General features: G+C 64.7%; 60 protein-coding genes, 1 tRNA gene and 1 riboswitch (1 of these 62 running past the window's edge). Of the genes, 34 read left to right on the top strand and 27 right to left on the bottom strand.

The features are described from left to right. The 10 genes from DKM43_RS15050 to DKM43_RS15000 all read left to right on the top strand — a co-directional run. On the top strand, window positions 1-2,155 hold the 3' portion of the coding sequence (locus DKM43_RS15050) for an SPOR domain-containing protein (protein WP_109799328.1). The gene continues 80 nt to the left of window position 1, outside the view; 2,155 of the gene's 2,235 nt are visible here — the last part of the coding sequence; its start codon lies off the left edge, out of view; it ends in the stop codon at window positions 2,153-2,155. A gap of 196 nt (window positions 2,156-2,351) precedes the next feature. Then, window positions 2,352-2,855: a type III secretion system chaperone family protein gene (locus DKM43_RS15045; protein WP_109799327.1), complete on the top strand. Its 504-nt coding sequence runs from the start codon at window positions 2,352-2,354 to the stop codon at window positions 2,853-2,855. 33 nt (window positions 2,856-2,888) lie between these two features. Further along, on the top strand, window positions 2,889-3,695 hold the full coding sequence (gene proC, locus DKM43_RS15040; protein WP_109799326.1) for a pyrroline-5-carboxylate reductase: 807 nt from the start codon (window positions 2,889-2,891) through the stop codon (window positions 3,693-3,695). Window positions 3,696-3,820: 125 nt separating this feature from the next. Beyond that, window positions 3,821-4,564 (top strand): Bax inhibitor-1/YccA family protein, encoded by a 744-nt coding sequence (locus tag DKM43_RS15035; RefSeq protein ID WP_109799325.1) that lies wholly within the window; start codon window positions 3,821-3,823, stop codon window positions 4,562-4,564. Between the two features lie 206 nt (window positions 4,565-4,770). Beyond that, window positions 4,771-5,499: a hypothetical protein gene (locus DKM43_RS15025; RefSeq protein WP_161554105.1), complete on the top strand. Its 729-nt coding sequence runs from the start codon at window positions 4,771-4,773 to the stop codon at window positions 5,497-5,499. Between the two features lie 135 nt (window positions 5,500-5,634). Then, window positions 5,635-5,710, top strand: a tRNA-Ala gene (locus DKM43_RS15020). A gap of 175 nt (window positions 5,711-5,885) precedes the next feature. Beyond that, a complete protein-coding gene (obgE, locus tag DKM43_RS15015; RefSeq protein ID WP_109799322.1) occupies window positions 5,886-6,944 on the top strand; it encodes a GTPase ObgE in 1,059 nt (352 codons plus the stop codon). A gap of 70 nt (window positions 6,945-7,014) precedes the next feature. Further along, complete coding sequence (gene proB, locus DKM43_RS15010) at window positions 7,015-8,148, top strand: glutamate 5-kinase (protein ID WP_109799321.1); 1,134 nt, start codon at window positions 7,015-7,017, stop codon at window positions 8,146-8,148. Then, window positions 8,148-9,068 (top strand): NAD-dependent epimerase/dehydratase family protein, encoded by a 921-nt coding sequence (locus DKM43_RS15005; RefSeq protein WP_109799320.1) that lies wholly within the window; start codon window positions 8,148-8,150, stop codon window positions 9,066-9,068. Before proB ends, DKM43_RS15005 begins: the two co-directional genes overlap by 1 nt. A 120-nt stretch (window positions 9,069-9,188) precedes the next feature. Next, the gene (locus tag DKM43_RS15000; protein WP_109799319.1) at window positions 9,189-9,605 is read left to right on the top strand and encodes a DUF805 domain-containing protein; all 417 of its coding nucleotides are present in this window, start codon (window positions 9,189-9,191) and stop codon (window positions 9,603-9,605) included. Window positions 9,606-9,621: 16 nt separating this feature from the next. Here DKM43_RS15000 and recF read toward each other — a convergent pair whose 3' ends face one another. Together recF and pspF are read right to left on the bottom strand one after the other, a co-directional pair. Then, window positions 9,622-10,713 carry a DNA replication/repair protein RecF gene (gene recF, locus DKM43_RS14995; RefSeq protein ID WP_109799318.1) on the bottom strand — a complete coding sequence of 364 codons (1,092 nt, stop codon included), beginning with the start codon at window positions 10,711-10,713 and terminating at the stop codon, window positions 9,622-9,624. Window positions 10,714-10,781: 68 nt separating this feature from the next. Then, on the bottom strand, window positions 10,782-11,813 hold the full coding sequence (pspF, locus tag DKM43_RS14990) for a phage shock protein operon transcriptional activator (protein ID WP_109799317.1): 1,032 nt from the start codon (window positions 11,811-11,813) through the stop codon (window positions 10,782-10,784). Window positions 11,814-11,978: 165 nt separating this feature from the next. Between pspF and DKM43_RS16535 the strand changes: the two genes are divergently transcribed. The 11 genes from DKM43_RS16535 to DKM43_RS16600 are packed head-to-tail and all read left to right on the top strand — an operon-like array spanning window position 11,979 to window position 15,599. Continuing rightward, complete coding sequence (locus tag DKM43_RS16535; RefSeq protein ID WP_161554104.1) at window positions 11,979-12,143, top strand: hypothetical protein; 165 nt, start codon at window positions 11,979-11,981, stop codon at window positions 12,141-12,143. Continuing rightward, window positions 12,143-12,979: a phage shock protein PspA gene (gene pspA / locus DKM43_RS14985; RefSeq protein ID WP_109799316.1), complete on the top strand. Its 837-nt coding sequence runs from the start codon at window positions 12,143-12,145 to the stop codon at window positions 12,977-12,979. Before DKM43_RS16535 ends, pspA begins: the two co-directional genes overlap by 1 nt. Before the next feature lie 3 nt (window positions 12,980-12,982). Next, a complete protein-coding gene (gene pspB, locus DKM43_RS14980; RefSeq protein ID WP_109799315.1) occupies window positions 12,983-13,288 on the top strand; it encodes an envelope stress response membrane protein PspB in 306 nt (101 codons plus the stop codon). Beyond that, window positions 13,285-13,659: an envelope stress response membrane protein PspC gene (pspC, locus tag DKM43_RS14975; RefSeq protein ID WP_109799314.1), complete on the top strand. Its 375-nt coding sequence runs from the start codon at window positions 13,285-13,287 to the stop codon at window positions 13,657-13,659. The genes pspB and pspC overlap by 4 nt, the downstream gene beginning before the upstream one ends. A gap of 43 nt (window positions 13,660-13,702) precedes the next feature. Next, window positions 13,703-13,984, top strand: coding sequence for a hypothetical protein (locus DKM43_RS14970; protein WP_109799313.1), 282 nt, complete (start codon window positions 13,703-13,705; stop codon window positions 13,982-13,984). Beyond that, a complete protein-coding gene (locus DKM43_RS14965) occupies window positions 13,984-14,334 on the top strand; it encodes a hypothetical protein (RefSeq protein WP_407938509.1) in 351 nt (116 codons plus the stop codon). Before DKM43_RS14970 ends, DKM43_RS14965 begins: the two co-directional genes overlap by 1 nt. Further along, the gene (locus DKM43_RS14960; RefSeq protein WP_109799312.1) at window positions 14,331-14,636 is read left to right on the top strand and encodes a hypothetical protein; all 306 of its coding nucleotides are present in this window, start codon (window positions 14,331-14,333) and stop codon (window positions 14,634-14,636) included. Before DKM43_RS14965 ends, DKM43_RS14960 begins: the two co-directional genes overlap by 4 nt. Next, window positions 14,633-14,905, top strand: coding sequence for a hypothetical protein (locus DKM43_RS14955; RefSeq protein ID WP_109799311.1), 273 nt, complete (start codon window positions 14,633-14,635; stop codon window positions 14,903-14,905). Before DKM43_RS14960 ends, DKM43_RS14955 begins: the two co-directional genes overlap by 4 nt. 11 nt (window positions 14,906-14,916) lie before the next feature. Next, entirely contained in the window at window positions 14,917-15,171 is a 255-nt protein-coding gene (locus DKM43_RS14950) for a hypothetical protein (protein WP_109799310.1), read from the top strand. 27 nt (window positions 15,172-15,198) lie between these two features. Next, window positions 15,199-15,426 (top strand): hypothetical protein, encoded by a 228-nt coding sequence (locus tag DKM43_RS14945; RefSeq protein WP_109799309.1) that lies wholly within the window; start codon window positions 15,199-15,201, stop codon window positions 15,424-15,426. After that, window positions 15,423-15,599, top strand: a complete 177-nt coding sequence (locus DKM43_RS16600; protein ID WP_201739887.1) for a hypothetical protein — start codon at window positions 15,423-15,425, stop codon at window positions 15,597-15,599. Before DKM43_RS14945 ends, DKM43_RS16600 begins: the two co-directional genes overlap by 4 nt. Window positions 15,600-15,605: 6 nt before the next feature. On the opposite strand, the gene DKM43_RS16395 is transcribed toward DKM43_RS16600, so the two are convergent. The 5 genes from DKM43_RS16395 to DKM43_RS14925 all read right to left on the bottom strand — a co-directional run bounded on the left by DKM43_RS16395 (window position 15,606) and on the right by DKM43_RS14925 (window position 19,490). After that, window positions 15,606-15,767, bottom strand: a complete 162-nt coding sequence (locus tag DKM43_RS16395) for an LPXTG cell wall anchor domain-containing protein (RefSeq protein ID WP_145960532.1) — start codon at window positions 15,765-15,767, stop codon at window positions 15,606-15,608. An 88-nt stretch (window positions 15,768-15,855) separates the two neighbouring features. Further along, window positions 15,856-16,926, bottom strand: a complete 1,071-nt coding sequence (locus tag DKM43_RS14940) for a zinc ribbon domain-containing protein (protein WP_109799308.1) — start codon at window positions 16,924-16,926, stop codon at window positions 15,856-15,858. Between the two features lie 77 nt (window positions 16,927-17,003). Continuing rightward, window positions 17,004-17,534 (bottom strand): hypothetical protein, encoded by a 531-nt coding sequence (locus DKM43_RS14935; RefSeq protein WP_109799307.1) that lies wholly within the window; start codon window positions 17,532-17,534, stop codon window positions 17,004-17,006. A gap of 7 nt (window positions 17,535-17,541) precedes the next feature. Next, a complete protein-coding gene (leuC, locus tag DKM43_RS14930; protein WP_109799306.1) occupies window positions 17,542-18,981 on the bottom strand; it encodes a 3-isopropylmalate dehydratase large subunit in 1,440 nt (479 codons plus the stop codon). 137 nt (window positions 18,982-19,118) lie between these two features. Continuing rightward, the gene (locus DKM43_RS14925; protein WP_145960531.1) at window positions 19,119-19,490 is read right to left on the bottom strand and encodes a hypothetical protein; all 372 of its coding nucleotides are present in this window, start codon (window positions 19,488-19,490) and stop codon (window positions 19,119-19,121) included. A gap of 158 nt (window positions 19,491-19,648) precedes the next feature. Here DKM43_RS14925 and DKM43_RS14920 point away from each other — a divergent pair, with 158 nt between their 5' ends. Then, complete coding sequence (locus tag DKM43_RS14920; RefSeq protein ID WP_109799538.1) at window positions 19,649-20,164, top strand: sterol desaturase family protein; 516 nt, start codon at window positions 19,649-19,651, stop codon at window positions 20,162-20,164. Window positions 20,165-20,169: 5 nt separating this feature from the next. Here the strand turns inward: DKM43_RS14920 and DKM43_RS14915 are convergent, their stop codons facing one another. From DKM43_RS14915 to DKM43_RS14905, 3 genes are read right to left on the bottom strand one after another with little or no spacing between them, the layout of a single operon-like run. Then, on the bottom strand, window positions 20,170-21,252 hold the full coding sequence (locus DKM43_RS14915) for an acyltransferase family protein (protein WP_161554103.1): 1,083 nt from the start codon (window positions 21,250-21,252) through the stop codon (window positions 20,170-20,172). Then, on the bottom strand, window positions 21,249-21,599 hold the full coding sequence (locus DKM43_RS14910; protein ID WP_109799303.1) for a YbaN family protein: 351 nt from the start codon (window positions 21,597-21,599) through the stop codon (window positions 21,249-21,251). The genes DKM43_RS14915 and DKM43_RS14910 overlap by 4 nt, the downstream gene beginning before the upstream one ends. Window positions 21,600-21,620: 21 nt before the next feature. After that, on the bottom strand, window positions 21,621-22,034 hold the full coding sequence (locus DKM43_RS14905; RefSeq protein WP_109799302.1) for a SufE family protein: 414 nt from the start codon (window positions 22,032-22,034) through the stop codon (window positions 21,621-21,623). 139 nt (window positions 22,035-22,173) lie between these two features. Between DKM43_RS14905 and leuD the strand changes: the two genes are divergently transcribed. Both leuD and DKM43_RS14895 read left to right on the top strand, forming a co-directional pair. Then, a complete protein-coding gene (leuD, locus tag DKM43_RS14900) occupies window positions 22,174-22,776 on the top strand; it encodes a 3-isopropylmalate dehydratase small subunit (protein WP_109799301.1) in 603 nt (200 codons plus the stop codon). Between the two features lie 129 nt (window positions 22,777-22,905). Beyond that, a complete protein-coding gene (locus DKM43_RS14895) occupies window positions 22,906-23,907 on the top strand; it encodes an NADPH:quinone oxidoreductase family protein (RefSeq protein ID WP_109799537.1) in 1,002 nt (333 codons plus the stop codon). 10 nt (window positions 23,908-23,917) lie between these two features. Here the strand turns inward: DKM43_RS14895 and DKM43_RS14890 are convergent, their stop codons facing one another. The 10 genes from DKM43_RS14890 to DKM43_RS14845 all read right to left on the bottom strand — a co-directional run bounded on the left by DKM43_RS14890 (window position 23,918) and on the right by DKM43_RS14845 (window position 34,738). Beyond that, window positions 23,918-24,565: a trimeric intracellular cation channel family protein gene (locus DKM43_RS14890; RefSeq protein ID WP_109799300.1), complete on the bottom strand. Its 648-nt coding sequence runs from the start codon at window positions 24,563-24,565 to the stop codon at window positions 23,918-23,920. A 75-nt stretch (window positions 24,566-24,640) separates the two neighbouring features. Continuing rightward, on the bottom strand, window positions 24,641-25,084 hold the full coding sequence (locus tag DKM43_RS14885; protein ID WP_109799299.1) for a hypothetical protein: 444 nt from the start codon (window positions 25,082-25,084) through the stop codon (window positions 24,641-24,643). 17 nt (window positions 25,085-25,101) lie between these two features. Further along, complete coding sequence (locus DKM43_RS14880; protein WP_145960530.1) at window positions 25,102-26,214, bottom strand: serine hydrolase domain-containing protein; 1,113 nt, start codon at window positions 26,212-26,214, stop codon at window positions 25,102-25,104. A 13-nt stretch (window positions 26,215-26,227) separates the two neighbouring features. Further along, window positions 26,228-26,425 (bottom strand): hypothetical protein, encoded by a 198-nt coding sequence (locus tag DKM43_RS14875; protein WP_109799297.1) that lies wholly within the window; start codon window positions 26,423-26,425, stop codon window positions 26,228-26,230. A gap of 111 nt (window positions 26,426-26,536) precedes the next feature. Continuing rightward, on the bottom strand, window positions 26,537-27,937 hold the full coding sequence (gene lpdA, locus DKM43_RS14870) for a dihydrolipoyl dehydrogenase (RefSeq protein ID WP_109799296.1): 1,401 nt from the start codon (window positions 27,935-27,937) through the stop codon (window positions 26,537-26,539). 13 nt (window positions 27,938-27,950) lie between these two features. Beyond that, window positions 27,951-29,198, bottom strand: a complete 1,248-nt coding sequence (gene odhB / locus DKM43_RS14865; protein WP_109799295.1) for a 2-oxoglutarate dehydrogenase complex dihydrolipoyllysine-residue succinyltransferase — start codon at window positions 29,196-29,198, stop codon at window positions 27,951-27,953. 27 nt (window positions 29,199-29,225) lie between these two features. Beyond that, window positions 29,226-32,078: a 2-oxoglutarate dehydrogenase E1 component gene (locus DKM43_RS14860; protein ID WP_109799294.1), complete on the bottom strand. Its 2,853-nt coding sequence runs from the start codon at window positions 32,076-32,078 to the stop codon at window positions 29,226-29,228. Window positions 32,079-32,300: 222 nt separating this feature from the next. After that, window positions 32,301-33,191 carry a succinate--CoA ligase subunit alpha gene (gene sucD / locus DKM43_RS14855; protein WP_109799293.1) on the bottom strand — a complete coding sequence of 297 codons (891 nt, stop codon included), beginning with the start codon at window positions 33,189-33,191 and terminating at the stop codon, window positions 32,301-32,303. Window positions 33,192-33,227: 36 nt separating this feature from the next. Then, window positions 33,228-34,190 carry a malate dehydrogenase gene (gene mdh / locus DKM43_RS14850; protein ID WP_109799292.1) on the bottom strand — a complete coding sequence of 321 codons (963 nt, stop codon included), beginning with the start codon at window positions 34,188-34,190 and terminating at the stop codon, window positions 33,228-33,230. A 284-nt stretch (window positions 34,191-34,474) separates the two neighbouring features. Further along, window positions 34,475-34,738 (bottom strand): hypothetical protein, encoded by a 264-nt coding sequence (locus DKM43_RS14845; RefSeq protein ID WP_109799291.1) that lies wholly within the window; start codon window positions 34,736-34,738, stop codon window positions 34,475-34,477. Between the two features lie 244 nt (window positions 34,739-34,982). Here DKM43_RS14845 and DKM43_RS14840 point away from each other — a divergent pair, with 244 nt between their 5' ends. Further along, entirely contained in the window at window positions 34,983-35,309 is a 327-nt protein-coding gene (locus DKM43_RS14840; protein WP_109799290.1) for a YnfA family protein, read from the top strand. Window positions 35,310-35,340: 31 nt separating this feature from the next. Here DKM43_RS14840 and DKM43_RS14835 read toward each other — a convergent pair whose 3' ends face one another. Then, complete coding sequence (locus DKM43_RS14835) at window positions 35,341-36,570, bottom strand: cell wall hydrolase (protein WP_109799289.1); 1,230 nt, start codon at window positions 36,568-36,570, stop codon at window positions 35,341-35,343. Between the two features lie 179 nt (window positions 36,571-36,749). Then, a riboswitch (cobalamin riboswitch) is annotated at window positions 36,750-36,944 on the top strand. A 108-nt stretch (window positions 36,945-37,052) separates the two neighbouring features. On the opposite strand from DKM43_RS14835, the gene DKM43_RS14830 reads away from it, so the two are divergent. The 4 genes from DKM43_RS14830 to DKM43_RS14815 all read left to right on the top strand — a co-directional run bounded on the left by DKM43_RS14830 (window position 37,053) and on the right by DKM43_RS14815 (window position 41,777). Beyond that, the gene (locus DKM43_RS14830) at window positions 37,053-38,951 is read left to right on the top strand and encodes a TonB-dependent receptor plug domain-containing protein (protein ID WP_109799536.1); all 1,899 of its coding nucleotides are present in this window, start codon (window positions 37,053-37,055) and stop codon (window positions 38,949-38,951) included. 161 nt (window positions 38,952-39,112) lie between these two features. Beyond that, window positions 39,113-40,087, top strand: coding sequence for an ABC transporter substrate-binding protein (locus tag DKM43_RS14825; protein WP_236632620.1), 975 nt, complete (start codon window positions 39,113-39,115; stop codon window positions 40,085-40,087). Beyond that, window positions 40,084-41,046, top strand: coding sequence for a FecCD family ABC transporter permease (locus DKM43_RS14820; RefSeq protein WP_109799287.1), 963 nt, complete (start codon window positions 40,084-40,086; stop codon window positions 41,044-41,046). The genes DKM43_RS14825 and DKM43_RS14820 overlap by 4 nt, the downstream gene beginning before the upstream one ends. Further along, window positions 41,046-41,777 carry an ABC transporter ATP-binding protein gene (locus DKM43_RS14815; RefSeq protein ID WP_109799286.1) on the top strand — a complete coding sequence of 244 codons (732 nt, stop codon included), beginning with the start codon at window positions 41,046-41,048 and terminating at the stop codon, window positions 41,775-41,777. The genes DKM43_RS14820 and DKM43_RS14815 overlap by 1 nt, the downstream gene beginning before the upstream one ends. Window positions 41,778-41,811: 34 nt before the next feature. On the opposite strand, the gene DKM43_RS14810 is transcribed toward DKM43_RS14815, so the two are convergent. Then, on the bottom strand, window positions 41,812-42,018 hold the full coding sequence (locus DKM43_RS14810) for a hypothetical protein (RefSeq protein WP_161554102.1): 207 nt from the start codon (window positions 42,016-42,018) through the stop codon (window positions 41,812-41,814). Window positions 42,019-42,268: 250 nt separating this feature from the next. Here DKM43_RS14810 and uvrA point away from each other — a divergent pair, with 250 nt between their 5' ends. Then, on the top strand, window positions 42,269-45,190 hold the full coding sequence (uvrA, locus tag DKM43_RS14805; protein ID WP_109799284.1) for an excinuclease ABC subunit UvrA: 2,922 nt from the start codon (window positions 42,269-42,271) through the stop codon (window positions 45,188-45,190). Window positions 45,191-45,202: 12 nt separating this feature from the next. On the opposite strand, the gene DKM43_RS14800 is transcribed toward uvrA, so the two are convergent. The 5 genes from DKM43_RS14800 to DKM43_RS14780 form a co-directional block, all read right to left on the bottom strand. Beyond that, the gene (locus DKM43_RS14800) at window positions 45,203-45,709 is read right to left on the bottom strand and encodes a hypothetical protein (RefSeq protein WP_109799283.1); all 507 of its coding nucleotides are present in this window, start codon (window positions 45,707-45,709) and stop codon (window positions 45,203-45,205) included. Next, window positions 45,706-45,885, bottom strand: a complete 180-nt coding sequence (locus DKM43_RS14795; protein ID WP_109799282.1) for a DUF4169 family protein — start codon at window positions 45,883-45,885, stop codon at window positions 45,706-45,708. Before DKM43_RS14795 ends, DKM43_RS14800 begins: the two co-directional genes overlap by 4 nt. After that, window positions 45,885-46,514, bottom strand: a complete 630-nt coding sequence (locus DKM43_RS14790; protein ID WP_109799281.1) for a phosphoglycerate mutase family protein — start codon at window positions 46,512-46,514, stop codon at window positions 45,885-45,887. The genes DKM43_RS14795 and DKM43_RS14790 overlap by 1 nt, the downstream gene beginning before the upstream one ends. 10 nt (window positions 46,515-46,524) lie before the next feature. Further along, a complete protein-coding gene (greB, locus tag DKM43_RS14785) occupies window positions 46,525-47,016 on the bottom strand; it encodes a transcription elongation factor GreB (protein WP_109799280.1) in 492 nt (163 codons plus the stop codon). 106 nt (window positions 47,017-47,122) lie between these two features. Then, on the bottom strand, window positions 47,123-49,141 hold the full coding sequence (locus DKM43_RS14780) for a lytic transglycosylase domain-containing protein (protein WP_109799279.1): 2,019 nt from the start codon (window positions 49,139-49,141) through the stop codon (window positions 47,123-47,125). A 102-nt stretch (window positions 49,142-49,243) separates the two neighbouring features. Between DKM43_RS14780 and dapA the strand changes: the two genes are divergently transcribed. The 4 genes from dapA to DKM43_RS14760 all read left to right on the top strand — a co-directional run bounded on the left by dapA (window position 49,244) and on the right by DKM43_RS14760 (window position 53,869). Then, window positions 49,244-50,125, top strand: coding sequence for a 4-hydroxy-tetrahydrodipicolinate synthase (gene dapA, locus DKM43_RS14775; RefSeq protein ID WP_109799278.1), 882 nt, complete (start codon window positions 49,244-49,246; stop codon window positions 50,123-50,125). A gap of 115 nt (window positions 50,126-50,240) precedes the next feature. Further along, the gene (smpB, locus tag DKM43_RS14770) at window positions 50,241-50,723 is read left to right on the top strand and encodes an SsrA-binding protein SmpB (RefSeq protein WP_109799277.1); all 483 of its coding nucleotides are present in this window, start codon (window positions 50,241-50,243) and stop codon (window positions 50,721-50,723) included. Window positions 50,724-50,855: 132 nt separating this feature from the next. Continuing rightward, window positions 50,856-51,416, top strand: a complete 561-nt coding sequence (locus tag DKM43_RS14765) for a DUF2062 domain-containing protein (protein WP_109799535.1) — start codon at window positions 50,856-50,858, stop codon at window positions 51,414-51,416. Beyond that, window positions 51,416-53,869, top strand: coding sequence for a response regulator (locus DKM43_RS14760; RefSeq protein WP_109799276.1), 2,454 nt, complete (start codon window positions 51,416-51,418; stop codon window positions 53,867-53,869). The genes DKM43_RS14765 and DKM43_RS14760 overlap by 1 nt, the downstream gene beginning before the upstream one ends. Window positions 53,870-54,311 lie beyond the last annotated feature (442 nt).

Raw genomic sequence — 54,311 nt, 5'->3', positions numbered from 1 at the left:
AGCGCTGGCCTCGGCGCAGGGCGTGCCCACGGTATCGCAGCCGGTGGTGCAGTCAGTTGCGCCCAGTCCGAGCCGGGATCTCAGCGCAGCGCTGGCGCGTCTCGCTTCCGATCCGCGTAATGCCGTTGCCTTGCGCGATGCAGCCGAAGCAGCGCTAAAACTGGGCGATACCGATGCGGCGGTGGGCTTTCTGCGCCGCGCCGACGAGGTGGAGCCCGGCAACGCGCGGACCAAGGCCCTGATGGGCAAGGCGTATCTGGCGTCGGAAAATCCCGTTGATGCCATCCGCGCGTTTGACGAGGCGGAGAAGGCGGGAGCCGATACCTTTGCAATGGCCGAGGATCGCGCACTCGCCTATGATCTTGTTGGCGACAACGGACGCGCGCAGCGCTGGTATCAGGTTGCGCTGAGCCGTGGCCCCAATGACGAGATCACGCGGCGATACGCGATGAGTCTGGCCATTGCGGGCGACCGGCGCGGTGCTGAGGCGCTGCTTGCGCCGCTCATCGAGAAGCAGGACCGCGCCGCGTGGCGCACGCGCACCTTTGCGATGTCGGTCACGGGTGGACCCGACGAGGCGATCGCCATTGCCTATGCCACGATGCCGCAGGAACTTGCGGCCAGCATTTCGCCCTATCTGCGCTACATGCCGCGTCTCACCCCGGCCCAGCAGGCGGCCGCCGCCAATTTCGGCCGCTTCCCGCGCGCTGCCGACATGGGGCGCGATGATCCGCGCGTGGTGCAGTATGCCGCCGCCAATCCCAGAGCGCCGCGTATGGCTGAGGCGGGCCTGATACCCGCAGGCCAGCCGCTTGGCGGGGCGGCCAAGGCTGGAACCGAAAAGCCCAGCCGTGAAGCACGCCGCCGCCCCGGCCGAGAGGAACGCCAGCGGGCCGAGCAGAAAACCGTGCTGGCGCAGGCGCAGCGTTCTCCGGCAACCGCACAAGGTGCGGCGGGGCAGGCTTCTGGCCAGCCACCGGCTCAGGTTCAGGCTCAGGTTCAGGCTCAGGTCCAGTCTTCGACACGGTCTGCGGCGCAGTCGGCACCAGCACCCGTCACGGCATCGGGCGGATCGACATCAGCCCTTGTCAATGCGGCGCCCCCATCGCCTGCGCCAGCGAATGCCGTGCCGCGCCCTCAGGTGCTGTCGGTGCTTGATCTGCCACCCGGAGCGCCCAAGCCGACGCCTGCGCCCACTCCTGCACCAACGCCCACCACGACGCCAGCCCCTGTCGCAGCATCAACTTCGGCACCGGTTGCACTGGCCGCCAATGCCGGTTCCGCGGCGCAGGTTCGCGCAGCCGCGCCCAGTCCTACCGCAGCGCCATCGTCCACGCCAGCGCCGGCACAATCATTGGGCATCGCGTCGTCCCCTCCGGCGTCGGCACCGGACAAGCGCCCGCCGCGCTTCGATCTCGCGCAGGTGCCGGGAACGCAGTCTGCTTCGCGAACCGCACCAACGCCCGCACCGGCGCCTGCACCGGCGCCTGCTCCTGCTCCTGCTCCAGGGTCATCAGCAACTGTGGCCGTGGTTCAGCCGACAGGTCAGCCGTCCGCCGAAGCAGATGCGCCGCGTCCGGTTGATTTTGCGGCCATGTTCCGCAGCTTCACCCCGCCGCCTGAAGAACGGCAACAGACCGTCGCGGCCGTTGACATAACGCGTCTTCCGCCCAAGCCCGCACCAAAGGCGGCTGCCGATCCGCGCGGCGAGCGTCCCGATGCGCCTGCCGATGTCGGCCGGACGCCGGTAAAGGAGCTGGAAAAGCCGACAGTCAAGGATGTCAGACAGACTGCCAAGGAAGCAAAAGACGCAAAGGACGCAAAGGCTCCCGCCAAGGACGCGAAGGCAAAGGCCGCCGAGAAGCCCAAGAAGCCGGCTCATCCAAGCCGCATCTGGGTCCAGGTCCTGACGGGTGCCAACCGCGACGTGATGGACCGTGAATGGCGGCGGATCGTCAAGGAGGCGCCTGCGGCAATGCGCGGCCAGAAGCCCTATATCACGGCATGGCGAAGCAATTTCCGCCTTCTGACCGGCCCGTTCGAAAGCGATGCCGAAGCACAGGACTTCGTGAACAGACTGCGCAAGGCAGGGGTCTCCAGCTATCAGTGGACCAGCCCTGCCGGACAGGCGGTTGATGTTCTGGCGCTCAAATAGCCGGTTGTGCCACTCCCGGCATTGTCCACAGCTTTCCCACAAGGTTGTCGAGTTTTGCCCAACCGCCTGTTAGGCGGTGATTGTCGGTGCGGGGTGTTAACCGCCATTGACGGTGGTGCGCAGCAACGCAGGGCAGTTCGCCTTGCCGGGGCCGCCACTTGAGGGAGGCCCGGAGAGAGTGTTCAGGGGACGGACGATGCGGTCGGGCCATGATGACAGCGAGCGCGATGAGGCCGCCCCGGTGGACATGATCGCCTCGCTGTTCGAAGCACGCGGCTGGCCTTGCGAGTTTGTTTCGGACGATGAGTTGACGGGCGAAATCCAGGGGTCTTGGGCCAACTACCAGCTGCGCGCGATATGGCGGGTGGAAGATCACGTTCTCCAGATCCTGTGTTTGCCCGATATCCGCATTCCCGATGACAAGAAGGCCGCCGTTTACGAACTGATGGCGCTCATCAACGAGCAGGTGTGGATCGGTCACTTCGACATCTGGTCGAACGGTGCGGTCCTGCTCTACCGGCACGGCCTGATGCTGGGCGATGACGGCCTGCTCAGCATCGGTCAGGCGCAGGCGACAATCGAGGCGGCCGTGGACGAGTGCGACCGCTTTTATCCGGCCTTCCAGTTCATCCTGTGGGGCGACAAGAGCCCTGCCGATGCCTTGGCCAGCGCCATGGTGGATGCCGCCGGCGAAGCCTGAAAACCCTGGTTCGTCTGTCGATGGTGTGATCCGATGAATACCACTTTTCTCCAGTTCGGCTGCGGCAATATGGGCGGCGCCATGCTTCAGGGGTGGCTTGCCGCCGGGATTGCGCCCGAATCCTTCACCGTGATCGACCCCTATCTTGATGCCGCGCCTCAGGGCGTGCGCCTGCTTCGGTCCGGTCCCGAAGGCGAAGGCCCGTTCGATGTCGTCCTCCTGGGATTCAAGCCGCAGCAACTGGCCGATGCCGCGGCTGCGGTGCGCCCCTTCGTGGGGGCACGCACGCTGCTGCTGTCGATCCTTGCCGGAGTTGATCTTGCCACACTGCGTGCGCTTTTCCCCGAAGCACGGGCAATCGTGCGGGTCATGCCCAATCTTGCCGCCGCGCTGGGCAAGTCGCCGATCGCACTGGTGGGCGAGGCCGATGCCGCCGCACGAGAGCAGACCAATGCGCTGATGGCCCCGCTGGGGCAGGCCGAATGGCTTTCGGGCGAGGACCAGATGGACCTTGTAACCGCGCTGGCCGGTTCCGGCCCGGCGTTTGTCTATCGCTTCATCGATGCCCTTGCCGAAGGCGCAGCGGCGCTTGGCCTGCCGCGCCAGCAGGCCGACCGGCTGGCGCTTGCCATGGTGGAAGGGGCTGCGCTGCTGGCAGCAGCGTCCGAACACAGCCCCGCCGAACTTGCGCGGCGCGTGGCCAGCCCCGGCGGGGTCACGCAAGTGGGGATTGATGTGCTTGACCATGACCGCCGCCTCGTGCGCCTGATGGAAGATACCCTGCGCGGTGCCCGCGATCGCAGCGCCGAGATGACTGCGCAGGCCCGCAGCGGGAAATGAGTGCCGCAACAATTCGTTACAATTGATTTCCCGGCGGTCGAACCGGTTTCGCTTGAAAGCCGTCGCACTTGCACCGATATTCCCGTGAGAGTGGTCACAGGGACCACGCTTATGGAGCTTTGAAAATGGCAAACTGGAACGACCCTCGGCCCACCGGAACGGGCTTCGGCGCGTCTCCGAGCCTTTCCGGCCTCCAGGGCCGCAGCGAAGTGTTCGATGCGGGTCTGCGTCGCCACATGCTGTCGATCTACAACTACATGGCCTCCGGCGTGCTGCTTTCGGGCATCGTTGCGCTGCTCTCGGCCTCGTCGGGGATGACGCAGGTTCTCTTCGGCACGCCGCTGATGTGGCTGGTGATTCTCTCGCCGCTCGCCTTCGTGATGTTCATGAGCTTTGGCGCCAACAAGTTCTCGACCACGGCCCTTCAGGGCATGTTCTGGGGCTTTGCGGTGGCCATGGGCCTGTCGATGTCGACGATCTTCCTCGTCTATACCGGAGCTTCGATCGCAACGACGTTCTTTGCCACGGCGGGCGCCTTTGCCGGTCTCAGCCTTTATGGCTACACCACGCAGAAGAACCTGTCGGGCATGGGCAGCTTCCTCATCATGGGACTGTTCGGCATCATCATTGCCTCGCTCATCAACATCTTCCTGAAGTCGAGCGGGTTGCAGTGGGCCATCAGCTTCCTTGGCGTGCTGATCTTCGCGGGGCTTACCGCCTACGACACGCAGCGCCTGAAGGAACAGTATGCCTACGTGGCGGGGACCGAGTTTGCGGGCAAGGCCGTGGTGCTTGGCGCGCTGAGCCTCTACCTCGACTTCATCAACATGTTCCAGTTCCTGCTGCAGTTCCTTGGCGACCGCCGCTGACACTTCACGCGCAGGAGCAGTTTCGATCGAACCCGGCGAAGCGTCTGGCTTCGCCGGGTTTTCTTTTCCGGCGGGGATTCTCATTGCCTTGCGCCCGCGCTAGTGTTGGCGCAGGCAATGGTTTACTGCCTGAGAATGGCAAGGTCCGGCGAACCCGGACGGTCCTTTGGTCAAGAAGAAGGGTTCTTCCTTTGGGGGAAATGCCGATGTTCAAGTTCCGGCGCATTCTGGCGCCATCCGTTCTGACTGCGGCGCTGGCCGTGGGCCTCGCCTCGTGCGCACCCAAGGCGCCGCCGCCACCGCCGCCACCCCCGCCACCGCCGCCGAAGGTCGTGGTCATCCCGCCCAAGCCGGTGGCCCCCAATGGTGCGTCCGACAATCTGCCGATCCCTCCGGCTGATGCGAACGGCCTGAGGATTTCGCTCAACCGCAACATCAGCCCCGCGCAGATGCTGTGGAACCTGCGTTCGGCCTACAACGTCGCTGCGCTCAACTGCTTTGCGCCGCAGCATGCCGATATCCTGCCGCGCTACAAGGCGTTCCTTGCCAATCACGCCAAGACGCTGGCAGCGGTCAATCGCAAGGTCGATACCGAATGGAAGGCGAAGCACGGCGCGAAGTTCATCGCCCCGCGCGAAGCCTACATGACGTCGGTCTATAACCACTTTGCGCTGCCGCCGACGCTGACCGATTTCTGCGATGCGGTCGGGGCGGTCTCGCGCGATGGCATGGCGGTGAAGTCGAACGAACTTGAAGCCTTCGCGATGCGCAGTCTGCCAAGCATCGAGGTCGTCTTTGATGACTTCTACCGCCGCTATGAAGCCTATCGCAATGCGCTGGCCGAATGGCAGGCACAGTATGGCCCGCTGGTGGCTGCGCAGCAGCAGGCCGCCGCTGGCCCCGCATCGCCCGTGGTGGTGAGCGCGAGCAACTGAGCCTGCCGGTTCCTGTCGCGCCCTGATGCGGGCGGGGATCGAAAAATGGGTCTTTGCAGGCCGGGAGCGCTGCGCTAAGGGGCATCGCTCCCGGCCTGCTGCGGTATCGCGGCGGAACCGGGCGATACCGGGAACGGGGCCGTAGCTCAGATGGGAGAGCGCGTCGTTCGCAATGACGAGGTCAGGGGTTCGATCCCCCTCGGCTCCACCAGGTATCACCGGCCGGTATCCTCAGCAGGAATTGCGGGCCGGCCAAACCGGACCGCCTGATTGGGCAGGCGCCTGCGGTCCGAAGCTTCCGGGAACTCCATGAACGGGACCAGCAGGCTCGCTTAGGGGGCGAGGGCGCTCTTGCATTCGGCCCTGCCAGTGGACACGTTAGCTTCATGCATTTTCTCGATCAGGCCAAGATTTTCGTGCGTTCCGGTCAGGGCGGCCCCGGCGCCGTCAGCTTCCGACGCGAGAAGTATATCGAGTATGGCGGACCGGACGGCGGTGACGGCGGCAAGGGCGGCGATATCATCTTCGAGGCGGTGGCCGGTCTCAACACGCTGATCGACTTTCGTTACACCCAGCATTTCAAGGCCCAACGCGGCCATGGCGGTGCGGGCAAGAACCGCACCGGCGCAGGTGGCGAGGATCTTGTCATCAAGGTGCCCGTGGGCACGCAGGTGCTCGACGATGACCGCGAGACCGTGCTGCTGGACCTGACCGAGGCAGGCCAGCGCGAGGTTCTGCTGCGCGGGGGCGACGGCGGCCGGGGCAACGCCTCGTTCAAGAGTTCGACCAACCGTGCCCCGCGCCAGCACGGCCCCGGCTGGCCGGGAGAGGAAATGTATGTCTGGCTGCGGCTGAAGCTGCTGGCCGATGCAGGGCTTGTCGGCCTGCCCAACGCGGGCAAATCGACCTTCATCAACCAGATCACCAATACCAAGGCCAAGGTGGGCGACTATGCCTTCACCACGCTGCGGCCGCAGCTTGGCGTGGTGCGTCATCGCAATCGCGAGTTTGTGCTGGCCGACATTCCGGGCCTGATCGAGGGTGCTGCCGAAGGTGCAGGCATCGGTGACAGATTCCTTGGGCATATCGAACGCTGCCGCGTGCTGATCCACCTGATCGACATTCACAGCGAGACGGACCCGGTCGAGGCCATGCATATCGTCGAGGGCGAACTTGCCGCCTATGGCGCGGGGCTGGACGAGAAGCCGCGGCTGATTGCGCTGAACAAGATCGATCTGGTCGATGCCGAACTGGTCAAGGCATTTGCGAAGGAACTGCGCGATGCGGGCGCGGGCAAGGTCTATCCCATATCGGGCGCGACCGGGAAGGGCATGAATGCCCTGCTCGATGCGGTGCTTGACCACCTTCCTGCGGCCACGGTCACCGAACGGCCGACCGGCGAGGTTGAGGAGGAGGCCGACCAGAAGCCATGGTCGCCGATCTGATCGGCGAGCCGCGCTTGCGGCAAGTTCGGTCACCCTTCACGCAGCACGACAAATCCCCTAAGCGGCCCTCATGAAGATCAGCCAGCTTGCCCATCTCACCGATGTTGCCACTTGTCCGCGCCTTGTGGTCAAGGTCGGCTCGGCGCTGCTAGTGGGCAAGGATGGCGCACCGCGCCGGGAATGGCTGGCAGCCCTTGTCGCCGAAATCGCGGCAGCGCGCGCGGCCGGACAGGAAGTGATCGTCGTGTCATCAGGCGCCATCGCGCTTGGTGCGCGCAAGCTGGGATTGGCAAAGGGCGGGCGCGGCAGTCTGGCGGATGCGCAGGCGGCCGCTTCGGTCGGGCAGATCGCGCTTGCGGGCCTGTGGGCGGAGCTCCTGTCGAACCATGGCCTTGCCGCGGCGCAGATCCTGCTGACGCTGGAAGACCTTGAGGATCGCCGTCGCTATCTCAATGCCACGGCCACCCTTGGCACGCTGCTGGCCGCTGGTGCGGTGCCGGTCATCAACGAGAACGATTCGGTCGCCACCGAGGAAATCCGCTTTGGCGACAATGACCGGCTTGCCGCGCGGGTGGGGCAGGCAGCGGGTGCAAGCGGCGTGCTGCTGCTTTCCGACATCGACGGCCTTTATGATCGCGACCCGCGCCTGCCCGGTGCGGTCCGTATCCCGGTGGTGCGCGGCGTCACGCCCGAAATCCACGCCATGGCCACCGGCGGATCGTCGTCGGGCCTGGGTTCGGGGGGCATGACATCCAAGCTTCAGGCGGCCGAAATCGCCGAGCTGGCAGGCATGGCACTTGCCATAATCGATGGGCAGCCGGACGCACCGATCGGCACCGCGATCAAGGCGGATCGGGGCACCCTGTTTCTGCCGCGCGGGCGCAAGCAGGCGCGCAAGGCATGGCTCGGCGGGCGGATGCGGATGCGCGGCAGTGTGACTGTGGATGCCGGGGCGGCGGCCGCTCTTGCGCGCGGCTCCAGCCTGCTTGCTGCCGGGATCACCGCCGTTGATGGCGATTTCCAGCGCGGTGATGCCATTGCCGTGATCGCGCCTGACGGGACGACGCTTGGCCGCGGACTTTCGGAATACGATGCGGCCGAGTGCATGCGCCTGAAAGGCCGCCACAGCCGCGATCACGAGGCAATCCTTGGCTATGCGCCGCGTTCGGCGCTGATCCACCGCGACCAGATGGTGCTGTTGTAATGGCCGCAGAACTGCTGGCGATTACCGGAGCCACCGGCTTCGTCGGACAAGCCGTGCTCGATCAGGCGGCGCGCGCGGGGATTGAGGTCCGCGCGCTTGCGCGCCGCCCGCAGGAGGCGCGGGCCGGGGTGGAATGGGTGCAGGGCGATCTTGACGACAGGCGCGCGCTTCAGCGGCTGGTCGGCAAGGCCAGCGTGGTTCTGCACATCGCGGGCGTGGTCAACGCGCCGGATGCGCAGGGGTTCGAGCAGGGCAATGTCTGGGGCACGCTCAACATGGTCAATGCCGCGCTCGATGCGGGGGTGCCGCGCTTCATCCATGTCTCGTCGCTCTCTGCCCGCGAGCCGGGTCTTTCGGTCTATGGCAAGTCCAAGCTGCGCGGCGAAAAGATCGTCAAGGCAAGCAGCCTTGACTGGACGGTTGTGCGTCCGCCTGCGGTCTATGGCCCGCGCGATACCGAAATGTTCGAACTGTTCCGGCTGGCGCGGCGTGGCATTGTGCCCCTGCCGCCGCAGGGTCACCTTTCGATCATTCATGTCAATGATCTTGCCCGGCTGCTGCTGGCGCTTGTTCCCGGCGGCGAGGCGGTGACGCACATGACCTTCGAACCCGATGATGGCACGCCGGGGGGATGGACCAACACCAATCTTGCCAAGGCCATTGGCATGGCGGTGGGCAGACGCGCCACGGCCATCAATCTTCCCGCCGGTGTCCTGCGCCTTGGCGCGAAGCTTGATACCCGGTTCCGGGGCAACGGGGCCAAGCTGACGATGGACCGGGTGGGCTACATGTGCCACCCCGACTGGCGGGTGGGCGCAGGCCTGCAACCGCCGCCAGAGATATGGACCCCGCAGGTGGAAACCCGCATGGGCCTTCACGCCACGGCGGCATGGTATCGCGAGGCAGGCTGGCTAAATTAGGCGCGCCGCGCGTTCAGCCCCCATTGCCGAAGAACTGCACCATTGTGACGGCGCATACTTGCCGCGCTCTGCATTCCGTGGTGTCGTTGCTTCCTCAAACCTGTCGAGGGGGGAAGTCTCATGGAATGGATGCTCATGCCGTATCGGCGCTATGCCGACTTTTCGGGCCGTTCGCGGCGCAAGGAATACTGGATGTTCGCGCTGTTGTCCTTCATCGTGGCCATGATCTGCGTTTCCTTGATGCTTGCGGGCGGAATGACGTTTGATGAAAGCGGGCCGGCGGAACCGGGCGGTCTGTTCTATGCGGGCCTTGCACTTCTGGCGATCTGGGGCATTGCCAGTTTCATCCCCTCGATCGCGGTCCAGGTGCGCCGCTTCCACGATCAGGACAAGTCGGGCTGGTTCATCCTGCTCGGCTTCATCCCCTATGTCGGCGGGCTGATCGTGTTCATCTTCATGTGCATCGAGGGCACGCGCGGGCCGAACCGGTTTGGCGCGGACCCCAAGAATCCCACCGATCTGGAAGTTTTCGGGTGATGACCAGCGGCGCGGTTCAGCCGAGCCGCGCCACCTGACCATCGGTCACGCGCCACACGGCGCTGTGCTCTGCAAGATTGGCAAAGGGCGCCATTTCGGTGCCGGTCATCCACACTTGTGCGCCGCTGGCGGCAAGCCGTTCGAACAAGGCGCCGCGCCGCACCGGATCAAGGTGGGCGGCGATCTCGTCCAGCAGCAGCAGGCGTGGGCGTTCTGCGGCCGCCAGCGCCGCATGGGCAAGCACGATGGCGATGAGCATGGCCTTCTGCTCGCCGGTCGAACAATCTGCCGCCGGGGCATTCTTGGCCGCCAGCCTTACGGCCAGATCATCGCGGTGCGGGCCGGTCAACGTTCGGCCTGCGGCGCGGTCGCGGCGTCGCCCTTCGCGAAGGGCGGCTCGCAGCGCTTCGGCATCGAGCGGGACATCGCTGGCGTAGGCGAGCAAGGGGCGTGCGAAGGGCTGTTCGGGCACGGTTTCCAGCGCGCTGGCCAGATCGGCAACCAGCGCGCTGCGGGCAGCGGCTATCGCGGCGCCGGCTTCGGCCATCTGCGCCTCGATCCCGTCGAGCCAGACGTGATCGGGTTCGGCCGGTTCGGTCAGCAGCCGGTTGCGCTCGCGCAGTGCGGCTTCAAAGCGGGTAGCATTGCGGGCATGGCCCGGTTCGCGCGCCAGCACCAGCCGGTCGAGAAAGCGTCGCCGCGTGCCCGCGCTTTCGGCAAAGATCCGGTCCATGGCAGGCGTGAGCCAAGTGATCGAGAGCCATTCGGCCAGCCGGGCGGCCGGACCTTCCGCACCGTTGATTCGCACCGAACGCCGACCTGGCGCATCGGCAGATGTCGCAGTGCCGATCTGCACCACGCCGTGCTCAAGCTCAGCCGCCACGGCAAAGCCTCCGGTGGCCAATCCGGTATCTCTGGCGCGCCCGGACATTTCCGCCGGATGTGCCCTGCGCAGGCCGCGCCCCGGCGCAAGCAGGCTGATCGCTTCGAGCACGTTGGTCTTGCCTGCGCCATTTTCGCCCACCAGCACGTTGAACGCACGCATCCCGTCAAGCCGGGTGGCGGCATGATTGCGGAAATCGCGCAAGGTCAGGCGGGTGAGAGACATGCGCGCTCGGCGTTAACGGGTTTGCGACCCTTGTGCAAAGGCGCGTGGCTCCGGCTGCCTGTGCGCGGTCAGGGCTTTTCCATGAGGCCGTGCTTCTTCATGCAATGGCGCAACTGGTCGTATGTCAGACCCAGCGCCTTGGCAGTCTGACGCTGGTTGAAACGGTTGCGCGCAAGGTGATGCTCGATGATCGCGCGTTCATGGGAATCCACCGCGGCGCGCAGATCGTCGATGCCATCGAGGTCGGCCACGGGCACTGCCGGAGAATGCGGCGCAGAGGTGCCTTCCGCAGCCGGGGCGTCCGCACGCGGTGACTGCGCTGGTTTCCACGGGCTTTCGAACGGATCGAACTGGACATGGCCAACCGGCGTTGTCCAGTCATCCCACCGATAGACCGCGCGTTCGACCACGTTGCGCAGTTCACGCACATTGCCGGGCCATAGATATTCGTCCATGGCCTTCTGCACGGGCGGGGCAAAGCCCGGCCAGGCATCCCAGTGCAGTTCAGCAGCCATGCGCCGCCCGAAATAGTCGGCCAGCACCGCAACATCGCCTTCGCGAACGCGCAGGGGCGGCAGGGTGATGACCTCGAAGCTGAGCCGGTCGAGAAGGTCGGCGCGGAATCGGCCCTGTTCGGCCAGCTTTGGCAGATTCTCGTTGGTGGCAGCCACGATGCGCACATCGACGCGGATCGGCTTGCTGGCCCCGATGCGTGTGACCTCGCCGTATTCCACTGCGCGCAGCAGCCGCTCCTGCGCACCCATGGAAAGCGTCCCCAGCTCGTCGAGGAAGAGCGTGCCCTTGTCGGCCTCCTCGAAGCGGCCGCTGCGTGCGCGGGTGGCGCCGGTGAAGGCTCCGGCCTCGTGCCCGAAAAGTTCGGCCTCGATCAGCGTTTCGGGAAGCGCGGCGCAGTTCATCGTCACCAGCGGCTCCTGCCAGCGGGTGGACAGGCGGTGGAGGCGTTCCGCGATGAGTTCCTTGCCGGTCCCACGCTCGCCGATGACCAGCACCGGACGCCGCATCGGCGCGGCGCGGCTGGCACGCTCGACCGCATCGAGAAACGCGCCGGACTGGCCGATAAACTGAACTTCCCGATCCATGCCGCAAAGTTAGCGCTGTTCACCAAGTCTTTGCAATATTTTCCACATGAGAAAGGAAAATACGCGCCGCAAGGCACGCGAAATGGGGGTTTTCTGAGTTTGGCACACCGTTTGCTAAGTGTGGGACAACCCAGCCAACAACTGGTATTCATCACCGAAAGGTCCATGCTGATGTACACCGCCCGCTTTTTCACCACCCAGCTTGGCCGCGCCAGTCTTGCCAGCATCGGTGCCATGGTCGTGCTGTGCTGCGTTGCCCTGACCCAGCAGGTCGGCAGCGTGCCCACGGTGATGGCCTCGTCTGCCGCCATCACCGGCGAGCTGGCATGATGGACGAGGAGCTTTCCCCGATCCGGTCCGGCACTGGCGAGGGCAAACGCACCACCCGCCTCGATGCCGAACTCGATCGTCTGCGCAGATCGGCCGATACGGCCTTCGGCCAGAGCAATGGCGCCATGCCGCGCCCCACTTTCAACCCCGGAGTAAACCTGATGGGCATATTCTCGCGGACCCGCGACATCATTGCCGCCAATTTCAATGACCTGCTCGACAAGGCCGATGACCCGGCCAAGATGATCCGCATGATCATCATGGAAATGGAAGAGACGCTGGTCGAAGTCCGTGCCTCGGCCGCGCGCACCATTGCCGATCAGAAGGAAATGGGCCGCCATGTGGCGAAGCTTGAGCGGCTTCAGGCCGATTGGGCGGAAAAGGCCCAGCTTGCGCTGTCGAAGGATCGCGAGGATCTGGCGCGCGCGGCTCTGGTGGAAAAGAAGAAGGCCGCCGACATGGCCGAGCAGCTCAAGGCCGAGATTGCCGTGCTCGACGATGCGATGCGCGCATACGAGCAGGACATCGAGAAGCTCCAGACCCGCCTTCGCGAAGCCCGCAGCCGCCAGACCGCCATCGCCGCGCGGCTGGAAAGCGCCGAGAACCGCGTGCGGCTGCGCAGCCTGCTGGCCAGCGAGCGCGTGGACGAGGCCATGGCCCGCTTCGACCAGCTTGAGCGCCGTGTCGATTACGCCGAAGGCCGCGCCGATGCCCTCAGCCTTGCCGATGGTTCGGGCAAGGCCACGCTTGCCGACGAGATCGCCGCACTGGCCGGGCAGGACAAGATCGACGAGGAACTCGAAGCCATGAAGCGCCAGCTTGGCAAGGAGGGATGAGCCATGCAAGATCTGATTCCGCTCACCGCCGTCGTCTCGATTTTCGTGGGCCTGCCCTGGCTGATCCTGCACTACATCACCAAGTGGAAGACCGCCGCCACCCTGACCAGCGGTGACGAGGCGCTGCTGGAAGAGCTTTATCAGCTTGCCCGCCGTCTGGATGAACGGATGGATACGGTGGAGCGCCTGGTGGCTGCCGACAATCCGGGGTTCCAGCCTGCGCGCATCGTCCATGACAGCGAAGCCGACAACCAGAAACTGCGCGAACTCGATCGCATGTTCGCCGAACAGGGGAGGACCGTGAAGTGAACAGCCCGCGCACCCGCTTCTACCGCGACAAGGTCAATGGCAAGATCATGGGCGTCTGTGCCGGGATCGCTGACTACACTGGCGTTGATGCCCTGTGGATTCGTCTGGCGTTCCTGATCCTCGGCTTCTCGATGGGCTGGCCGTTCTTTGCCTACTTCGTGCTGGGCATGATCACGCCGAAGAAGCCCGGCTTTCTCTATTCGGACCGTGACGAACAGCAGTTCTGGCAGCGCGTGCGCCAGTCGCCTGCCCGCACCGCCCGTGAAGTGCGGGCAAGGTTCCGCGATATCGACCGCCGTCTGGCCGATGTGGAAAGCTTCTACGTCAACTCCAACCCGCGCCTTGCCGCCGAAATCGAAAAGCTGCGCTGAAGGCAGCGCTCGCATTGACCATTCCTGAGGGGGACTGAACATCATGGGACCTGCCGAAATCGGCGCGCTTATCCCGGTGGTTGCGCTGTGCATTCCGATCGTGGCGATCTGGACAAAGCACCGCCAGAAGATTGCCGAAATGCAGATCAAGGCAACCGCCGAACTGAGTGCCGAAAAGGCCGCGCAATATGCGCAGCACACCCGCGAACTGGAAGAGCGCGTCCGCGTTCTGGAACGTATCGTCACCGACAAGGGGTTCGACACCGCCGCGCAGATCGAAGCGCTGCGTCGCGATGCTTCGTCGCTTGAAGATCGGAGGCTGTAATGGCCATCGAAGACCTTGCGCAGCTTGCCGGCATGACGCCGCTGATTGTCACTGTCACGGTGGCTGGCGTTGCCGGATGGGTTGTCACCACATGGTTGCGGGTCCGTCATGGCTATCCCCTCGATGGCGCATGGGGGCAGGCGGTGTATCCAAAGACCTCCACTGCCGAGATCGAGCGGATCAAGCTGCTCAGCCAGGAGAACGCGCAGCTTCGTGCCGAACTTGGCGCAGTGAAGGATCGGCTGGCCAATGTCGAACGGATCGTCACCGACAGCGGCTTTGGGCTGACCCAGCAAATCGAAGCGCTGCGCCTCGACAGGTCTGCCGTTGATGACAGGAGACCGCAATGAACTGGGCCGGACCTGAATTCGTGATCGCCATCGTAACCGTGTCGACCCTTGGCTGGACCATCAACAACTGGATCCGTGCGCGGCATGGTTATGCCCTGGAAGACGAATGGGGAGGCAAGACCCAGCGATCTGACGATCAAGCGGTAACGGCGCTGCGCGAGGAGAACATCAACCTTCGGGCGCAGCTTGAAGCGACGCAGATGCGGCTTGCGAACGTCGAGGCAATCGTCACGGACCGTGGCTTCGAGGTTGCCGGACAGATCGAAGCGCTGCGCCGACGTGATCAGGGGAGAACACTGTGAGCGAAAACCTTGTCTATGGTCTTGCCTTCATGCTGGTGGTGGTGCCGGTGGTGATGGGGGTGCTGGGTGATGCCTACAAGCGCCGCCTTGCCTTCCGTGAACGGGAACTTGAACTCCTTTCGCATCAGACCGCTGAGAAGGCTGCCCAGTATGCGGCTCAGGCCGAACGGCTGGAGCAGCGGGTGCGCGTGCTGGAACGCATCGCCACCGAGAACAACGCAGACCTTGCCTTGCAGATCGAGCATCTGCGCTCTGCCAAGGTCAACTGAGGAGAGATCCGATGTCTTTCTGGAGCGCCCTCGTGGCGATCTTCGCGATCATTGCCTGGGCCAGCATCCGCATGAACCGCGACCGTTATCAGAACAGGGGCGCGGACAGCCGCCAGCATTCGGAGGCTGATCCGGCCTATACTGCCGCGCTGGAACGCGAAGTGGCCGACTTGCGCAAGCGCCTGGAGGTGCTGGAACGCATTGCCACCGAAGATGGTGAAACCCGCCGTCTTACCCGCGAGATCGAAGCCCTGCGCGATCAGTAAAATCACTTGCAACAGGGAGTTGCGCCCATGACTTCCGATCTTCCCATCGCTGAAATCGTCTATGCGCTCTCTACCTTGCTGGGGCTGGGGATGATTGCCCTTGCGGCCCTTCGCGGCTGGGAGCGATGGCTTGCCTTCCGCCGCTATGAACTTGAGCGGGCCGGGCCGACCGATGTCGCCGGCCGGATCGACCTTGCGGACATGCGCGAAAGGCTGCGCAGGCTTGAGGCCATCGCGGCCGGGGTCGATCCGTGACGGGCCGCACCGAAGGCGCGGCCAAGGCGGGAATCGGCCTTGGTTCGGCCATTGCCGTGGCCATATCGTGGAGCGTCAACAAGTCTATCGTCTGGGCCGCGATCCACGGGGTGCTGTCGTGGCTCTACGTCCTCTACTTCGCGGTCACGCGCCCCGGCGGACTTTCTGGCTGATCGGCCTCAGTCTGTTTCGGGGGCGTCGGCGTGCGGCTCTTTGGGTTCAGGCTTTTCCGCGCGCTCCTTGCGGCGCGAGGCATAGAGCAGCGCGGCCGCCAGAGCCGCCGATCCGATTGCCGCGCCTGCCATGGCTGCCTTGCCGGTCCAGTCGGTCTTCTTGGTCACGCTTGGGAAACTCCTTGGCTGCTTTGCTGGCAAAATTGGCCGCCATGGTCCCGATTGCAAGCCGCTGCCGCAAGTTTTGCGCAGTTTCCTAAGGCGCCACAGCTACTTGCTCCTTGTCCTGCGCAGGTGTGCCGCAGGTCATGCAGTAGCGGAAAAACGCCATCTTGCGCGTGTTGCAGTGGTGGCAGTGATCAAACAGCGTCATGCCGCAGTGGACGCAGAAATTGGCTTCCGCATCACCCGTGGTTGAGATTGGACGGTCGCAACCGGGGCAGACCTTGGCGGCCATCTTCTTGAATGCCTCGTCATGGCTGACGCGGGCGCGGCGCTCCTGTTCGGCCTGTGCTTCCACTTCCTGCCGGTGCGCCAGATAGGCGCGCATGTTCTTGACGAGAAAATGGCCTGCCGCGAAAGTCAGGATGATACCGACCGCATAGCGCACATAGCCGCCATAGCTGGGCAGATAAGGCACCAGTTCCACGAAGAACACGAAGACTGCCGCAAGCACGAAACCGCGCATCAGCGGCCAGTGGTCGCTCTTGCGCTTCTTCGCCACCATCCACACTGCGGCGAGCAGCATCGGCAGGGTGATGGCAAGCCGCAGGCCGAAGATGCGCAGTTCCTGCCAGAATATCGCCCGTTCGCGCGCGGGCCAAGCTTCGGCGATCAGCCGCTGTTCCTGTTCGCGAAGGGCGCCTGCCTTCTGATCCAGCGGCGCGCGCTGGTTTTCAAGCCCCGCGATCCGTTCCTGCACTGCGCGTTCATTGGCCTTGAGCCGTTCCAGCTCGCGCGTGCGCGCAAGCACTTCGGGATCCTGTTCGGGATTCGTGGTGGCGGTGCGTGCCGCAATCCACGCACGGAAGGTCTCGGTGCCGGTCTGCGAGGCGCGCTGGGCCTGTTCAAGCTGGAGACGCTGGATTTCCAGTCGGTCGTTTATGGCCTGCTGCTCGCTTTCGACCCGACGCAGTTCGGCCCGGAGCTTGCGGACTTCGGGCCCATCCTCCACCGGGCTGGAATAGACCTGGTTCTCCACCATCGGCAGATCGCCGATCACCAGATTTCCCAGACCGATGATGAACCCGGCGAAAACTACTGAAACAAGCCAGAGCACACCGCGATAGAGCCGCTCCGGCACGCGCACGCCCTTGATTACGTCCATGTTTCATCCCCCCGACCGAGAGATGGAGGCTATGGCAATCGACAGGGCTTGTAAATCAACAGGTTTTGAAGTGCCGCTCAGGGTTGGACCAGCGGGCTGGTCCGGTCGCGCTCCTGTTCCCACTGCTGCCACTTTTCCCCCATGCCCGGATGATCGAGCGCACCTTCGCGCATGGCAGCGGCGGCCTGTGCTGCGGGCAGGGGAGGCAGGGGACCATTGTCTGACAGCATCAGCTCGTCGCCCAGCAGGCGGAAGCCTTGCGCGGCAGGGCGGAAAGCCTGCACCACCGTCATCACGCTGCCGCCGTATTGCACGACATCGATCACCAGCGCGTCGACTTCGCCGGCGGGAGTATCGACTTTGACCTGCCGCGCGACGGCGCAATCAGGCCACTGCGCGGCAGCGCCTGAAATGAATGCCCTTGCGGCCTCGTCCTGCTCTTTGGGGTTGGCGCCTTCGAATGATTGCAACTGGCGGTTGCCGTCGCTGCGCATGCACAGTGATTGCGGCTGGTAGCTGCTGTCGGCGGGCAGTTCCGATGCCGACCAGAAGGCGTGGGCCATAAGGAACCCGGCCAACTGGAGCGCAGCAGTGGGAAGGCCCGCCATGCGCGGATCAGCCGATGAGCTTGCGCACGTCGGTCAGTCGGCCAGTGACGGCCGCCGCCGCTGCCATGGCCGGGCTGACAAGATGCGTGCGTGCGCCGGGGCCTTGCCGTCCGACGAAGTTGCGGTTTGAGGTCGATGCGCAGCGTTCGCCCGCAGGCACCTTGTCCGGGTTCATGCCGAGGCAGGCCGAACAGCCCGGTTCGCGCCATTCGAAGCCCGCTTCGATGAAGATGCGGTCCAGCCCTTCTTCTTCGGCCTGCTTCTTGACGAGGCCGGAACCGGGGACAACGATCGCCCACTTCACGTTGTCTGCCTTCCGGCGCCCCTTGAGCACGGCAGCGGCGGCGCGCATGTCCTCGATGCGGCTGTTGGTGCACGAGCCGATGAAGATGTTCTGCACCTCCACGTCCTCCATGCGCTGGCCCGGCTCAAGGCCCATGTAGGCAAGGCTTGCCCGCGCTGCTTCCTGCTTTGAAGGGTCGGCAAAGCTTTCGGGGGCTGGAACCACGCCGCTGATGGGCAGAACGTCTTCAGGGCTGGTGCCCCAGGTAACGGACGGTGCAATGTCCTTGGCGTCGATCACCACGACCTTGTCATACGTCGCGCCCGGATCGGTGGCGAGGCTTTTCCACCAAGTCACGGCCTTGTCCCAATCCTCGCCCCTGGGGGCATAAGGGCGGCCCTTGAGATAGGCGAAGGTCTTTTCGTCAGGCGCGCAAAGCCCGGCGCGCGCGCCGTGTTCGATCGCCATGTTCGAGATGGTGAGGCGTCCCTCGATGGAAAGATCGCGGATCACCTGCCCCGTGTATTCGATAACCGAACCGGTGCCACCCGCCGCGCCCAGCACGCCGGTGATGTGCAGCACCACGTCCTTGGCCGTCACGCCCGGAAGCAGCGTGCCTTCGATGCGCACTTCCATGCTTTTCGACTGCTTGAGCAGGAGCGTCTGCGTGGCGAGCACGTGCTCCACTTCGCTGGTGCCGATACCGAAGGCCAGCGCGCCAAGGCCGCCGTGGCAGGCGGTGTGACTGTCGCCGCACACGATGGTTGCGCCCGGCAGCGAAAAGCCCTGTTCCGGCCCGACAACGTGGACTATGCCCTGTTCGACATCGGCATCGCCGATATAGCGGATGCCGAACTCCGGGGCGTTGCGCTCAAGCGCGGCGAGTTGCTGTGCGCTTTCCGGGTCCGCGATCGGCACGCGCGCGCCATCGGCAGTGCGGCGCGCCGTGGTGGGAAGGTTGTGATCGGGCACCGCCAGCGTCAGATCGGGGCGGCGCACCTTGCGGCCTGCGGCGCGCAGGGCTTCGAATGCCTGCGGACTGGTGACTTCATGGACCAGATGCCGGTCGATGTAGATGAGACAGGTGCCGTCATCGCGGCGTTCGACGACGTGGGCGTCCCAGATCTTCTGGTAGAGCGTGCGGGGTTTGGCAGGGTTCGACATGGCACCTGCGGTTAGGCCCGCCCTTTGTGCTTTTCAAGCAGGAAAGGGCGGGCCTTCGTGCGGATGGGCGCAATTTTGTTGCGCCGGTTCAGGAGTGCCGACCTGCCCAACCGCGTAGGGCAGGTTCGGCGGGCGCGTCAGCTACGGCTGTTCTTGCCTTCCGAGCGCTCATGCTTGGCGCGCTTTTCGGCGGTCTTCATCTTGTGGTGGCGGTGCTCCTTGCGCTCGGCATGGGCCTTGCGTTCCATGGCGCGCGTTTCCTTGGCGAGAGAGGTGCTGGCGGCCGTGCCTTCATGGCTGGCGCTCAGCTTCTTCGCCGTGCGTTCCTGCTTCATTTCCTTGCGGGCGGCGGAAGCATGGATCTTCTTGGCCTGACCCGTGCCCTGCTGCGTGGCAGCGGCGGGCTTGGCGCCCTGAGCGGCCGGCTGGGCGGTGCTTGCCATTGCCGGCATGGCGAGGCCGGAGGCAATCAGGGCTGAGAGGGCGGCAGTAAGGATGGTCTTGCGCATGGGATTTCTCCTCGGCTTGGTTGAGGCCCTCAAAATGCTGTCAGCCAGATGAACGCCGGAAAAACAACCTGTCGCGCCATTCAGCCAAAGTGTCCGGCCTTTGGGGCAAAGTGTAAGAATGTGTCGCGACGCGTTCGCGGGCGGTGTATGGGAGCGCCATGCAGACGCTTGCCGCCATTCTCATCGTGCTAGCCACCGTTCTGGTCATGGAGTTCGTGGCATGGTCCAGCCACAAGTATATCATGCACGGCTGGGGCTGGGGCTGGCACCGCGACCATCACGAACCGCATGATCGCTTCTTCGAGAAGAACGATCTCTATGCCGTTGTCGGGGCTGCCATCTCGATCAGCTTCTTCGCGCTCGGCAGCCCGCTTATCATGGGGCAGGGCGCTTGGTGGCCTGCCACGTTCATCGGGCTTGGTGTCATGGCCTATGGGGCGATCTACACGCTCGTTCACGATGGGCTTGTGCATCAGCGCTGGTTTCGCTGGGTGCCCAAGCGCGGCTACGCCAAGCGGCTGGTGCAGGCGCACAAGCTGCACCATGCCACCATCGGCAAGGAAGGCGGGGTAAGTTTCGGTTTCATCTTCGCGCGCGATCCCGCCGTGCTCAAGAAGGAACTTCGTGCCCAGCGCGAACAGGGCATCGCGGTGCTGCGCGAGGCTGTGGAGTAAAGCGCCTACTCGCGGCGCGAAAGCAGCGGCTTTTCCACCAGGAAATGCACCGCCGCCGCCACGATCAGGGACAGCACCGTCATGCCGATGGCAAACAGCAGGGCCTGTGCCGGGCCATAGGGCAGGCGGTAGTGTCGCCAGAGGAACTGGGCGACCATCAGCAGCGGCATGTGGACGAGATAGAGCGCGTAGGACAGATCCCCGCCCACGCGCCATGTGCCGGCCGCTCGCAGCCGCAATGGTCCAAGCACCGTGGCCGACAGCACCAGCCATCCTGCCACCCCCCACGTGAGCAGCCGGAACCAGCCGCCTTGTCCCGCGGCGTTCTGTCCCGCAGCGTGCTGTCCCCCAGCGCCCATAGTGGCCGCAGACGGCATGAGCACCAGAACGGCCGCCAGCAGCACCATTCCCAGCCGCAAGGTTGCGGGTAGCGCTGCGCCTTTCCGGTAGAGCAGGGCAATCCCTATGCCGCCTGCGAATTCCAGCACGACCGGATCGGTCCAGTAAGCCAGCGGCTGAGGCAGGGAAAGGACCGCGCCCAGAACAACACCCACAGCCAGCAAGGTGCCTAGCCGCAACGCCGTGGTGCGCGCGCTTATGCCAAGGCACAGCGCGAAGAGCACATAGAACAGCATCTCGTAATTGAGTGTCCAGCCGACTTCGAGCGGGGGAACGATCCGGCCATGGGCGATCGGCGAGGGGTGCGGGATAAAGGCGAAGGCACTTGCCACGCTGCGCAGATCGGCTGCCGGACCAAAGCGCCAGCCCCATATCACGGTGAAGCCCAGCGCCAGCCAGTAGAGCGGCACGATACGCCGCAGACGGCGCGCCATGAACGTGCGGCGCGCGCCAGGCATGCCAAACAGGCGCTGCGATGAAAAGATCATGATGAAGCCGGAAATGGCGAAGAACAGATCAACGCCAAATGCGGTGCTGGCGATCAGCGGCGGGCGCCACAGCTCCACGCCCCGGAACCGGCCAAGGTGATAGGCAAAGATCTCGACATGACCGATCAGCACGGCAAAGGCGGCAAGGAAGCGCAGACCCTGCACGCTGGTGATGCGTTCCTGCGCGGCTTCTTGCGTCATTCCGGGCGGGTCCAGATCCATGCGCCCATCAGGCCCATGGTTCCCGCCGGGATGAGCACCCAAGGCCAGCCTGCGGTCAATCCGGTGAGGACCACCCCAGCCGTCATCGCGGTGAGCGCGCCCACCTTGCCCTTGCGCGAAATGGCGCGGCGATTCCTCCAGTCCCGCAGAGGCGGGCCGAAGCGCGGATGATCGAGCAGGCGCTGCTCCCACGCGGGGTTGGATCGGGCAAAGCAGAAGGCTGCCAGCAGCATGAACGGCACAGTCGGCAGCAGTGGCAGGAAAATGCCGAGCGTGCCCAGCCCGACACTGATGACGCCGCCAGCCAGATAGAGGGAGCGGCGCAAGTTGTTCCGGCTCCGTGCGCTTCAGCCAGCCGCGGCGATGCGGGCGGCATGTTCGCGCACCAGCGCGATCATGTTGGGCACACCTTGCGTGCGGTTCGATGAAAGCTGCTTCTTCAACTCGAACGGGGCAAGCGCTTCGGCAATATCGGTGGCGGCCACTTCAGCCGCGGGCCTGTCCTGCACCGCGGCAAGCACCAGCGCCACGATGCCCTTGGTGATCGCGGCATTGCTGTCTGCAAGGAAGTGCAGCTTTGCGTCCTCTTGCTGCGTCGGATAGACCCACACGCTGGCCGAACAGCCGCGCACCAGCGTGGCATCGGTTTTCAGCGCGTCGGGCATGTCTTCCAGTTCGCGCCCCAGTTCGATGAGCAGGCGATAGCGCTCATCGCCGTCAAGGAACGCGTATTCTTCGAGGATGTCGTCGAGGGTGCGCATGGGCTGCATCTAGCCGCGAGCATTGCCGAGGTCCACTGCCTGCTTTGCCAGCAAGGCAGGCCCGGCTTGGCCGTTGCATGAAGGGTTTGATGCCATTGCCCCGTTGCATCCGGCGACCCGGTGGCTATAGCGGAGCGCCATGGAACCGGTGAAGCAGATTGAAGGACGGGCCATCCCGTTCGGCCGCAAGAACGTCGATACCGATGTGATCATCCCTGCGCGATGGCTCAAGACGATCACCCGTCAGGGCCTTGGCAAGGGGGCCTTCGAAGCCCTGCGCGCCGATCCCGACAACATCTTCGACAGCGCCGAGTTCAAAGGCTCGCCCATCCTCATCGCGGGCGACAACTTTGGCTGCGGTTCAAGCCGCGAACATGCCGCATGGGCGCTGGGCGACATGGGAATCAAGGCGGTGATCGCGCCCTCGTTCTCCGACATCTTTTCGGGCAATGCCTTCAAGAACGGCATCCTCACCGTCGTGCTGCCGCAGGAAGCGGTCGACCGTCTGATGGAGGTGGCGCAGACCGATCCGGTGATGATCGATCTGGAAGCGCAGACCGTGACGACGCCCTTTCAGGATCGGTTCTCGTTCGAGATCGACCCCTTCCGCAAGCACTGCCTGATGAACGGGCTTGATGAAGTGGGGCTGACGATGGCGCGCGGCGACGCCATTGCCGCGCACGAGACGCGGATGCGCGAAAGCCTGCCTTTCCTTGCGCGCGGAACCGACGTGGCTGCCTGAGCGGCCAATCAAGCCTCTTTCATGCTGCGGCTTAACCAGTCGCTTAAGAGGGCTTCCCAAGCCTGCCAAAACTTGCTTCCCTGCATGACAAGCGGAACGATTCCGCACAGGTGATAGGGAGAATGCATGATGAAGGCTCTGCGCACCCACGCGGCAGGCGGCCCGGAAACGCTTGTTCTTGAAGAGATTGCCGATCCGGTGCCGGGCAAGGGCGAAGTTCTGATCGAGGTCCACGCCTGCTCGATCAACTTCCCCGATACCCTGATGATCCGTGATCTTTACCAGTTCCGTCCAGAGCGCCCTTACGCGCCGGGCAGCGAACTGGCGGGCCGGATCCTTGCGCTGGGCGAGGGCGTGACCGGCTGGTCCGTGGGCGACCGGGTGATTGCCATGATCGGCCATGGCGGTCTTGCCCAGAAGGTCGTCGCCCCGGTGCAGCGCCTTTTCGCACTGCCCGATGGCGTCGATTACGCCACTGGCGCCTCGCTGCTGATGACATATGGCACGACCATCCACGGGTTGAAGGACCGGGGCCATATCAAGGAGGGCGATACCGTGCTTGTGCTGGGCGCGGCGGGCGGCGTGGGCCTTTCGGCGGTGGAACTGGCCAAGGCGTTCGGCGCGCGCGTCATCGCGGCGGTATCAAGCGAGGAGAAGGCGCAGGTTGCGCGTGCTGCCGGTGCCGATGATGTGGTGATCTATGGCCGCGCCCCGTTCGACAAGGCCCAGTCCAAGGCGCTGGCCGAGCAGTTCAAGGCCGCCTGTGGCCCCAATGGCGCAAACATCATCTACGATGTGGTTGGCGGCGATTATTCCGAACCGGCGCTGCGGGCTATCGCATGGGAAGGGCGCTTCCTTGTCGTGGGCTTTCCGGCCGGGATTGCAAGGCTGCCGCTCAACCTCACGCTGCTCAAGTCGTGCGATGTCTGCGGCGTGTTCTGGGGTGCCTGGACCGCGCGGGAGCCTGCCGCCTTCAAGGCCGAAGTTGAGGAACTTTTCGCGCTGCTCAAGGAAGGCCGGATCAATCCGCGCATCTCGCAACGCTTCGCTCTCGAACAGGGGCGCGAAGCCATCGCCCTGCTTGAGAACCGTCAGGCCGTGGGCAAGATAGTGGTCGAAATGATCGGCTGAGCGCGCTCGCTCAAAGCTCGCCCTGCGAACTGTAGGCGGGCAAGCCCAGTTTCCACCAGATCGCCGCGCCGCGCAGGCCGAACCCGGCCAGCGCGGCGACGGGCCAGACCACGCCGTTCGGCAGATCCAGCATGGCGCCCCCCGCGCAGATCACCGATGCAAGCGCCGCCGCCGTTACATAAAGTTCGGGACGCATCAGGATCGACGGGCGTCCGGCAAGCACGTCGCGGATGATGCCACCCACGCAGCCGGTTATCACGCCCATCAGCACCGCAGGCACCGGCGGCACGCCGAATGCCAGCGACTTTGCCGTGCCCAGCACCGCGTAGGCCCCAAGCCCGGCTGCGTCTGCCCATTCCAGCACCGGACGCTCCCACCAGCGGTGCGGGGTGAACCAGGCCACCAGCGCCACGCCAAGGCACACAGGCGCAACCCAGGGATCGCGCACCCAGAATACCGGCGCGCCGATCAGCAGATCGCGGATCGAACCGCCGCCCACCCCCGTCACCAGCGCAAAGAAGGCCATAGTCACGAATGTCTGGCGCAATTGCGCGGCCAGCAAGGCCCCGGTCAGCGCGAAAACGGCAATACCCGCCAGATCGAGCAGGCCGATCAGCGGGGCGATGTCGGTCGCTGGCACAGACAGGGCAGGGGGCATTTTGCAGCCATTACCCTTGCCGCCACGCTCTGGCCAGTGACAGAAATCGCAGGCGTGGCCGCTGGATCGCGCGGGTCAGTCGGTTCGCTCGATCAGAACCTGAACCCGTTCCTGATTGCTGCGGGAAAGCAGGACTTCGTGCCTGCCGGGATGCAGGGTGAAGCGCACGATCTTGCGAATGCCAGAGCAGGCCGGACCGTGGCCATGCCCGATTGAGGAAATCACCTGGCCATTCTCCGCAAGGTCAATCCACGCAGCACTTCCAAGCGAAACGGCGTAGGTGCCTGCACTGGGCACATCGACCGTGGCCTTGCCGGAATACTTGCCGTCCTTGCCTTGCTGCAAGGCTACTTGCGCTGCTTTGCCCGGCACCAGAACGCCGCCCTCGGCAGCTGACGCACCCGAAGGCCAGAGACTGTCACCAGAAGGCGGCGGACATGCGGGCGGATCGGCGGCCAGCGCTGGCGTGATAACAGAAAGCGTGAGTGCGCAGGCCGCGAATCTGGAAAGCCGGATCATGTCCCGATAATGCGCGATCAGGGCCGCTTGTCCATGCGCTGTTCGGGCATTGCTGCCGCTGCGCTGCGAAGCAGGGGAAGCAGAAGCCGCTGGCGTTGAAACAGCGCCATGTCGTTGCCGCAGTGGCCCATGACCGCGCCTGTCCCGCTATCGATGAGCACTTCGGCATACCAGCGCGTGTTCGATCCGTTGTGCCACAGGCTTCCATCGGGATCGACGAACCAGCCCAGCGCCATCTGGCTGCCAAAGCGGGGACGGTGCAACTGCGCCCAGCTTTCCGGCCTGAGCAGTGGCGCCCGGTCGCGGTGGGCGGCAAGGTAGCTGGCGAGGTCTGCCGCAGTCAGATGCAGGCCACCTGCCGGAGCCATGGCGGCAGGGTTGTCGGCAAACACGGCAACACCGCCATCATGCCCCCATGGCTGATTGTGGCTGTCCGCCGATCCCGGCGGGCCAAATCCCGCACTGCCAAGGCCAAGCGGGACAAGCACCTCGCGCCGCAGCAGCACCTCGAAGGGCAGGTTGCTGACCGTTTCGAGCATGTGTGCGGCCAGCACATAGCCCGCGTTGGAATAGAGGAGGCCGCGACGCGGCTTGCCCGCACGCGGCATGGCCAGCGCCATCTGGGCATAGCGCGCGCGGCTGGTGCGGGCATCTGCTTCCTGTTGCGGCATGGCAAACAGCGCGGGCAGCGGAATATCCTTTGCCAGCCCGGCATGATGGCTCAAGAGGTCAATGCCGGTGAGCTTGCGATGGTGGCGCGGCACATCCGCCAGAACCGCGCCCAGCGGCGTATCCCAGCCGATCGCACCTGCTTCGACCGCGCGGGCAAAAAGCGTTGCAGTGAAGGATTTGGTGATCGAGCCGATATGCCACTTGTCCTGGGGGGTGACAGCTTGCGGGTATCCGGCCGCGCGCACACCATCGGCAAGAACCGTTAGCCTGTCCTGCCCGCGCTGCCAGAACACTACCATGCCCGGCGTTCCCGCCGCGCGGCGAAGCATGGCCAGCGTTGCCGCGGTCATGGGCCCGGACGTCGGCGGGATGGCTTGCGTTTCCGTCTGCCGGGCCACCAGCCGCGATGGCAGCAGGCCCAGCGCGGCCAGACTGCCAAGCCATTGGCGGCGCGACACGAACACCGTCCGTTCAGGCCCCCAGCAGGGCTTCCAGCTTTGCCTTGAGCGCGCCGATGCGCTCGGCCGCTTCGGTATAGGTCTTCACTTCTTCGCGGCGCGTATTCCCGCGCGCTTCCTTGGCCGCTTCGAGATAACCTTCCATGTCCGCTTCCAGCGCATCGATCAGGATCTCGGTTTCGTCTTCGGTCAGGGTCAGCTTGATGGCCATCGCGGGCGCTCCTTGGTTTCAAGCCCTGCGGTTAACGCCGCAGGGCGCGGGGCACAAATGAAAAGGGCCGCCCGCAGGGACGGCCCCGTTCACGGTGCCGGGTCTGTCCGATCAGATGTGGATCGGCTTGCCGGTCACGGCCATGGCCGCTTCCTTCAGCGCTTCCGAATGGGTCGGATGCGCGTGGCAGGTATAGGCGATGTCCTCGCTCGTCGCGCCGAACTCCATGGCCTGCGCGGCCTGCGCGATCATCGTTCCGGCAACCGATGCGATGCACCACACGCCTAGCACGCGGTCGGTCTTGGCATCCGAGATGACCTTTACGAAGCCATCAGGTTCGTGGTTGGTCTTGGCGCGGCTGTTGGCGAGCATCGGGAACTTGCCCACCTTGATCTCGCCCCGCTCCCGCGCGGCTTCTTCGGTCAGGCCAACGCCCGCGAACTCCGGCATGGTATAGACCACGCCGGGGATAACATCGTGGTTCACGATGCCCGTAAGCCCCGCGATATTCTCGGCCACGGCAATGCCTTCGTCCTCGGCCTTGTGGGCCAGCATGGGACCGGGGATCACATCGCCCACTGCCCAGACGCCCGGCACCTTCGTGGCGAAATCGTGGTCGGTCTCGATCTGGCCGCGCGCGTTGACTTCCAGCCCAATCTTTTCGAGGCCCAGCCCTTCGGTGTTCGGCCGGCGCCCAATGGCCACCAGTACGCAATCGGCCTCGATCGTCGAAGCCTCGCCGCCCTTGGCCGGTTCGGTCGTGAGCGTCGCCTTCCCGCCGTTCACGGACACAGCCGTCACCTTGGTGCCAAGGCGGATGTCCATGCCCTGCTTCTTGAAGATCTTGGCGGCTTCCTTGCGCACGTCGCCGTCCATGCCGGGCAGCAACTGGTCAAGGAACTCCACCACCGTGACTTTCGCGCCAAGACGCCGCCAGACCGAGCCAAGCTCAAGCCCGATCACGCCTCCGCCGATGACCACGAGGTGCTCCGGCACGCGGTCAAGCGCGAGCGCACCGGTGCTGTCCACGATCACGCCAGCGTCATTGTCCACGCTCACGCCGGGCAGGGGCGTCACGCTGGATCCTGTGGCGATCAGCACGTTGCGTGCGGTGACTTTCTCACCTGCCACAGTCACCGTGTGAGGATCTTCGAAGGTGGCATAGCCCTTGAGCCATGTTACCTTGTTCTTCTTGAACAGGAACTCGATCCCGCCGGTCAGCTGCTTGACCGAATCCGCCTTCTGACCCTGCATCCTGGCAAGGTCCAGTTCGACCGCGCCCGTCTTGATGCCATACTTGTCGAAGGTGCCGTTGCGCGCTTCCTCGAACTTTTCCGAGCCGTGCAGCAGTGCCTTGGAAGGAATGCAGCCGACATTGAGGCAGGTGCCGCCCAACGTCTCGCGCCCTTCGGCGCAGGCCGTCTTCAGGCCAAGCTGCGCCGCGCGGATTGCGGCGACATAACCGCCGGGACCAGCACCGATGACAAGCAGGTCGTAATCGTATTCAGCCATGTTCACGGCTCCTTCAGAGATCGATCAGCAGGCGGGTGGGATCCTCGATCGCTTCCTTGATCGTCTTCAGCGCCGTGACGGCTTCGCGCCCGTCGATGATGCGATGGTCGTATGACAGGGCGATGTACATCATCGGACGGATGACTATCTCGCCGTTGCGCACGACGGGGCGGTCCTCGATGCGGTGCAGGCCAAGCACGGCCGACTGTGGCGGATTGATGATCGGGGTCGACATAAGGCCGCCGAACACACCGCCATTGGAGATGGTGAAGGTGCCGCCTGCCATGTCGGCCATGGTCAGCGTGCCTTCGCGCGCGGCCTTGCCGTAGTTGGCGATGGCCTTCTCGATGTCGGCAAAGCTCAGCTTGTCGACATCGCGCACCACCGGCACGACCAGCCCGTTCGGGGCCGAGACCGCGACCGAGATGTCCACATAGTCGAAATAGACGATCTCATCGCCCTGAATCTGGGCATTGACCGAAGGAATGTCCTTCAGAGCCAGAACCGATGCCTTGGCGAAGAACGACATGAGGCCGAGCTTCACGCCGTGCTTCTTCTCGAACACGTCCTTGTACTTGTTGCGCGCTTCCATCACGGCAGTCATGTCCACGTCGTTGAACGTGGTCAGAAGGGCTGCGGTTTCCTGCGCGCTCTTCAGGCGCTTGGCAATGGTCTGGCGCAGGCGGGTCATCTTGACGCGCTCTTCGTTGCGGCCAGCAGCGGGAGCCGCCGCAGCGGGCGCGGCTGCCGGTGCCGAGGCGGCGGGTGCCGGCGATGCCTGCTTGGCTGCGGCTGCCGCCATCACGTCTTCCTTGGTCAGCCGCCCGTCCTTGCCGGTGCCCTTCACGGTCGAGGGATCGATCCCGTATTCCAGAATGGCGCGGCGCACCGCAGGCGAGAGAGCGGCCACATCGCCGCCTGCCTCGGCAGGAGCGACCGGAGCGGCTGCCGAGGCAGGGGCAGGGGCTTGCGCCGCCGCAGCAGGAGCCGCCGAGGGAGTGGCCGCAGAAGCAGCCGGCGCGCCGCCTGCCTCGATCAGGGCCAGAAGCGCGCCGACCGAAACCGTGTCGCCTTCGTTCGCCACCAGTGCACCCAGCACACCGGCTGCGGGCGCGGGCACCTCGACGGCAACCTTGTCGGTTTCGAGGCTGACGATCGGCTCGTCCAGCGCCACGGCTTCGCCCGGCTTCTTCAGCCACTGACCGACGGTGGCTTCGCTGACGCTTTCACCCAGCGTGGGGACTTTCACTTCAATCGACATAGCTTTGTTCCTTGGGGAGAAGGAAAATCAGTTCTTCTTTTGCCGGCGGATCTCGTCACGCACCGAAAGGCCCAGCGCATCTGCTACGAGCGCGCCCTGTTCGCTGGCATGGCGGCTGGCAAGGCCGGTGGCGGGCGATGCCGCCGCCGCGCGGCCGGCATAGCGCGCCCGCGCAACCTTGCTGCCCGCCGCCTTCAGCGCTTCCTCGATCAGCGGTTCAACGAAGAACCATGCGCCGTTGTTGCGCGGTTCTTCCTGACACCAGACCACCTCTTCCAGATTGGTCATGCGCGACAGGCGCAGGGCCAGCGGTTCGCCGGGGAAGGGATAGAGCTGTTCGAGACGGATGATCTGCACGTCGTCGATGCCCGCGGCATTGCGCGCTTCGATCAGGTCATAGGCGACCTTGCCCGAACACAGGATCACCTTGCGGGTGTCCTTGTCAGCTGCCGGATTGATGTCCGACAGGATGCGCATGAAGTGGCCTTCGCCGATGAAGTCCGAAGCAGCCGACTTTGCCAGCGGATGGCGCAGCAGGCTCTTGGGTGTCATGATGATGAGCGGCTTGCGGAACGGACGGTGCATCTGCCGGCGCAGCACGTGGAAGTAGTTCGCCGGGGTGGTGATGTTGCACACCTGGATGTTGTCTTCCGCGCAAAGCTGAAGATAGCGTTCCAGACGTGCCGAGGAGTGTTCCGGCCCCTGGCCTTCATACCCGTGAGGCAGCAGCATGACGAGGCCATTGGCGCGCAGCCACTTGGCTTCGGATGCGGCGATATACTGATCGATGACGATCTGCGCGCCATTGGCGAAATCGCCGAACTGGCCTTCCCACAACACGAGGCTCTTGGGGTCCGCGCTGGCATAGCCATACTCGAAGCCAAGCACGCCATATTCGGAAAGCGGGCTGTCGAGCACCTCGAACGAGCCGTGCGGCAGCGTTGAAAGCGCCACGTATTTGCGTTCGTCCTTCTGGTCGACCCAGACGGCGTGGCGCTGGCTGAAGGTGCCGCGCCCGCAATCCTGACCGGAAAGGCGCACACCATAGCCCTCGGTAACGAGGCTGCCGAAGGCAAGCGCTTCGCCGGTGGCCCAGTCAAACCCCTGACCCGTGGCGAACATTTCGCGCTTGGCGTCGATCACACGCGCCAGTGTCTTGTGGATGGTGAGGTCTTCGGGAACGGTGGTCAGGGTTCGGCCAAGGCTGTCGAACAGCTTCTGGTCGATCCCGGTGCCCACGTTGCGGCGCGCCGTGACCGGATCGGCCGGCTTGTTGAAGCCTGACCAGCGCCCGCCGAACCAGTCGGCCTCGTTGGCCTTGTAGCCCTTGGCTGCTTCGAACTCGGTTTCCAGCGTCGCCACGAAGTGGCTTTCGATCTCACCCTTGTAATTGGCGTCGATCACGCCTTCGGCCACAAGCCGCTTGGCATAGATCTCGCTCACGCCGGGATGCTGGCGGATCTTGGCATACATCAGCGGCTGGGTGAATGAAGGCTCGTCGCCTTCATTGTGGCCGAAGCGGCGGTAGCACCACATGTCGACCACGATGTCGCGGCCGAACTTCTGGCGATAGTCGATAGCCAGCTTGCAGGCGAAAGTCACGGCTTCGGGATCATCGCCGTTCACGTGCAGGATCGGCGCCTGCACGCCCTTGGCCACATCCGACGGATAGGGCGACCCGCGCGAGAACTGCGGGCTGGTGGTGAACCCGATCTGGTTGTTGATGATGAAGTGGATGCAGCCGCCGGTGTTGTAGCCCTTCACGCCCGAAAGGCCGAAGCACTCCCACACGATGCCTTGCCCCGCAAAGGCGGCATCGCCGTGGATCAACACGGGCAGAACCTGCTTGTGGCGCGCGTCTGGCCCCACGTCATCGCCGATATCGTCGCGGAACACCTGCTGCGCACGCACCTTGCCCAGGACGATCGGGTCAACCGTTTCGAGGTGCGAGGGATTTGGCACAAGGCTCATGTGCACCTTGATCCCGTCAAACTCGCGGTCGGTCGAAGTGCCGAGGTGATACTTCACGTCGCCAGATCCGCCCACGTCTTCCGGGTTGGCCGAGCCACCCGAAAACTCGTGGAAGATCACGCGATAAGGCTTTGCCATGACATTGGCCAGCACGTTGAGGCGGCCGCGGTGGGCCATGCCGTAAACGATCTCGCGCACGCCAAGCTGGCCGCCATACTTGATGATCGCCTCAAGCGCCGGAATCATCGATTCCCCGCCGTCGAGACCGAAACGCTTGGTGCCGACATACTTCTTGCCGAGGAACTTCTCGTATTGTTCGCCGCGCACCACGGCGGCGAGGATTGCCTTCTTGCCGTTGGGCGTGAAGTCCACATGCTTGTCGCCGCCCTCGATGCGGTCCTGGATGAAGCGGCGCTCCTCCACGTCGGCAATGTGCATGTATTCGAAGCCGATGTGCCCGCAGTAGTTGGCACGCAGGATCGCAACGAGTTCATCGAGCGTGGCCCATTCAAGGCCAAGCACGCCGCCGACATAGATCTTGCGCTTGGCGTCGGCAGCGGTGAATCCGTGATATTCGGGCGAAAGGTCGGCCGGAAGCTTCTGGCGGGCAAGGCCCAGAGGATCGAGATCAGCGGCAAGGTGCCCACGCACGCGATAGGTGCGGATCAGTGTCATGGCGCGGATTGAATCCATCGCCGCCTGCTGCAGGGCCTGCTCGTCAAGCTGCGCGCCGACCTTGCTTGCCGATTTCTGGATGGCGAGCTTGAGCGCCATCGGGTCCATCGCCTGGGTCAGGTCATCGCCAGCCGCGGCATCGGTGATCGGCCAGCGCTTGCTTGCCCACGAAGGGCCGGGCTGCGGGCCTTCCTGAGCCGGATCGACGTCGAAATCGTGCAGTTCGGAACCCATTGTCAACTCCTTGTCCCCCCGGGGAGGATGGGGGCTTCGGACACTTGCGCCCACGCCAAGCGGCGAAGCGAACCTTTCCGGCAGGATCGCCCATGCGGACCCTGCAAAATCCCGCTGCCGCGCCCCGTGCAGATGGGCGCTTTCTAGCGGCAGCAAATGAAAGCATCCGCCCGGAGACCGTTACGCAGAACAGCCTATCCGGGCGGTAGCTCTTTTACGCGATCAGACGCGTTCCTTCAGCACTTCGGCCAGCGTTTCGCCCAGAAGCGAAGGCGAGGGGCTGACGCGGATGCCGGCTTCTTCCATGGCCGCGATCTTGTCTTCAGCGCCGCCCTGTCCGCCCGACACGATTGCTCCTGCGTGGCCCATGCGGCGGCCCGGAGGCGCCGTGCGGCCCGCGATGAAGCCGACCATCGGCTTCTTGCGGCCGCGGCGTGCTTCGTCCTTGAGGAACTGTGCGGCTTCTTCTTCGGCGCTGCCGCCGATTTCACCGATCATGATGATCGACTTGGTTTCATCGTCGGCAAGGAACAGTTCCAGCACGTCGATGAAGTTGGTGCCGTTCACCGGGTCACCGCCAATGCCGACCGCGGTGGTCTGGCCGAGGCCGATGTTCGAGGTCTGGAACACCGCCTCATAGGTGAGCGTGCCCGAACGCGAAACCACGCCGACGCTGCCCTTCTTGAAGATCGAGCCGGGCATGATGCCGATCTTGCATTCGTTCGGGGTGAGGACGCCGGGGCAGTTCGGGCCGATCAGACGGCTCTTCGATCCGACGAGCGCGCGCTTCACCTTGACCATGTCGAGCACCGGGATGCCTTCGGTGATGCAAACGATCAGTTCCATTTGCGCGTCGATCGCTTCAAGGATCGAATCGGCGGCGAACGGCGGCGGCACGTAGATGCACGAGGCAGTTGCGCCCGTGGCAGCTTTGGCTTCGTGCACCGTGTTGAAGTTGGGCAGGCCGATGTGGGTGGTGCCGCCCTTGCCGGGGGTCACGCCGCCGACCATCTGCGTGCCATAGGCAAGCGCCTGTTCGGTGTGGAACGTGCCGGTCGCGCCGGTCATCCCCTGCGTGATGACCTTGGTATTCTTGTCGACGAGAATGCTCATTGATGAAACTCCTGAGCTTGAAAACGGTATGTCCGCTTAGGCCAGCGAAGGATCGATGCCCTTGCAGGCCACCAGCAGTTCCTTGACCGCATCGACCGAGACCTGAAGGTTGGCCTTGGCTTCCGCATCGAGTTCGATTTCGATGACCTTTTCGACACCGTTCGCACCGATCAGCACGGGAACGCCGACATAAAGTCCGTCAACGCCGTAAGGGCCATCGACATAGGCGGCGCAGGGCAGGATGCGCTTCTGGTCGAACAGGTAGGCTTCGGCCATGGCGATGCCCGATGCTGCGGGGGCATAGAAGGCCGAGCCGGTCTTGAGCAGGCCCACGATTTCGCCGCCGCCGGAACGGGTGCGCTGGACGATCGCGTCGATCTTATCCTGCGTGGAAAGGCCCATCTTGACCAGATCGGGAACCGGGATGCCGTTGACGGTGGAATACTGGGTGACGGGCACCATGGTATCACCGTGGCCGCCTAGGACGAACGTGTTCACGTCGCGGATCGAGACGCCGAACTCCCAGGCCAGGAAAGTGCTGAAGCGCGCCGAATCGAGCACGCCCGCCATGCCGACGACCTTGTTGTGCGGAAGGCCGGAGAACTCGCGCAGCGCCCAGACCATCGCATCGAGCGGGTTGGTGATGCAGATGACGAACGCGTCGGGGGCGTGGGTCTTGATGCCTTCGCCTACGGCCTTCATCACCTTGAGGTTGATGCCCAGAAGGTCGTCGCGGCTCATGCCGGGCTTGCGGGCAACACCGGCGGTCACGATGATGACATCGGCTCCGGCAATGTCGGCATAGTCGTTCGAACCGATGATGTTGGCATCGAAGCCTTCGACTGGGCCGCACTGCGACAGATCGAGCGCCTTGCCCTGCGGAACGCCTTCGACCACGTCGAACAGGACGATATCACCCAGTTCCTTCTGGGCGGCGAGGTGGGCCAGCGTGCCCCCGATATTGCCCGCGCCGATCAGCGCGATCTTCTTGCGTGCCATGCTCTACGGTCCTTTCCCGTTCGCGGGGACAAGCATACAGATGCCAGCAGAGCTTGCGCCCAACGCCTTCCCGTGCCCCGCGAGACAGGAAAGTTCTGGCCGAATGACTCGGCCCCTAAGCCTGCCTGCAAGTGAATGCAACCGCGAAAAACAGCTAGTTTCCGGGTTTTTTCGATAACAGTTTGCAATAGCAATAGTGTGTTAATCCGCCAGTCAGACAAATGAAAAAGTCCCGGTGGCAAGGCCGGGACTTCTCATGCCTGAATCGGCAAGGTTACGCGCGATCAGCGCTGCCGCACCAGATCGCGCATCAGTCGCCGGTCCAGCGTATGGCATACAGCCCGCCAGAAGTCCGCGCGTTCCGCATCGGCATTGGCACCAGCGATGAGCGCCGCATCACGGGCGCGCTCCGCCGCAGCAAAACCGTGCGCCGCGAACAGCCGCAGCGCTGCTTCAAGCACGGCCTGCTGCTGGCTTGCCGAACCGCTCCATGCCTCGGCATTGTCGTTTGCCGCGCGCAGGTGCCGTCCCAGAATAGGGCGTGCCATGCACGGCGAGATGATGCCGTAGCGAGGGGCAAATCGCACCATGATTTGTGTTCTCTCCTTCGCGCCCGGTTGACCTTGCCCGGCCGCGTTCCACGAGCCGAATGATAGGACCGCGGGCCTAAGAGTGTGTTCCGCGACACGGTAAAGGATGCGGTAAGGACGAATGGCGTGTCGCCCTGCGCCGCATCCGGTTGCGCGTGATGGCGCATTGCCATGCCGATCCGCGCAATGATAAGCGCACGGCATGAGCTTTCCTGCCTTCCTGGCCGCCGCCCTTGCCGAAATTGCCGGATGCTTTGCGTTCTGGGCATGGCTGCGCCTTGGCAAGACCGCGCTGCTGGTGGTGCCGGGACTTGCTTTGCTGACCTTCTTCGCGTGGGTGCTGACATTGGTCGAAACCGACAATGCAGGCCGCGCCTATGCGGCCTATGGCGGCATCTACATCGTGGCGGCGCTGGTCTGGCTCTGGGCTTTCGAAGGCGTGCGGCCGGATCGCTGGGATCTGATCGGCGCGGGCCTCAGCCTATTGGGCACCATGGTGATCCTTTACGGGCCGCGATCCCCGGTCTGAACCGGGGAACCGCAAGTTTGCACCTGCCGGTTCAGGCGCCCGGTTGCGCAACCCATGTGCTGGCCGCTTCGTGCCCCGGCAGGATCGATCCGCTTCCTGTGGCAGGCGGCTCCTTGCCACGGACGGCGCTGGGCGCGGCGGAAGGCGAAGGAACAAGCCCACCGCGCAGGAGCGATGCCGGTGGCGCGGCTGCTGGCGAGATCGGTTGCTGGTCCATCACGCCTGCCGCAATCGGCCCGCCGGAGGAGGCAAGTTGCCCGCGCTCGAACGCCTTTTCGAGGAGCAGCGGGTCGGCAAGGTCGGTGGGCGAAGGTGTCCATGTGCGCGGATGCGGCGCTGCCACGGGTTCTGCGCCCAGATAGCGTGCGGCAAAGGCGGCTGGCTTTCCGGCAGCGCCTGCCCAGTTGTAGAAGCGGTGCGCGCCGATCGTGCCGATGAAGCGCAGGCTGGGCGCCCATTGCGGATATACAGCCGTCGTGTGGTAATGCGTTGCAAGGCCTACGGGCGCATAGACATGACCCGCCAGCGCATCGGCGGCCACGCGCCGCGCCCTGTCCCAGAATGCCTTCATTGGCCGTCTGGCCAGCGATCCGTCGCACGCGAACGAAAACTGGCAGCCGGGCCGCTCCGATCCCTGATAGACAACGCCGCAAACCGTATTGGGCCACGCCGGATGGGCCACGCGGTTCAGCACGACCTGCGCCACTGCGCGTTGTCCCGCATCAGGTTCGCTGGCGGCTTCGTAATAGATGGCGGTCGTCAGGCATTGCAGGGCGCGCCAGCGGTCCTCGCTCGTGCCTGTGGCCAGAATGGGGCGTGCTGCCACTTCGCCCCTTGGCCCTGACGCCGCATCGCTCTGGCTGCGGTCCCACGCGCTTTGCGCTTCGACCGGATCGATCAGCCCGTTCTCGCTTTCATCCAGCCAGTAGAACGCCGATCCGGGAAAGCTGTCGCCCGCACGCTCGAACGGTTGCAGTCCGGCCATGTGCACGCGCGCCGTCGCAGAACGCACGCCGCCCGGTTCGCCCCAGCCGGTTGCGCCAAGCGCGCTTGCCAGAAGGCCGAACGCTGCCACGCCCGCCACGCGCTGGCGCAGCATCGAGGGCGCGCGCAGCGCCCGGCGGATCGAGCGCATGTCGCGCCGACGGATGCGCGCTGCAAAATCGCGCGGCTTCACCTCTGCGCCGATCGGCCACGCGGCCACACTCGCTGCCGCAGGCGCGGGAAGGGCAATCGGCCGATAGGCGATTTCCAAGGGCATGGCGGCAGCGAAAATCCTGTTGCTCCTGTCTTGCGCTAGTCCTTTGCTGCTGCGCTCGCATCAGCGCATTTGCGCCTGTCCCGATGCGGCACATTGCCCTGCGATCCGGTTAACCGAGGCGGACGATCCTGCACCAAAGTGCATGAGCGGCCTTGTCGCGATGCGAACTTGCGGTTATTGCCACGCCAGACGCCAACGGTGCCCGGTAACACGGGCTAAGAGGGAAGCCGGTTCAAATCCGGCGCTGCCCCCGCAACTGTAACCGGATAGCGCGTTGTCCATTCATGCCACTGGCGCGGCTTGCCCGTGCTGGGAAGGCGGACAACCTGCGATGACCCGGAAGCCAGGAGACCTGCCGATGGTAGTCGTTCCGCGGCCGGGCGGGGTGTACCGGGCGCACGCGACGAGGCGCGCCATTACGAAGGCCCAGCGCACCTCTCGCCATGAACGGCGTCAACCGTTCGTGGCCGGAGTTGTGTTCCGTGAAGACGTATCTGCTTTCCGTTTCTGCCCTTGCCGCCCTGTCTGCCGCTGCCGGCCCCGCGCTTGCGCAAGGCGCCGATGGCACGGCCGCCCCCGACAATACCCGCGCCGATGCGATCACCGTCATCGCCACTGGCAGCCAGACGCTGCTGAGCGATCTCGGCCAGCCCGTGACTGTCATCACGGCGGACGAAATCCGGTCGATCCAGGGGCCTGACATTACCCGCGTGCTCGAACGCATCCCCGGCCTCACGCTGACACGCAATGGCGGCCCCGGCAGCTTCACCGGCGTGCGTCTGCGCGGCTCGGACGCGGAACAGGTGCTTGTCCTTGTCGATGGCGTCCGCGTGGAAGACGTCTCGGCTCCGTCGGGAGGATTCGATTTCGGCACGGTCACATCCGGCGGCATCGAGCGTATCGACGTGTTGCGCGGTTCCAACTCGGTCGTCTGGGGCAGCGCGGCGATTGGCGGGGTGATCGCCATCCAGTCGCGCGAGCTTCATGGGGTTGAAGCCAGCGCCGAATATGGCGCGAACGAAAGCTGGACGGCCGATGCCGCCGCAGGCATCGCCTCGGACCGCGCAGCGCTCGCGCTCAATGGCGGTTACAGTCGCACCGACGGCGTGTCTGCCGCCGCTGTCGGCACTGAACGCGACGGGTTCCGCCAGTGGCGCATCGGCGGGCGCGGCCGGGTGAACCTGACCGACAGTCTCGCCATCGTGGCGACGGCCCGCCACGCCGACAGCCGCATCGGCATCGACGGGTTCGCTCCGCCCACCTTCAGCTTTGGCGACACGCCCGATCAGCAGGAAACCAGGCAGACTTCGGGCCGCGCGGGTCTGCGTTATGTCTCGCAAGGGCTGACGATCAACACAGGCTTTGCCATTGCCGACACCGCGCGCGATTATTTCGCGAATGCCGCCGCAGTCAGCCCGTCCTATGGTTACACAGGCCGCTCGGAGCGGGCGGACCTCACGGGGCGCCTTGCCCTGCCATCCGGGTTTACCCTTGATTTCGGTGCGGACAGCGAATGGACCCGCTTTTCCAGCACGTTCGATGTAGAAGCAAAGGCCAATCTCACCAGCGGCCATGCCCTGCTCGGCTGGAGCAGGGACGGGGCCAGCCTTGCCGCGGGGCTTCGTGTTGATGACCACAGCCGTTTCGGCACGGCATGGACGTTCGGTGCGAATGGCTCGTTCGCCCTGATGCAGGATCTGCGCCTGCGCGCTTCCTATGGCGAGGGTTTCCGCGCCCCCACGCTGTTCAACCTGCTTTCAATCTATGGCAATGCCGCGCTCCAGCCCGAACGCGCCCGCAGCTATGATGCGGGGCTGGAATGGGGCGCGCCGTATGGCAACCTGCATGCCGCCGTCACCGTGTTCCGGCGCGACAGCCGCAATCTCATCGCATTCGTTTCCTGCGCCAGCCTGAACCGCTGCGCCGACCGCCCGTTCGGTCTTTATGACAACATCGGACTTGCAAGGGCGCAGGGTGTCGAGGCTGAACTCGGCGCGCGGCCGACCGAAAATCTGCACGTGCAGGCCGCCTATACCTATCTTGAGACCGAGAACCGCACGTCCGGCACTGCCAGTTTCGGCAAGGATCTGCCGCGCCGTCCGGCTCATGCGCTGACTCTTTCGGCCGACTGGACAACCCCGCTTGCCGGTCTGGCGCTGGGAGCGGATATGCGCCTTGTCTCCGACAGCTTCGACAATGCCGCCAACACCATCCGTCTTGATGGCTATGCACTGGCAACACTGCGTGCCAGCTTCCCGCTGACAGATCGGGTCGAAATCTACGGCCGCGTCGAGAACCTGACTGATGAGGTCTATCAGACCGTGGCAGGCTACGGCACGTGGGGGCGCAGCGCCTTCATCGGCATACGCGCGCGTTACTGATGACCACTGGCGCGCCCCTTCGCCCCGCATGGTCGGCCCGCGCTGGCGGGGATACCGGCGGCTTAGTGCGAGGCGCGCGCGAAAGCACCGGGGGCACTGCCTTCCCGCCATCGCGAAAGGCAGCCCGGCAACCCCGCTTCCGCAAGGGAGCGGGGCGGGGGGTGGTCGCTCTCGCAGCGTTCCTCACCGCCAGCTGCATCCCCCAGAGCAGCGCCACCTCCCCGTTCTTTGGCCAACTTTCCGGCCATGGCTCATCCGGCTCGGCTGGCAGCGGTCTGGCGCAGCCCACGATCGTCAGCCTCAACCCCTGCACCGATGCGATCCTAGCCGAAGTTGCCGATCCGGCGCAGGTTCTGGCCATTTCGCACTATAGCCATGACCTGCGCTCGTCCTCGATGAGCGCGGCAAAGGCCCGCCGATTTTCCGCAACGCGCGGCACGGTGGAAGAGGTGTTGGCGCTGAAGCCCACACTGGTGCTGGGCAGCACTTTTACCGACCCTGCCTCGGCCAGCGCCTACCGCCACCTTGGCGTGCGGCTCGAACGCATCGGCATGGCCTCGACGATCGAGCAGAACTATGCCCAGATCCGCCAGATCGCAGCGCTTGCCGGCCAATCGGCAAGGGGTGAGGCACTGATCGGCCGCATTCAGGCTGCGCTTGCCGCCGCCGCACCGCCAGCGGGCGCGCGACCGATCCCTGCGGTCGTCTGGCAATCGGGCGGGATGGTTCCCGGTGATGATACGCTGATCGCCGATCTTCTTCGCCGCACCGGCTTTTCCAATTTCGCCGCTGACCGCGGGCTGGGCCAGGCCGATCTCCTGCCGCTCGAAAGGATGCTGGCCGATCCTCCGGCCCTGATCCTCGTGGCGGGGCATAGCGCGGAGACCGGCCAAGCATCGGGCATCGGCGGGGATGACCGGGTTCTGTCGCATCCCGCGCTTGCGGCGCTTGGAGCGACGCGCCGTGTCTCCTTCCCTGCCAATCTCCTCTACTGCGGCGGTCCTACGCTGATTGCCGCGGCGGGCAGGCTGGCGGCCGTGCGCAACCAGACTTTGCCCGGAACGGCGGGAAGCACTTCTGTCAGCGGGAATGCAGCGGGAACGCGCCGCAACGGCTCCCCGGTGACGGCTCGATGACCCGCCCGGTCTGGATCCTGCTTGCGGCCCTTGCGCTTGCTTTTCCTCTCTCGCTTCTGGCCGGGCAGGTCTGGATCAGTCCTTTCAGCCCCCCGTTGCCCAATGCGCCGGCCATCCTCATGGAACTGCGCCTGCCGCGTGCCGTTCTGGCGCTGGTGCTGGGGGCGGGGTTGGGGGCTGCGGGCGCGGCCATGCAGGGATACCTGCGCAATCCGCTGGCCGATCCGGGCCTTTTCGGCATAGCTCCGGCTGCCGCACTCGGCGCGGTTCTCTCGTTCTACACAGGCTATCAGGCGCAGGCTTTCACCCTGCCGCTGTTCGCCCTTCTCGGTGCGAGCGGTGCCATGGGCCTGCTCGCCCTGATCGCGGGCAGGGCGGGGAGCATCGCCCTGTTCACGCTGGCGGGCATGATGGTGGCCAGCCTTGCCGGTGCGCTGACCAGTCTTGCCATCAGCCTGTCGCCCAATCCCTTTGCCCTGTCGGAAATCGTCACCTGGCTTATGGGCGCGCTGGCTGACCGTGGCTGGCACGAAGTGCGCATTGCCGCCCCGTTCACGCTTGTCGGCCTCGCACTGCTCTGGCGCGCGGCGCCAGCGCTCGATGCTCTGGCCCTTGGCGAGGCGGCGGCCCGCTCGCTCGGCGTCGATCCGGCGCGCCTGTTATGGCTGATGATCGCGGCCATCGGCCTGATCGTCGGCAGCGGCGTGGCGGTAGCTGGCATGATCGGCTTCGTCGGCCTGATGGTCCCCCACATGGTGCGCCCCTTCACCGATCAGCGTCCTTCCTCCACGCTGCTGCCCAGCGCGCTGGCCGGGGCGCTGCTGCTGCTGGTTGCCGATTGCCTGTGCCGGATCATGCCCCTCAAAGGGGGCGAACTGCGCCTTGGCATTGCCCTCAGCCTCGCCGGAGCGCCCTTCTTTCTGCGTCTCCTGCTCGGAATGCGGCGGAAGATCGGCTGATGCTCGAAGCGTTGGGTCTTGGTGTCAGGGGGCGTCTCAACAATGTCACCGCGCAATTGCGGTCGGGGCGGGTCACGGCCATCTGCGGGCCGAATGGCGCGGGCAAGTCCACGCTGGTGGGCGCGCTGGCGGGCCTCATCGCGCCCGCCAGCGGCACAGTCACGCTCGCCAGCCAGCCGCTGACCGATCTGACGCCACAGGAACGCGCCCGCCGCATCGGCTATCTGCCGCAATCGGCCGAAGTTGCATGGAATCTCTCGGTGCGCACGCTTGCCGCGCTGGGCCGTCTGCCGCACCGCACGCCTGCGGCGCAAGACGCGGACATCGTGGATGAGGTTCTTGGAACCCTTGGCCTTTCCGCTCTGGCCGACCGTCCGTTGTCCACGCTTTCGGGAGGAGAGCGCGCCCGCGCCTTGCTTGCCCGCGTCCTCGCCACGCAGCCGCAATGGATCCTTGCCGACGAACCGCTGGCCGCGCTCGATCTGGCGCACCAACGCGGCCTGATCCGCCATTTCCGCAAGTTGGCGCAGGACGGGCGCGGCGTTGTGCTTGTCGTGCATGACCTGGCGCTGGCGATGAACCATGCCGATCATGTAGTGGTGCTCGACCGGGGCGGCATTGCCGCGCAAGGGGCGCCGCAAGCCGCCTTGTCGGAAGAAGTGATCGCGCGTGTCTGGAACCTTGATGCGCGCTGGCTGGGCGATCCCGGCCACCGCGCTCTTGCATTTTGAGGCGAAAGAACCTGGGTTCAGGAAGCGCCCGCGATCAGACGGCCAGTGCCGGAGGTGTTTCCTCGTCTGTCTGATGCTCTGTCATGGCGGCTGCGAAATCGGCGGCAAAGAATGCGGCAAAGCGTTCACGCAGCGCATCGGATATGACAGGGCGCGCGACGGGACGGGCTTCGCTGCGGCAGAACAGGCTGCGTTCCGCCACAAACGGCTTATCGGCCTCGTGCCTTTCAGGCGTCTGCATGACCATTGAACCGGACAACCAGCATTTCCTTTTGCCTGCGCCCCTTATGGCAACATTCGGCAACAGACAATTGTATGCATCCGACAATCCCGGCGTCTTTTTATGTTCGCCCCTTTTGCGGCACGAGGGCGCAAGCGCCGCCTTCATCCCCCAAAGCCCGTATTGCGCGCCGCGCCCGTCCTCCCCACATGCGCGGGGGCGCGGGGCAGGGGTCTTGCGATAATCGAACAAATATGGAACACATCCGCGCATGTCTCTTTCCACCACTTCGGTTCCCAAGATCTCGGTCCGCGGCGCGCGTGAGCACAATCTCAAGGGAATCGACATCGATCTGCCCCGTGACAGCCTGATCGTCATCACCGGCCTTTCCGGTTCGGGCAAGTCCAGCCTCGCCTTCGACACGATCTACGCCGAAGGGCAGCGGCGCTATGTGGAATCGCTTTCCGCCTATGCGCGCCAGTTCCTTGAAATGATGCAGAAGCCCGATGTCGAGCATATCGACGGGCTCTCGCCCGCCATTTCGATCGAGCAGAAGACCACCAGCCGCAACCCGCGTTCCACCGTGGCCACGGTGACGGAGATCTACGATTACATGCGCCTGCTCTGGGCGCGCATCGGCGTGCCCTACAGCCCCGCCACCGGAGAGCCGATCTCGGCGCAGACCATCAGCCAGATGGTGGACCGCGTCATGGCCCTGCCCGAAGGCACCCGCGCCTATCTGCTTGCCCCCGTGGTGCGCGGCCGCAAGGGCGAATACCGCCGCGAACTCGCCGAATGGCAGAAGGCCGGTTACACCCGCGTGCGCATCAACGGCGAGATCATGCCGATCGAGGAGGCTCCGGCGCTCGACAAGAAGCTCAAGCACGACATCGAAGTGGTGGTTGACCGCATCGCCGTGCGTGACGGCATCCAGACACGCCTCGCCGACAGCTTCGAACAGGCGCTCAAACTTGCCGATGGGCTGGCCTATGTCGATCTGGCCGATGGCGTGGTGCCGGGACGCGAGGATGAGACCGAAGCCAGTGGCAAGAAGGGGGCGATGAAGCGAACCGGTCTTGCAGCCAACCGCATCGTCTTCTCGGAAAAGTTCGCATGCCCTGTCAGCGGCTTCACCATCGACGCGCTCGAACCTCGCCTGTTCTCGTTCAACGCGCCGCAGGGAGCATGCCCCGCCTGCGATGGTCTGGGTGAAAAGCTGCTGTTCGATCCCCAACTGGTGGTCCCGAACGAGCATCTCTCGCTCAAGCAGGGCGCGATTGTGCCTTGGGCGAAGAGCAATCCGCCTTCACCCTATTACATGCAGGTTCTGGCAAGTCTTGCCGCGCATTTCGGGTTCAGCCTTGATACGCCGTGGGACAAGCTGCCGTCCGAAGTGAAGGTCGTCATCCTCTATGGCACCGGCGGCAAGGCGGTTCCGCTTACCTTCATCGACGGCAAGAAGTCCTATACCGTCCAGAAGGCCTTCGAAGGCGTGATCGGCAATCTCAACCGCCGCATGTTGCAGACCGAAAGCGCCTGGATGCGCGAGGAACTGTCGAAGTTCCAGACGGCGCAGCCCTGCGAAACCTGCGAGGGCAGGCGGCTCAAGCCCGAAGCCCTTTCGGTGAAAGTCGCGGGAAGCGACATTTCCGCCATCACGCGCCTGTCGGTCGCCTCGGCAGTCGAATGGTTCGGTGCACTGGATGCAAAACTCACGCCGCAGCAGAGCCAGATTGCGCGCGCCATCCTCAAGGAAATCAACGAGCGCCTCGGCTTTCTCAACAACGTCGGGCTTGATTACCTCAATCTCGATCGCACGTCCGGCACGCTTTCGGGCGGGGAAAGCCAGCGCATCCGCCTTGCCAGCCAGATCGGTTCGGGCCTTTCGGGCGTGCTCTATGTGCTTGATGAACCGTCCATCGGCCTGCACCAGCGCGACAATGACCGTCTCCTTGAAACGCTGAAGCGGCTGCGTGATCTGGGCAATACCGTCATCGTGGTCGAGCATGACGAAGACGCCATCCGCGCCGCCGATCACGTGGTCGATCTGGGGCCAGGGGCGGGCGTCCATGGCGGCCAGATCGTGGCGCAGGGACGCTTGCAGGACATTCTCGACAACCCGGACAGCCTGACCGGCCAGTATCTCACCGGCGCGCGCAGGATCGAGGTTCCGAAACAGCGCCGCCCCGGCAACGGCCTTCACATCAGCGTGGAAGGCGCGCGGGCCAACAACCTGAAGAATGTCAGCGCCAAGGTGCCGCTTGGCACATTCACCTGCGTGACCGGTGTTTCCGGATCAGGAAAGTCGAGCTTCACGATCGACACCCTGCACGCGGTGGCGGCCCGCACGCTCAACGGGGCGCGGGTCATCGCGGGCGCGCATGATCGCGTCACTGGCCTTGAGCATTGCGACAAGGTGATCGAGATCGACCAGTCGCCCATCGGACGCACCCCGCGCTCGAACCCGGCCACCTATACCGGTGCCTTCACCCTGATCCGTGACTGGTTTGCCGGTCTGCCGGAGAGCGCGGCGCGAGGCTACAAGGCGGGCCGGTTCAGCTTCAACGTCAAGGGCGGGCGGTGCGAGAAGTGTCAGGGCGACGGGCTCATCAAGATCGAGATGCACTTCCTGCCTGATGTCTATGTCACCTGCGAAGAGTGTGACGGCAAGCGCTACAACCGCGAAACGCTGGAAGTGAAGTTCAAGGGCCACTCCATTGCCGACGTGCTCGACATGACGATCGAGGATGCGGAGGAGTTCTTCAAGGCCGTGCCCCCGATCCGCGAGCGGATGCACATGCTCAACGAAGTGGGGCTGGGCTATGTCAAGGTCGGCCAGCAGGCCACCACGCTTTCAGGCGGCGAGGCGCAGCGTGTGAAACTGGCCAAGGAACTGGCTCGCCGCTCGACCGGGCAGACGCTCTACATTCTTGATGAGCCCACCACGGGCCTGCACTTCGAAGATGTGCGCAAGCTGCTTGAGGTCCTTCACCGGCTTGTGGAGCAGGGCAACAGTGTGGTGGTGATCGAGCACAATCTCGATGTCATCAAGACGGCCGACTGGATCATCGATCTTGGTCCCGAAGGCGGCGTGCGCGGCGGCGAGATCGTGGCCGAAGGCACGCCGGAGCAGGTGGCGGCAAACCCCCGCAGCTTCACCGGTCGCTACCTTGCGCCGCTGTTGCAACGCTGACGGCGGCCGGTTTCAGCCGGTGTTGCCGGCGCATCCCAGTGCCGCGGCATCAAGCGCCGAGGCCGCTCCTGCCAGGGTAAAGCGGTCGCGGAAGGTGCTGCCATCCGCACCGCGCGCGATGACCACCATCGACTTTGCGCTGCGCATCTGGGCGAGTATTCCGGCATTCGCGGTCTGATCGGCAGGCCATGCGTCGGCCTGACCGGTTTTCAGGGCAAAGTTGGCTTCCGGGAACGAGACGATGACCTTCGATCCGGCCGCCAGCCGCCGTGCCAGTCGCACATGCACCGCGCCGCGTATGCCGCGCCTGGGCCAGTATCCCACGGTGAAATAGGGCTGGAACGCCTGTTCGCGCGCGACCGCCTTTTCGGCCATGGCAATGGCATAGCAGCGCGGCACCGCCGGATCGCGAAAGGCGCCCCAGTTGCCGAATATTCCCAGACTGTCGCGCGCCGTAGCCGTGCCTGAAAGCACCAGCGCCACCAGAGGCAGCAGCTTTCTCGTGGCCGGAGGCTTCACCGGTCCTCCCGCTTTGCACCATCGAGCAGCCGCGCAGCGCGGTCTGCCTCCTGCTGTTCGCGCAGCTTCTCGCCCTTTGTCCTTCCGAATTTTGCCCGGTTCGCCTGGGCTTCCACCTCGCGGCAGGCCCGCTTGTGCGCCTTGCGCACTGCGCGCAGGTTCACGACATTGCTCATCAGGCGTGCTCTATCCCGCGTTCCGATCCGAACAGCACGCGTTCGGCCCCGTTCTCCACCAGCGCGATGGACCCTTGCACAAGTGATGGGGCAATCGGCGCGCCGTGCAGGGGGTGCACGGGATAGCCCGCCATGATGCCGCGCAACACCCGGCTGGAAATGCCGTGCATCACCACGACGTGATCGCCGCCCGCATCGCCGATCTCCTCCAGCCAGCGCTTCAGCCGCGCCGCGATCATGGGATAATCCTCGCCATCAGGCGCCGGGCGCAGGAGGTGGTCCTCGATCACGATGGGACCAACCTCGTCCTCGACATCGCTGTAGGAGCGCCCGCACCACGATCCCATGTCGATTTCCTTGAGATCCATCGTGCGCCGCGCGGCGAACCAGTCCAGCTCCAGTTCCTCGGCGATGAGTGCTGCGGTCTGCAAGGCGCGTCCGGTATCGGAAATGTGCAGCGTCACCTGAGGGCGCGCGCCCAGTTCCGCGCGCAGCGCGCGGCCCATGGCCACGGCCTGCTCGAAGCCTTGCCGTGTCAGCGGGGTGTGGATGTGGTTCGCCTGCAAACGGCGGGTCGCATTATAGACCGTCTCGCCATGGCGCATGATGAAGAAGCGACCGGATGTCATGCGCGCTGCCTTAGCCTGCGGCGTCGGGATAGGAAATGCTCATGATCTCCCACTCCTTCTCGCCCGAAGGCAGGCGAACGATACGCAGATCCCCGACACGCGCCCCGCGCAAGGCTCTCGCAAGGGGGGCGCTCCAGCCAATCAGTCCCTTGGAGGCATCCTGCTCGTCATCCCCGACAAGGGTCAGCACCTTGCGGTTGTCGTCCTCGTCGGCAATTTCCACCGTCGCGCCGAACAGCACGCGGGTCCGATCCTCCTGCCGCGCCGGATCGACCACCCGCGCTGCCTTCATCCGCCGTGCGAGGAACGCCAGTTCACGGTCGATCTCGCGCATCCGCTTGCGCCCGTAGAGATAATCGCCGTTCTCTGACCGGTCGCCATTGCCTGCCGCCCAACTCACGATCTCGACAATGGCCGGGCGTTCGGTGCCCAGCAGATGATCGTAACGCGCGCGCAGGGCGGCAAATCCGGCGGGTGTGATGGGATGACCGTCAGTCTTCATCGTGTGGCATCTGAAGGATGAGGCCTGAGCCGACAAGGATCAATTGCCGACAAGCATCAATTGTCGGCAAGCATCAATTCGCGCAGCCGCAAGACGCCTGCGGATTTCACCCCGGCTCGCGCTTGCCGATGAAGTGGCTCATCGGGTTTGGTCCCCGGTAGCTGGCGTATTGCGGGTTCATCGCTTCATAGACCACCGCGTTCTCCAGCACCCGCTGAACATAGTTGCGCGTTTCGGAAAGCGGTATGCGTTCAAGCCATTCGATCCAGTCGATATCGCCGTTCCGGGGATCGCCACTGGCGCGCAGCCACTTGTTCACGTTGCCTGGACCGGCGTTATAGGCAGCAACGGCCAGCGGCCATGATCCGCGGTAATAATCGAGCATTCGGGCAAAATAGCCTGCGCCAAGCTGAATGTTGTAGTGTGGTTCATCGATCAGCGCCGAGGCGCGATAGGCAAGGCCAAGCTTGCCCGCCTGTTCGTTGGCCGTGCCGGGCATGAGCTGCATCAAGCCCCGCGCGCCGGCATGGCTGACGGCATTCTGCGCGAACTGGCTTTCCTGACGGCTGATCGCGTGGATGCTCGTCCACTTGCTTTCATAACCCTGCGGCACGGGGATCAGCGGAAAGGCGATGTGCTGGAAATCAAGATAGCCGCGGGCTGCGGCTGCCTGCCCAACGATCACGCCCAGATCGCGCCGCCCCAGTTCGCGCGCGAGCTGCGCCACCATCATGTGCTGCGCTTCGGTCTGCTGCTGTTCGGCCACTTCCTTGAAGAAGCGCACGGTCGTGCGCCAATCGCCGTCGCGCGCCAGTTCGCGCACGGCTTGCGTAAGTGGCTGGCTGTAGAACCGGCTGCGTTCCTCCGGGGATGCTTGCGCCGTGGAATCGGTGGCGAACTGTGGGACCGGGCGACCGAGGCGTTCCAGTGCCAGCAGGCCGTAGAACTGATCGGCATACTGCGCGGCCATTTCGAAATAGCGCTTTGCCTCGGCCTGCTGGCCCGCGCGCGCCGCGGATTTACCGGCCCAGTAAAAGCCCTTTGACCGCGTGCCCGGCGTGCGCGCCGCCGCGCCATAGCGCCAGAACAGCGGTGCCGCGCCCGCGTAGTCGCCAAGGTTGAACCATGCCTGCGTGCCGCCCAGCCACATCAGCGAGGTGTAATCATCGCGCAGGCCATAGCCCAGCTTGCTCACGTCCTCGCCCGCGGCAAAGGCATCGTCGATGCCGGCGGCAATGCGCACGGCGGCGCGGGCATCGCCCGCATTTGCCGCACCGCGCGCGTTGATCAGCAGTTCCTCGACCCACTTTTCACGGTCGAGCGGCATGCGTGCCAGAAGCGGCCGGTTGGCCAGAAAATCGCGCGCGCCCGCGCCGTTTCCGGCCTTGCGCAACTGGCGCACCCGCTGAAACACGAAGCCGGGATCGCTGTGCAGAAGCTGCGTCGATACGCCTGCCACCGCGGCATAGGGATCGGCGCCCTGCATCGCGGCAAGGCGCGCGCTGTCGATCGGTTTGCGCGCGGCGCTAACCCACACGATCTGCCGCGCAGCCTGATCTGCCGCACCTGCCCAGAGCAGCGCGTCCATGCGGGCATCGTGATCGTCTGCGGTAAAGTTCGTGCCCCAGTTGGCCAGAAGCGCGCTTTCAGCGGCATCGGGCATGGGGCCGCCGCGCCACGCCGCGCGCGCCGCCTCGCGCGCTTCGGGGCGGCCAAGCTGGGTCAGCGCCAGCGCAAACTGCGCACGGCCGATATTGGTCAGCGGAGGCTTCTCGGCAAAGAAGGCCACCAGACGCGCCGCATCCGCGCCTTCGCGTTCCAGTGCCAGTTCGCCAAAGCGGCGCAGCTTTTCCTCTTCCGGGAAGCCGGGATAGGTGGTGACGAAGCTGGAATAATCGCCGAAACTGAAACGGTTGGAACTGGACAGCAGTTTCCAGCGCTCCACCGCGCCCAGCATCGGGCCGGCGCCACTGGCCACAAGATTGGCGCGTGCCTGATCCCATTCGGCGCCATCGTTGCTGCCTGCGCTGCTGGCGTTACCCACACCGGAGGCGGCCACCGTCTGCATCAGCAGGCCCGCGACACCCCAGCGCAATATCAAGGCTTTCACGTCCATGCCGGACATACTATGGAGCGGCTCCTTATCAGGCGCTGAACAGACCCGTTTGACGGTTTCGGCTTGAACTTGGCCGAACTGCATCATGGGGTAAACTAAGGGGTATTGTCCATGTTTTCCGGCTCCATTCCGGCCCTTGTGACTCCTTTTCGCGATGGAGCGTTCGACGAGAAAGCATTTCGGCGTCTGGTGGACTGGCAGATCGAGAACGGCTCTTCGGCGCTGGTCCCATGCGGCACCACGGGCGAGGCCTCGACCCTGTCCAACGCCGAACATCACCGCGTCATCGAGGTCTGCGTGGAGCAGGCTGCGGGCCGTGTTCCGGTGATTGCTGGGTGCGGCAGCAACGATACGATGAATGCGCTCCTGCACATGAACTTTTCGAAGAAGTGCGGTGCGCAGGCGGCGCTGTGCGTGGCGCCCTACTATAACCGTCCCAGCCAGGCGGGGATCATCGCCCATTTCAGCTATCTGGCCGAACACAACGAACTGCCGATCGTGCTTTACAACGTGCCCGGCCGCACCGTGACGGACATCCTGCCCGAAACCGTGTGCGAACTGGCCAAGCGCTATCCCGAAAAGATCATCGGCATCAAGGATGCCAGCGGCGATCTTTCGCGCGTGACCGATCACCGCATGGGCATCGGCAAGCACTTCTGCCAGCTTTCGGGCGACGATGAACTGGCGCTGCCTGCCAATGCCGCGGGCGCGGTGGGCTGCATTTCGGTAACGGCCAATGTCGCCCCGCGGCTCTGTGCCGAGTTTCAGGCTGCCTGCGCGGCCAACGATCTGGAAAAGGCGCGCGAACTGAACGACCGGCTCTATCCGCTGCACTATGCCATGTTCTCCGATGCATCTCCGGCGCCGGTGAAGTATGCGCTGAGCCGTGTGTTCGAGGGCATCACCGATGAGCTGCGCCTGCCGCTCGTTCCCGCCAGCGCGGAAGCGCGCGCGAAAGTGGATGCCGCGCTGGAGCATGCCGGCCTTCTTTGAGGGCGCCCTCTGACGGCAACTCGGCGCGCGGTTCAGTGCTGGTGCGCCCCGCAGGCGACAAAGTGCGAAGTGGCACTTTCGCTTTGCCGGGGCAGCGCCTACATGGGCGCACATCATGGCCCGTCCCGTTCATCCAGAGTTCGACAAGAAGAAGATCGTCGCCGAAAACCGGCGCGCGCGGTTCGAGTATTTCATCGAGGATACCTACGAGGCGGGTATTGTCCTGACCGGAACCGAGGTGAAATCGCTGCGTTTCGGCGAAGGCTCGATCGCGGAATCCTATGCCGAGGTGAAGAACGGCGAGGTCTGGCTGGTCAATTCCAATGTGCCGGAGTTCAGCCACGGGAACCGCTTCAACCATACGCCCAAGCGGCCGCGCAAGCTGCTGCTGAAAGAACGCCAGATTGCCCGATTCACCGGGGCCGTGGAACGCAAGGGCATGACGCTCGTTCCACTCTCGATCTATTTCAACAGCCGCGGCCGCGCCAAGGTGGAACTGGCGCTCGCCAAGGGGAAGAACGTGGCCGACAAGCGCGCGAGCATCAAGGAGCGTGACTGGAAGCGGGACAAGGCGCGGATCATGAAGGACCATGGCTAGCACGGTTTGGCGTTCCGGGGCGGATATTGCGGGCAGGACTGCGGCTCGCTTCACCAAACCGAAAGCCTGATTGCTCTAGATGCAATCCATCGCACGTGGCGCAGCAGGAACAAGGCGGATAAGCAGCACGGGATGTTCAGCAGGATCGTCAACTGGGCGCGGGCCAACATGCCCACGCGCGAGCAGATGGAGCAGAACCGCTTTGCCCGTCCGCTTGCCGCGCGCCACGAATTGTGGCGGTTCACGCGGCGTTCGGTTCCCCGCGGCGTGGCGGCTGGCCTGTTTATCGGCATCTTTGCGCTGATTCCGGGGGTGCAGATCGTGGGCGCAGCCTTGATGTGCGTGCCGTGCCGGGGCAACATTCCGCTTGCCGTGCTGATGACCTTCATCTCGATCCCGCCAACCACGCTGTTCGTGTTCCTTCCCGGTGCGATTGCGGTGGGCAACAGCTTCGGCTTTCATGCCGACCTGATGACCGTGCGGACCATGGTCACGCATGGCGCGGGCCTGCGCGACTGGTTGGTATGGCTTGGTTCGGACGCAGCGCCGTCGCTGGTTCTGGGCCTGTTCCTGATCTCGATCGTCTCTGCCGCGCTGGGATATGTCATTTCGGCACTTGGCTGGCGCTGGTGGACGGCGCACAAGCGCAAGGTGCGCAAGTTGCGCGCCGATGCGCGGGATTTTCCTGACTGATGACAGGCACGGGGGGCGAAGCAGCGACGGTTCAAGACCCTGACACAGCGCCGCTGCGCGACTGGCTCTTTCTCGGCGGCGCGCTGGCTGCAAGCGCCGGGGCCTTGTGGGGCCTGTCCGGCCAGCCGCTGCTTGTGGGCGGCTTCGTGGGCGCAGTGCTGGTTCTGGGGATGGGCCTGCGTCTTGCGCTGCGCCCCCGCCGACAGGAAGAGCGAGACGAGTTCGCCCCGCCTGACTGGTCCGTCACCAACGCGGCGATCGAAGGCGCGGATGCGGCCATCGCCATCACCGACCGGGCAGGCAGGCTGGTCTGCGCCAACGCGCGCATGGCCGAATGGTTCGGGCCCGGCTGCGTTCCTCCGCGCCTGCCGCTGGAAAGGCCATCGGTCGATGCACTGGAGCAGGCGCTGCGCGCAGCATGGCGTGATGGCGAAGCCAGCGCAGAAATGCTGGTTTCGGCAAAGGGCACCTTTCGCGCCGAAGTGAGCCGGGCGGGGCGCGGCGAGGATCATCTGATCTGGCGCTTCGTGCCGGTGGTGACACCCAATCTGGTGGCCGACATGGCCGCGCATATTTCCGGAAAGCTGGGCCGTGCGCTGGCGCGCGAGGGATTGCAGGCCGCGGTGGTTTCGCCGCAAGGCGCGATCCTTGCCGCAAATACCGCCTTTGCCCAGCGTGCAACCGGCAATGCCGCAGCCGATCTTGCCGGCGCAGACTTCGTTTCCTTCCTCGCCAGCGACGATTCCGAACGCATCCACTATGCCCGTGAAGGCGGCAAGGGCACGCCCGTGCGGCTTATCCATCTGCCTGTGGCCGATCCGGATGGCGTGGCCAACACCGATCCGGCACGCACGGCATCGCTGTTCCTGCTGATCGACAGCGGCGGCTTCGGTCAGGCAGGGGTGGGCGAAGTGCGCGCCGGTCTGCCCCAGATCGAGGCGCTGCTGGCGCGTCTGCCGCTGGGTCTGGCCATGTGCGACCGTGACGGGCGGTTCCTCTTTGCCAATGCCGCCTTCCTGCGCGCGGCGGGCCATGACGATACGATCCCGCCGCCCTATCCTTCGGACCTTGTCATCAAGGAGGACAAGGGCGCGCTGGTCGATGCGGTGCGGCGCCATGCGCAAGGGCAGTCCACCGCGGGCGATGTGGCCGTGCGCCTGCGTGCCGCACCTGAAGAGCCGGTATCGCTCAGCCTTGCGGGGGTGCGCGGGCTTGGCGATGGCGCGGTGCTGCTCAGCCTCAAGGATTCGTCCGAGGAAGCCCGGCTCAAGCGCGAGATCGCGCAGGCCACCAAGATGCAGGCGGTGGGCCAGCTTGCGGGCGGTGTCGCACACGATTTCAACAATGTGCTGACCGCGATCATCGGCTATTGCGATCTCATGCTGATGCGCCACACGCCGGGCGACAGCGATTATGATGACATCCAGCAGATCAAGGCCAATTCCAACCGTGCCGCATCGCTGACGCGGCAATTGCTGGCATTCTCGCGTCAGCAGACGCTCCGTCCGCAGGTGCTGCAACTGCCCGATGTCGTGGCCGAGGTTTCGGCCTTGCTGAAGCGTCTGATCGGCGAAAAGATCACGCTGGAAGTGACGCATGACCGTGATCTGGGCTTTGTGCGGGCCGATCCCACTCAGCTTGAACAGGTTCTGCTCAATCTTGCCGTGAATGCCCGTGATGCGATTGCCGAGCGGCTGGCGGCCAGCGGCGGGAAGGGGCCTGCCGGCGTGGTCAGGCTGATGACCCGGCGCGTGACCGCAGCCGATGTGCGCGCCATGCGCAGCGAGATCCTGCCTATCGGTGACTATACGGCGCTCTTGGTCGAGGATAACGGACAGGGCATCAAGCCGAACCAGATTGGCAAGATTTTTGAACCGTTCTTCACCACAAAGGAGAAAGGTAAGGGCACCGGCCTTGGCCTTTCCACGGTTTACGGCATCGTCAAGCAATCGGGCGGCTTCATTTTCGCCGAAAGCGAAGTGGGCAAGTTCACCCGCTTCAGCATCTATCTTCCCGTTCACCATCCCGATGCCGCGGAAGTTGCGCAGGCGGCCAGATCAGCCAGCGCCGAACCCAGGCGCCAGTGGTCTGGCGGCGGACGGGTGCTGCTGGTCGAGGACGAGGACACCGTGCGCGCCGTGGCTGAACGCGCGCTGGTGCGACAGGGGTATGAGGTGACGACCGCCGCCGATGGCGAGGAAGGGCTGGAGGCCATCGGCCGGGGCCAGTTCGATCTGGTTGTGTCCGATGTGGTGATGCCCACGATGGACGGCCCCGCCATGGCCCGCGAGATCCGCGCTCTCAAACCCGATCTGCCTTTCCTGTTCATGTCGGGTTACGCCGAGGAACAGCTACGGCGCGAGATCGACATTCCCAACATGCACTTTCTTGCCAAGCCGTTTTCGGTGCAGCAGATCTGCGAAGCGGTGGAGAAGGTGCTGCGCGGCAACTGACGCAGCAACAGAATCGTCGGGTTATGGGCCGCGGTTGGATACAGGATCGGCGCGCTCCACTCAGCTTTGCGCGTTGCCAGACCCTTGGGGCCACCCTCGGTGCAGCGCAGACAGCGGTCGCACACGATCTGCAAAGTCATTTCGGCAATTTCTTGCGACTATCGCCGTCTAGGATAGGCGCAACAGCGAAAAGGCGTCTGAATTGATCCGCATCTCCACTGCGCCGCGCAAACTGGCCCGAATCCGACGATGTGTGGTCGGACAGAGTCCCGCTCGATCCCGCCATCGCAATGAAAGGCATGAATCCCGCAAACTGGCAAACTGCAAGCCAATTGGTGAACTTGCAGTCTAGGTTTCGTGGACAAAGCTTGACTGTTGGCTCGGGCGTTGATTCAAGGCTGTCTTTTGGAGGCAGCCTTGGGCGAGCGGATTGGCGTTACGG

The sequence above is a fragment of the Novosphingobium meiothermophilum genome (genome assembly GCF_003171715.1).
GTDB lineage: Bacteria > Pseudomonadota > Alphaproteobacteria > Sphingomonadales > Sphingomonadaceae > Novosphingobium > Novosphingobium meiothermophilum.
The sequence above is the reverse complement of the archived record's forward strand: the minus strand, read 5'-3'. Positions and strand labels throughout refer to the sequence as shown.

What these genes read in the sequence shown, in the direction of transcription:
- pspF (WP_109799317.1), bottom strand. Translation starts at nt 11,813, where the DNA reads ATGGATCGGGAAGTTCAGTTTATCGGCCAGTCCGGCGCGTTTCTCGAT.
- smpB (WP_109799277.1), top strand. Translation starts at nt 50,241, where the DNA reads ATGGCCCGTCCCGTTCATCCAGAGTTCGACAAGAAGAAGATCGTCGCC.
- DKM43_RS14860 (WP_109799294.1), bottom strand. Translation starts at nt 32,078, where the DNA reads ATGGGTTCCGAACTGCACGATTTCGACGTCGATCCGGCTCAGGAAGGC.
- mdh (WP_109799292.1), bottom strand. Translation starts at nt 34,190, where the DNA reads ATGGCACGCAAGAAGATCGCGCTGATCGGCGCGGGCAATATCGGGGGC.
- DKM43_RS14890 (WP_109799300.1), bottom strand. Translation starts at nt 24,565, where the DNA reads ATGCCCCCTGCCCTGTCTGTGCCAGCGACCGACATCGCCCCGCTGATC.
- DKM43_RS14820 (WP_109799287.1), top strand. Translation starts at nt 40,084, where the DNA reads ATGACCCGCCCGGTCTGGATCCTGCTTGCGGCCCTTGCGCTTGCTTTT.
- DKM43_RS15045 (WP_109799327.1), top strand. Translation starts at nt 2,352, where the DNA reads ATGCGGTCGGGCCATGATGACAGCGAGCGCGATGAGGCCGCCCCGGTG.
- DKM43_RS15025 (WP_161554105.1), top strand. Translation starts at nt 4,771, where the DNA reads ATGTTCAAGTTCCGGCGCATTCTGGCGCCATCCGTTCTGACTGCGGCG.
- proB (WP_109799321.1), top strand. Translation starts at nt 7,015, where the DNA reads ATGAAGATCAGCCAGCTTGCCCATCTCACCGATGTTGCCACTTGTCCG.
- lpdA (WP_109799296.1), bottom strand. Translation starts at nt 27,937, where the DNA reads ATGGCTGAATACGATTACGACCTGCTTGTCATCGGTGCTGGTCCCGGC.
- DKM43_RS14895 (WP_109799537.1), top strand. Translation starts at nt 22,906, where the DNA reads ATGAAGGCTCTGCGCACCCACGCGGCAGGCGGCCCGGAAACGCTTGTT.
- pspB (WP_109799315.1), top strand. Translation starts at nt 12,983, where the DNA reads ATGCAAGATCTGATTCCGCTCACCGCCGTCGTCTCGATTTTCGTGGGC.
- sucD (WP_109799293.1), bottom strand. Translation starts at nt 33,191, where the DNA reads ATGAGCATTCTCGTCGACAAGAATACCAAGGTCATCACGCAGGGGATG.
- DKM43_RS14815 (WP_109799286.1), top strand. Translation starts at nt 41,046, where the DNA reads ATGCTCGAAGCGTTGGGTCTTGGTGTCAGGGGGCGTCTCAACAATGTC.
- DKM43_RS14765 (WP_109799535.1), top strand. Translation starts at nt 50,856, where the DNA reads ATGTTCAGCAGGATCGTCAACTGGGCGCGGGCCAACATGCCCACGCGC.
- leuD (WP_109799301.1), top strand. Translation starts at nt 22,174, where the DNA reads ATGGAACCGGTGAAGCAGATTGAAGGACGGGCCATCCCGTTCGGCCGC.
- pspA (WP_109799316.1), top strand. Translation starts at nt 12,143, where the DNA reads ATGGACGAGGAGCTTTCCCCGATCCGGTCCGGCACTGGCGAGGGCAAA.
- DKM43_RS14915 (WP_161554103.1), bottom strand. Translation starts at nt 21,252, where the DNA reads ATGACGCAAGAAGCCGCGCAGGAACGCATCACCAGCGTGCAGGGTCTG.
- DKM43_RS14795 (WP_109799282.1), bottom strand. Translation starts at nt 45,885, where the DNA reads ATGAGCAATGTCGTGAACCTGCGCGCAGTGCGCAAGGCGCACAAGCGG.
- DKM43_RS14780 (WP_109799279.1), bottom strand. Translation starts at nt 49,141, where the DNA reads ATGTCCGGCATGGACGTGAAAGCCTTGATATTGCGCTGGGGTGTCGCG.
- dapA (WP_109799278.1), top strand. Translation starts at nt 49,244, where the DNA reads ATGTTTTCCGGCTCCATTCCGGCCCTTGTGACTCCTTTTCGCGATGGA.
- obgE (WP_109799322.1), top strand. Translation starts at nt 5,886, where the DNA reads ATGCATTTTCTCGATCAGGCCAAGATTTTCGTGCGTTCCGGTCAGGGC.
- DKM43_RS14920 (WP_109799538.1), top strand. Translation starts at nt 19,649, where the DNA reads ATGCAGACGCTTGCCGCCATTCTCATCGTGCTAGCCACCGTTCTGGTC.
- DKM43_RS14960 (WP_109799312.1), top strand. Translation starts at nt 14,331, where the DNA reads ATGAACTGGGCCGGACCTGAATTCGTGATCGCCATCGTAACCGTGTCG.
- DKM43_RS14760 (WP_109799276.1), top strand. Translation starts at nt 51,416, where the DNA reads ATGACAGGCACGGGGGGCGAAGCAGCGACGGTTCAAGACCCTGACACA.
- DKM43_RS14835 (WP_109799289.1), bottom strand. Translation starts at nt 36,570, where the DNA reads ATGCCCTTGGAAATCGCCTATCGGCCGATTGCCCTTCCCGCGCCTGCG.
- greB (WP_109799280.1), bottom strand. Translation starts at nt 47,016, where the DNA reads ATGAAGACTGACGGTCATCCCATCACACCCGCCGGATTTGCCGCCCTG.
- DKM43_RS14970 (WP_109799313.1), top strand. Translation starts at nt 13,703, where the DNA reads ATGGGACCTGCCGAAATCGGCGCGCTTATCCCGGTGGTTGCGCTGTGC.
- DKM43_RS14885 (WP_109799299.1), bottom strand. Translation starts at nt 25,084, where the DNA reads ATGATCCGGCTTTCCAGATTCGCGGCCTGCGCACTCACGCTTTCTGTT.
- DKM43_RS14875 (WP_109799297.1), bottom strand. Translation starts at nt 26,425, where the DNA reads ATGGCCATCAAGCTGACCCTGACCGAAGACGAAACCGAGATCCTGATC.
- DKM43_RS14810 (WP_161554102.1), bottom strand. Translation starts at nt 42,018, where the DNA reads ATGCAGACGCCTGAAAGGCACGAGGCCGATAAGCCGTTTGTGGCGGAA.
- DKM43_RS14905 (WP_109799302.1), bottom strand. Translation starts at nt 22,034, where the DNA reads ATGCGCACCCTCGACGACATCCTCGAAGAATACGCGTTCCTTGACGGC.
- DKM43_RS15035 (WP_109799325.1), top strand. Translation starts at nt 3,821, where the DNA reads ATGGCAAACTGGAACGACCCTCGGCCCACCGGAACGGGCTTCGGCGCG.
- recF (WP_109799318.1), bottom strand. Translation starts at nt 10,713, where the DNA reads ATGTCTCTCACCCGCCTGACCTTGCGCGATTTCCGCAATCATGCCGCC.
- odhB (WP_109799295.1), bottom strand. Translation starts at nt 29,198, where the DNA reads ATGTCGATTGAAGTGAAAGTCCCCACGCTGGGTGAAAGCGTCAGCGAA.
- DKM43_RS14925 (WP_145960531.1), bottom strand. Translation starts at nt 19,490, where the DNA reads ATGCGCAAGACCATCCTTACTGCCGCCCTCTCAGCCCTGATTGCCTCC.
- DKM43_RS14950 (WP_109799310.1), top strand. Translation starts at nt 14,917, where the DNA reads ATGTCTTTCTGGAGCGCCCTCGTGGCGATCTTCGCGATCATTGCCTGG.
- DKM43_RS14790 (WP_109799281.1), bottom strand. Translation starts at nt 46,514, where the DNA reads ATGACATCCGGTCGCTTCTTCATCATGCGCCATGGCGAGACGGTCTAT.
- DKM43_RS14935 (WP_109799307.1), bottom strand. Translation starts at nt 17,534, where the DNA reads ATGGCGGGCCTTCCCACTGCTGCGCTCCAGTTGGCCGGGTTCCTTATG.
- DKM43_RS14940 (WP_109799308.1), bottom strand. Translation starts at nt 16,926, where the DNA reads ATGGACGTAATCAAGGGCGTGCGCGTGCCGGAGCGGCTCTATCGCGGT.
- proC (WP_109799326.1), top strand. Translation starts at nt 2,889, where the DNA reads ATGAATACCACTTTTCTCCAGTTCGGCTGCGGCAATATGGGCGGCGCC.
- DKM43_RS14845 (WP_109799291.1), bottom strand. Translation starts at nt 34,738, where the DNA reads ATGGCACGCCCTATTCTGGGACGGCACCTGCGCGCGGCAAACGACAAT.
- DKM43_RS15000 (WP_109799319.1), top strand. Translation starts at nt 9,189, where the DNA reads ATGGAATGGATGCTCATGCCGTATCGGCGCTATGCCGACTTTTCGGGC.
- DKM43_RS14965 (WP_407938509.1), top strand. Translation starts at nt 13,984, where the DNA reads ATGGCCATCGAAGACCTTGCGCAGCTTGCCGGCATGACGCCGCTGATT.
- leuC (WP_109799306.1), bottom strand. Translation starts at nt 18,981, where the DNA reads ATGTCGAACCCTGCCAAACCCCGCACGCTCTACCAGAAGATCTGGGAC.
- DKM43_RS15005 (WP_109799320.1), top strand. Translation starts at nt 8,148, where the DNA reads ATGGCCGCAGAACTGCTGGCGATTACCGGAGCCACCGGCTTCGTCGGA.
- uvrA (WP_109799284.1), top strand. Translation starts at nt 42,269, where the DNA reads ATGTCTCTTTCCACCACTTCGGTTCCCAAGATCTCGGTCCGCGGCGCG.
- DKM43_RS14945 (WP_109799309.1), top strand. Translation starts at nt 15,199, where the DNA reads ATGACTTCCGATCTTCCCATCGCTGAAATCGTCTATGCGCTCTCTACC.
- DKM43_RS14840 (WP_109799290.1), top strand. Translation starts at nt 34,983, where the DNA reads ATGAGCTTTCCTGCCTTCCTGGCCGCCGCCCTTGCCGAAATTGCCGGA.
- DKM43_RS16535 (WP_161554104.1), top strand. Translation starts at nt 11,979, where the DNA reads ATGCTGATGTACACCGCCCGCTTTTTCACCACCCAGCTTGGCCGCGCC.